Origin of the sequence: Salinivibrio sp. AR640 (assembly GCF_001995405.1) — a bacterium.
Taxonomy (GTDB): domain Bacteria; phylum Pseudomonadota; class Gammaproteobacteria; order Enterobacterales; family Vibrionaceae; genus Salinivibrio; species Salinivibrio costicola.
This window is the reverse complement of record NZ_MUFD01000002.1, coordinates 1-57,671: the sequence shown is the minus strand read 5'-3', so window position 1 is coordinate 57,671 and position 57,671 is coordinate 1. Positions and strand designations below refer to the sequence as shown.

The window sequence follows — 57,671 nt, the reverse complement described above, 5'->3', positions numbered from 1 at the left end:
GATCGTTGGGCGCCATCGTCTGCTTACGGGTGCCGAGCAGCTTTTGTATCTCCGGCGTTAAGGTGATTGATTTCGCACGGCGAGAAAACACCCCCCCACCTTTGGCTATCAACTGAGTATCGTAGTCTTCCCAAGTTGACCGCGGCAAATTGAAGAGACGTTGGCGCTCTTCCCAGCTTTTCGCGGCATCTGGATCGGGATCAATAAAGATATGCATGTGGTTAAACGCTGCGACTAAGCGAATATGCTTGGAAAGCAGCATGCCATTACCAAACACATCGCCGCCCATATCGCCAATGCCGACACAGGTAAAGTCCGTGGTTTGACAGTTAATATCAATTTCACGGAAGTGGCGTTTTACCGATTCCCAAGCACCTGCGGCCGTAATCCCCATTTTTTTGTGGTCATACCCATTCGAGCCACCGGACGCAAAAGCATCTCCCAGCCAAAAGTTATATTGCGCTGAGACACTGTTCGCTAAATCAGAGAAAGTTGCCGTTCCCTTATCTGCCGCGACGACTAAATAGGCGTCATCGTCGTCATGACGGATCACATGGTCAGGCGGCGTCAAGGTGCCTTCGACAATGTTATCGGTAATATCAAGTAACCCTTGGATAAAGATTCGATAGCATCGCTTACCCTCAGCAATGATCGCATCCCGCTCAGTTAACTGATGTTGACGCTTGCAGACAAAGCCCCCTTTCGCCCCGACTGGCACAATCACGGTGTTTTTGACCTGCTGCGCTTTCACCAAGCCTAATACTTCGGTACGGAAGTCTTCTTGGCGATCGGACCAACGAAGTCCACCACGCGCGACTTTACCACCGCGTAAGTGCACCCCTTCTACATCGGGGGAGTAAACAAAGATCTCAAACGCGGGAACCGGCTTAGGCATATCCGGAATATCCGATGCTTGCAGTTTTAGCGATAGATAGGGTTTGTCTTGGCCATTGTCCGGATCTTTCTGGAAAAAGTTTGTGCGCATGGTCGCGAGCATGATTTCCATGTATCGACGAATAATACGGTCATCATCCAAACTTTCAACATTGTCGAGTGCCTCTTCAATCTCGTGAATAATCGCATCTCGTTCTCGCTTGTTTTGCTTACCCGCAGGGTCAAAGCGTCGACTAAACAACCTGACCAAGAACCCAGCAAGATGCGGGTGCGAAGCTAATGTATCCTCGATATACGCCTGACTGAAAGGAAAGCCAATCTGGCGCATATACCGAGCATAGGCGCGTAGAATCGTGACTTCTCGTCCGGATAACCCCGCGTTTAATACCAAGCGGTTAAAACCGTCATTATCCAAGCGGCCATGCCAAATGTCGGCAAATGCATGTTGGAAACGATCGCGCGCATTACCAAGATCAAACGCTGCTCCCGCACTGTGCAACATAGAGAAGTCGAGAATCCAATACACATCCCCCTGGCTGGTTTCAACCTCATAAGGCGATTCGCCGATCACACGCAGCCCTAGATTTTCTAGCATCGGCATCACATCCGATAAATGGATCGGCTCCCCCTTTTGGAAAAGCTTTAGGCTAATGGCATTAGATTGATGGCTAACTTCTTGCGGCCTGTAGAGCAACATATCGAGTTTATTGTCATCACTGAGCCCTTCTAGGCGCTCAATATCCGCCACTGCTGATCCTGGTAACATCGCTTCTTTGTAAGAACGCGGAAACGCACGCAAATACCGTTTCGCGATCGGTGTACCACGATTTTCACCAAAATTAGCAATCACGGCTTCTTGTAAACGATCATCCCACGATGACGCTGCCTCTGTGAGGTTTTGTTCGATTTTTTTCACATCAATATCGAAGTTATTATTTTCCACTCGGACAATATAATGCGTCCGCGCCAGCGGGCTTTCCGAGAAAAAAGTGGTAAATTCAACCGTCTGATCTGATCCAAAGTATTGCTGAAAAATACGCTGGGTTTGACGACGGAACTCGGTGTTATAGCGCTCTCGGGTGATATACACCATGCACGAGAAAAAACGACCAAACGGATCACGACGCACAAATACACGGAGCATGTCGCGGTCTTGCATTTGTACCACGCCCATTCCCACATTGCGCATTTCGTCTTCTGTCGCTTGGAACAGTTCATCACGCGGGTAGTTTTCTAGGATATTAGCCAGCGCTTTCCACGCGTGTGATTCGCGATAAAAACCGCTGTTATCAAGGATACGGCGTACTTTATTACGCAGCACCGGAATGCTAGCGGTCGACTGGTTATAAGCAGACGATGCATAGAGCCCAGTAAACCGGTGCTCGCCGATCACATTACCGTTGCTATCAAACTTTTTGATCCCGATATAATCGACATAAGCCGGGCGGTGAACCCGAGATTTCGCATTACTTTTGGTAAGCACTAACAGCTCTTTTTTCAGCGCTTCTGCTCGGGCTGACTCAGGCATTTCGGATAAACGCAGAGCCTGGGGAGATTTGTGCTTTTTAGCTAAACCTAGTGCGTCACAGTCACTGCTTGCGCGAAGCTCGTAATCGCCTTCAACCGGAACCAGGTCAAAGCACTTGTAGCCCATAAAAGTAAAGTTATTGTCCGTGATCCAACTTAGGAACTCGACGGCTTCTTGGCGGCGCTCATCATCAATCGGTAATTGGGTCTCTTTTAATGATGCTAATAGCTCAAGCATTTGCGCGCGCATTGGCTTCCAGTCGTTCACCACCATTACGACATCGGTCAAGGTTTCAGAGAGCTCAGATTCAAGTGCTGCCATCTCTGAGTCATCTGACATCTTGTCGATTTCAATATGGAACGTGCTTTGGAATTGGCCGTCCTCACTGCCAATGCCGACCACATCTCCCTGCTCATTCTTGCGCGCTTTGATCGGGCTATTCAGCATCAAGTGCGTTGTGATACCTAAGCGATTAAGGGCCATACGCACAGAATCGACAAGGAAGGGGGCATCTGGAGCGAGGATTTCAACAATCGTGTGGGTTGATTGCCATCCATTTCCGCTCAGGCTTGGGTTAAAAACTTTAACAAAGACTTTATCTTGTTCAAACGTGTTGAGATGGTGCCATAAGCTCATTACTGCACCATAAAGATCTGACTCATTGCGTTCCTGCAAATCGTCATCAGATACTTGACCCAATATCCTTTTGGCTAACGCATCGACAAGTGGTTGTTGAGGATCATCGAGTTTATCAGCGATGAGTTGATAAACCTTCTCAAGTAACACTGGTACTATAGGGTCACGCGAGGTCATTCTGGCACTCCGTTGTCCTTTTTAGAACATTATCATTGTGAGTCGTCATCAGAGGTAAACATTGCGTTAACAAACGCACTGTCTAGTGTAAGGCTTGAATAGCAAAAACGTTATAGATAAACGGCTGGATTTACGCGATTTTCGCGAGAATGTGACTGGTGTGGCTATTTAATTAGAGATTGGATGAGGCTTTAACCAACGCCTATTAAGCAACGCGCATTAACGATTGAAAGCGGTGGTGCGCGTCCGTCGTCAGTTTAAAACGCCCCCTAATGCCAAGCTGTGAAAGAAAAGGTCGAAAGCGAGACGCCGGGATTTGTAAGCGCAGCCCTTGGTCCGTAGTCACAACCACATTCGCTGCTGCACCACTGTAGTAATGCTGATACTCAGAATAGGCAATATAGACGCTAAAAAAGTACTCCATGTTTCACTTTTTAATCCGCTCATAAGTTTATTCGTTAAAAAGCCGCCCAACCAGGCGGCTTTTGAGGTTCACTTGTCGTACGTCTTGATTTTATCCCAACTTATTGGTTACTGCTCAAGTGTTTTTTCCACTTTTTCATACAAATCGTTCGCCAAGTTATCCATATCGGCGAGCTCTTGCAGTACATTACGCATTTGCTGTTGACGCGCTGAGTCGTAGTACGCCAGTTTCAATAGCGGATCAATCAAGCGCGACGCCACTTGCGGGTTAGACTGGTTTAACGTCACCAAGATCTCTTTTAAGAATCGATACCCTGCACCATCTTTAGCATGAAAACGTGCCGGGTTACGATTACAAAATGCGCCAATTAAACTCCGTATACGGTTAGGGTTTTTCAACGTAAATGCTGGGTGCGACATTTGCGCTTTTACTTGCTCTAACGCATTGTCGGCTGGATTGGCGCCTTGCAGCATAAACCATTTATCCATCACCAACCCATCATGCTGCCACTGATCACTGAAGCCTTTCATCAGCGGCTCTCGGCAAGGCAATTGTGCACTGTTTGCTGCGCTCAGGGCTGCCATGGTATCTGTCATATTGTGCGCTTCTTGATAATGCTGCTCAACATAGCCATTGCCATTTTCTGTATGGGCCAAGTAACTCAAACAGGCATTACGCAAGGCACGCTCACCCATCGCTTTGTGTGTGATTTGATAATCCGTTTGTGCATACTGACGATACACAGCAGCAAGCTCATCCACCATATGATCAGCAAACTGCTGTTTAAACGCTGCCATCACTTGGTGAATAGCGTCCACGTCGACCGTTTCAAACCAACCTGCTACCTCTGTCTCTGAAGGTAAATTGAGCACTTCAGCAATCAAGGCAGGATCGGTATTGTCACTCAGCAATACACCACGGAAGGCATCAACCACGGATAAGGGCACATCGATCGGTTGGTCATCTTGCACACGCGCTACATTCGCTTTGATATGCTTAGCCAGTAAGCTTTGGCCCGCATCCCAGCGCGCAAAGTCATTCCGAGCGTGCTGCAATAAGAACGCCAACTCATCGTCCTGATAATCATATTCGAGTTTAACCGGTGCTGAGAATTCGCGTAGTAGCGATAGGACCGGTTGCTCATCGATATGATCAAACAGATAGGTTTGCTCTGCTTGTGTGACCGCCAATACGTTAGAAACCGACTCTCCGTGACGCTGTAACTCAATCACACTGCCATCTTGACGGTACATTTCGATATCGAGCGGAATATACAGCGGCTGCTTTTCTTGCTGATCAGCCGTCGCCGGCGTGTGCTGTGCCACATGCAGCGCCAGTTGCTTGGTAGCCGCATCATAGGTGGATGAAACGGTCAGCACCGGTGTACCTGACTGGCTATACCACAGACGGAACTGGGTAAGATCAATGCCTGATGCCTCTTCCATCGCTTGGACGAAATCATCACAGGTCGATGCGGTACCATCATGGCGTTCAAAATACAGCTTCATCCCTTTTTGGAAAGCAGATTCACCGAGAATGGTGTGCATCATACGAATGACTTCACTACCCTTTTCGTACACAGTTAGGGTGTAGAAGTTATTCATCTCAATCACCTTTTCAGGGCGGATTGGATGAGACATAGGGCTTGCATCTTCAGCAAATTGCGGGCCACGCACGATGCGTGCATTGCTGATGCGGTTGACGGAGCGCGACCCCAAATCAGAGGAGAACTCTTGATCACGGAAAACCGTTAACCCTTCTTTGAGGCTAAGTTGAAACCAATCCCGACAGGTAACACGGTTGCCTGTCCAATTGTGGAAGTATTCGTGGCCAATCACCGCTTCAATACCCAGGTAATCGGTATCGGTTGCCGTCTCTGCATTGGCAAGCACATACTTGGAGTTAAAGATATTTAGGCCTTTGTTCTCCATCGCGCCCATATTGAAAAAGTCGACGGCAACAATCATGTAGATATCGAGATCGTATTCTAAGTCAAATCGCTCTTCGTCCCACTTCATGGCGTTTTTCAGTGACACCATGGCGTGGTCGGCACGATCTAAATTGCCTTTATCGACGAATATTTCTAACGCGACATTGCGCCCTGAGCGCGTTTCAAACGTGTCTCGCAAGACATCAAAATCACCGCCCACCAAGGCGAATAGATAGCTTGGTTTAGCATGGGGATCGTGCCATTCAACCCAGTGACGGCCGTCATCAAGATCACCCGCCGCCATTTTATTACCGTTACTAAGCAAATAAGGGTACGTCGCTTTATCCGCAATCACTTTGGTGGTAAATCGCGCCAGTACATCAGGACGGTCTAAGTAGTAGGTGATACGACGGAAGCCTTCTGCTTCACACTGGGTACAGTACGCACCGCCAGAAATGTATAACCCTTCTAACGCAGAGTTATTCTCCGGATCTAGCTGGGTTTGAATGGTTAAAGTAAAGGCGGCGGGGACATCGCGAATAATCAATTTACCCGCTTCTTCGCTGTATGCCGTCCAGGTGTCACCATTAATATCCAGGCGCACCAGAGTCAGATCATCACCATCGAGTACGAGATCCGTCGCGCGTTCATTAAGACGTTTTACCTGACTGACTGCTGTCACCAGGGTCTTATTCGGATCAAGATCGAACTCAAGATTGATATCCGTGATAGTAAAGTCCGGTGCGCGGTAGTCATCACGGTATTTGGCGGTAGGTTGTTGAGACATGTTATTTCCTTTTTATCGGGTGTACCTCAGCCAACGAATTGTATTCATTCGCCTTTAGGACGATGTGCATGCCATACCATACCGCGGCTGAGCAAAGATGACTATAGGTTTAACAGTTTGTTATCAAATGTTTGCGTTTACATTTAACGCGATGGCGACAAAGGATTAACGCCCGCTCAATGGGAGACAGACAAAGACACGTCGCTGTACTAAAAACAAACGGTAGTGGTTAAAAGCGCAACAAAATGTCAACGAAGCCTGCCAATCCATGCGGAAATATAATGTGACGACGGTTAAATTTTTTGAAAATTACGGTACTATGAAGCCAATTTCGTTTTGCAACCCGTAAGGCGTTCCTCACGCATGCACAATCCGATCATCACATCGCTTTTGGATACTGATGCTTATAAACTAAATATGCAGCAGGCTGTCTTTCATCATTACCCTGACGTTCATGTCAGTGCGGACTTTTATTGCCGCAGTGATGAAAACCTTGCCTATCTGCGCGAACAGCTTATCGACCATATTCACCACATGGGGACACTCCGTTTCCAAGCGGACGAGATTGATTATCTCGCCTCGTTAGATTTGTATCAGGCCGATTTTCTCGTCTACCTTTCGCACTTCCAGCTCAACCCTCAACAGGTGACGGTGTCCATTGAAGAGGGACAACTTGCTGTGCATATCAATGGGCCATGGTGTGACGTTATTCTGTGGGAAGTGCCACTGCTTGCGATTATCTGTGAGCTACGCAATCGCGCTTGCTATCCAGAATTGGGAGTCGCGGATGCCTTAGCACGCCTTGACGACAAACTGGCACACTTACCGGCCGATGGCTACTCGGATGACTTTCATCTGGTTGATTTTGGTACACGCCGTCGTTTTTCGCGCGATGTCCATCAGGCTATCGTCACGCGTTTACACGCCGTTTATCCACCGCTAAAGGGGACCTCGAATTGCTGGTTAGCAAAGCAGCTAGGGCTTCCTCCGGTTGGCACACAAGCGCATGAGTGGTTTCAAGCCCACCAACAACTGGCGGGCGATCTAGCAGATTCTCAACAGCTCGCGCTTAATGTATGGCTACGCGAGTATCCGAATAGTCTTGGGGTCGCCCTTACCGACTGTATCAATATGGATGCCTTTTTGCGCGATCTTGATGCGTCTCTATCTCAGGCATTCAGTGGCTTACGTCACGACAGCGGCGATCCCATCATCTGGGGCGAAAAAGCCATTGCGCACTATCGCCACCACCATATCGATCCTAAAGATAAAACACTCGTTTTTTCAGATAGCTTGACACTGGCTAAAGCCATTCATATTTATCAACACTTTGCGGGTAAGGCGAGTACGTCGTTTGGGATTGGCACACAACTGACTTGTGATCTACCCAATGTGAAAACACTAAATGTGGTGATCAAGCTGACCAGCTGCCAAGGCAAACCCGTAGCCAAAATATCGGATGAACCGAACAAGGCGATTTGTAAGGACGAGGCGCATTTATCGGCGCTAAAGGCCGCATTTAATTTGTCGCCGTGAATCACGGATTGGGCCCGTAAAATGCCATGACGATAACCAACTTTTACGGGCTAAACGATTCTTGGCGCTGCTATTCTTGGCGTTGCCGTTGTAATACCGCTTCCATACCAAATACATCATTGGTTAATCGCAAAGTATCAGCGGCCAGTTGGTATTGCGACGAGTGACGCCCTTCTTTGTAAATCAACATTAAGTGATCCCCCTCGACCAAATAGACGCCTCGATGGGTCACTGAACGGCCACTATCGCCTCTTACTTGCATCGCAAACAAAAAGTCTGGGCGCAACTTTAGCGACACACCGTCTACGTCTTCGCTAACATCATCACCTTCAATACTGTTTGAACGCCACAAACCACTCAGGTTGTCTGGAAGCAACTTCGTAAAGATAGCCCCCTGTAATTGCAACTGGTGATGATTCAATTGATAAGCATGTACCTGATCCGTGCCATTCTCATCATAAAGCCTCAGTGTTTGCTGAGTAACGCTATATTGGCCGGCCGCTGTTTCCAGCTTTCCGTTACGACGTAACATATCGATACGAAATTCATAGTGGGAGTTAAAGGAGATATTAATTGCTTTATAAGGATGGAGGGTTGATGTTTCGCTTGCTTCACTAAACCAGTACCATTGCCCCAGCAGCAAAGGCACGTCAAAGCGCCCTAAATCCTCGCTATGCACTGGCCATGCCATAAACATGGCAAGTGTGATCCCGTAGAAATAACGCATACCTTCCCCCTACTGATGGTGATGCCTTATTACTAAGATTAGACCTAGTTCTCATTTTGAGTGAAAAAAAGCCCAGGTCGGATGACCCAGGCTTATCGTGATCACAGTCGTGTCTTTTTCGGGCTCACTATTCGTTAAGAGATGACTCGTTACGCGATGTCGTGAGATTAACTAGATCTCGCGTAATACTGGCGGCTTCGTCTAGGTAGGCATCGGGCTCTTCATACTCTTTAGGTACATCATCGAGTGACTTGAAGCGAGGCTCACCCATGGCTTCTTGACGTGCATTTAAACGCGCTAAGCGGTCTGCATCTTCGTCATCCATCTCTTGACGTCGTACTTTCTCATTTAAAGACAAGGTATTGTCGTCCTTTTCTTTTTGATAGCGCGCGATATCTTGACGAATAAAACCGAACTCTCGATCGTCAGCAATCCTTGCTTGATGACGTTGCGCGAGGGTATCAATCACTGATTCAGGCAAAGACTGTGCCTGATAATCCGCTTTTTCAATACGATCCCAAGGCAATGCATTGTCTTCCATACTTTCACCGGTTTCATCAGGCGATACAGGCGATGGAAACGCAATGTCAGGTACGACACCTTTATTTTGGGTACTGCCGCCACTGATGCGATAAAACTTTTGGATTGTATATTGCACGTAACCCAGTGGGTTATCGAACAAATCGTAAATATGGTTGAGCGAACGATGCTGTTGCACTGTTCCTTTACCAAACGATTGTTCGCCAATCACTACCGCTCGATCATAATCCTGCATGGCAGCGGCAAAAATTTCCGACGCAGAGGCACTATAGCGATTTATCAGCACGGTCATTGGGCCATCGTAATAGCTTTTGCCATCACTGTCGGCGTTGACTTTCACTCGACCGTAGCTGTCTCTTACTTGCACAATCGGGCCTTTGTCGATGAACAAACCACTGAGCGCCGTTGCTTCACTCAGCGCCCCGCCACCGTTATTACGTAAATCGACAACGATGCCACTGACATCTTTCTCTTGTAAGTTTGCCAATTCTTTTTTGGTATCATCGGCTAAGCCGACATAAAACCCCGGTACCGTGAGTACACCAATTTTATCTTCGCCGCGCGCGATCACTTCCGACTTCACCGCACGATCTTCAAGACGAATTTTATCGCGGGTTAACGTAACGTTGTAACTTTTAGCATTAGCGCCTTCAGGAAGAATTTTGAGTTGAACCTCGCTCCCTTTCGGGCCTTTGATCAGTTCCACCACGTCATCCAGACGCCAGCCAATAACGTCGACAACCGATTCGTCTTCCTGGCCAACACCAATAATGCGGTCACCTGGTGACAACTGTTTTGACTTGGACGCAGGGCCACCAGCAACCAGAGAACGAATGACGGTATATTCGTTTTTGACCTGTAAAACGGCACCAATTCCTTCAAGAGATAGGTTCATTTCCGATTGAAATTGTTCGGCATTACGGGGAGATAAGTAGCTCGTATGCGGATCAACCTCACGGGCGAAGGCGTTCATGTAGACTTGAAACACATCTTCACTATGGCTTTGTGTGAGGCGTTTTAACGCACTGTTATACCGTTTCCCTAGGGTGTCGCGGATCGCATCATCCTCTTTCCCCGTGAGGCGTAAGTTCAATGCGTCATTTTTGACTCGCTTGTCCCAAATCGCATCAAGCTCCGCTTGATTTGCCGCCCATGGTCGCTCAGTACGATCCAGTACCATGCTCTCATCTGCGGAAAAATCAAACGGTTTATCGAGTACTTTTAAAGCGTACTGATAGCGTTCAAAGCGCTTTTTGAGAACCCGGTTATAAATCGCATACGCGGCTTCTGTTTCACCCGCCTTTAATTGGTCATCTAAACGATCTTCCCAACGCGATAGCGTGTCGACATCATCCTGAGTCAAAAAGACACGGTTGTAGTCGAGCGTTTCAAGGTAGCGTTTAAAAATAGCCGCTGAGAACGCGTCATCGAGCGTAAACTGCTTGTAGTGCGATCGGGTAAAACGAGAGGTTACCCGCTTAGAAGCGGTTTCGTGTTGAGGTTCTGCAGAGAGTGAAGGTAACTCACTGAGTTGAAAATCGGCCTCTACGGCCTGGGCAGATGCTGCCAGCATGAGGCTGGCAGCAATCGCCGAAACGCGGCGTCGACAAAACATGCGTCGAGGAGTCTCCTTTAAGCGCTGAGGTGCTCCGCTTTTACTAACATGGTTAATCCGTTAGTTAGGCGAACCCGCACCTCATCCTTATTAATTTCAACAATGGTCGCAGGTAAATTACCATTGCCCATGTTCACATTTACGTCTTTGCCTACGACAACGTCGTTGGCGCTGAGTTCGCGACGTGGCTCACTCTCTTTCTTAGTCATTTTAGCGGGCTTTGGTTTACTTGTACGGCCTTTTGCCGATTGCGCTGCCGCTTTTTTGCCTTTGGCTGGCGCTTTTTCACCGTTTTTCGCCTGAGACTCCGCTTTTTTCGCCTGTTGTTGCTTACGACGCTCAGCGGCCCGTGCTTTGCTTTCTGCTAGAGCCTGAGCCGCATGATCAATATGCTCTTGCTCTAACTCGCCGCACGCATTGCCATCTAAATCGACGCGTGACGCACCGGGTTTCACGCTGTGCAGATAACGCCAGGAAGACGTGTACTGACGAAGCGCGGCGCGCAATTGGGTTTTGCTTACCTTGGGGTCGCCGTCTAGACGAGTCGCAAGATCTTGAAAAATACCAATTTTTAATGGCTTGGCTTCGCCTTCAACAGTAAAACATTTAGGGAAACGTTCAGCAATATAGGCAATGACTTCTTTGCTGTTCGCGAGCTTTTCAGTATTTTCCATGTTTTTTCCTGGCCTGCTGCAGCAAACTGCAGCAGCGTATCTACGTGTATTTAAGTATGAAAGTGGTGCGTATTATAGATACCTGATATTAAAAAACTACCAAGATTGGCGAAATCATAAGTGTTTTTGCATTTCTTTGACCAAGGTAGCCAGTCCATGCTCATCTTCTTGGTCAAATCGACCGATACTTGGACTATCAATATCGAGTACCGCATGCCGTTGTCCGTTGACGTGCACTGGCAGAACAATTTCAGCGTTACTGGCGGCATCACAGGCGATATGTCCTTCAAAAGCATGGACATCTTCAACTCGCATGACAATATCTTGTCGATAAGCCGCACCGCATACACCTTTATCAAAAGGAATACGAACACACGCGGGTTGGCCTTGAAATGGTCCAAGCACTAACTCGTCACCGTCATCAAGATAAAATCCCACCCAGTTGATATCGTCAAGTTGGCTATTTAGCAAGGCGCTCACATTAGCAAGCTTAGCGATAAGGTTAGGCTCACCTTCACATAAAGCCACCGCTTGTTGCGTTAACAAACGATAAAAATCCGCTTTGTTTTCCATAAATCACTGCATCTCAATCAACAAGACCATTACAATAGAAAGAATCTAAAGACATTTCAATTGAGTATCTTGATTTATGATCACTTGGCGCTGGCTTCTTGACCAAGCACGACCTCATCGAACGCGGCTAATCTGGGCAAACGTGGTCGCCATTGCTGCCACGCTCATCAGTGTGCCGATTCCGCTATTGATGCCATTATTGGTCGACGAGGTGCTACTCGACAAACCCGATTGGGGGCTGTCGGTACTTAACACAATACTGCCACAAAGCTGGCAACAGGCTGCGTACTATATCGCTGCCGTCTTAGTGATCGTGGTATTGATGCGCACTATCAGCCAAGGGTTGAACATCTTACAAGGTCGCCAATTTACGCTGGTGGGTAAAGCCATCACCTATAAAATCCGTCAGCACCTGATTGCAAAACTCGGCCGTATCAGCATGCGAGAGTACGAACTTCGTGGCAGTGGCGGGCTGACTTCTCACCTTGTCACCGATGTGGAAACCATCGATAAGTTTATCGGGACCACGCTGAGTAAATTTATTATCGGGATCCTCACTGTCACCGGGACAGCGGTGGTTTTGCTTTGGATTGACTGGCGATTAGGCTTGTTTATCTTATTGATTAATCCCATTGTGGTGGCGCTGAGTCGTGCCCTCGGCCAACGCGTAAAACACCTTAAAACGCGCGAAAACCGAGCCTTTGAACAGTTCCAACAGCGACTGGTCGATACTCTAGACGGATTATATCAACTTCGCGCCGCTAACCGAGAGAGGACCTATTTAAAGCAACTTGATGACAGTGCCAATGATATTAAAGTGAGCGCCGATAAATACGCGTGGCAATCTGAGGCGGCGGGTCGTCTTTCGTTCTTAATGTTTTTAGTCGGCTTTGAACTCTTTCGCGCAGTCGCGATGGGCATGGTCTTTTTTAGTGATCTTTCTATCGGCTTGATGTTTGCCGTGTTTGGCTATCTATGGTTTATGCTCGGGCCAGTTCAAGAGCTACTCGGGATACAGTTTGCGTGGTATAGCGCCAAAGCAGCGATAACTCGGATTAACGAGGTCTTGCAATTACCCGAAGAAACTCGGCGTCCAGAAGGGATCGATCCAGGCGAGCTCATGTCAGGGAGGGGTAACCCGCAAGCAATCGATGTTGAGATAGATAATCTTCACTTTGCGTATGATGATGACAAAGCGATTCTCGATGGTCTCACCATGCAAATCCCGGCCGGACAACGCGTGGCCCTCGTCGGCGCAAGTGGGGGCGGCAAATCAACCCTCATTCAGCTGTTGTTAGGGCTCTACCCTGTAGAACAGGGTGATATTCGCTTTAATGGCCATTCCATTCATGCCATCAATATGGATGCGCTTCGTCATCAAATTGCCGTGGTATTGCAACAGCCCATACTGTTTAATGATACCTTAAGAAATAATTTAAGTCTGGGGCGTGAGTTTGATGATGCGACGCTCTGGCAAGCGTTGGAGCGCGCACAGCTGGGCGACGTCGTGAATCAGCTGACTCAAGGCTTAGAGACCCCACTGGGACGCCAAGGGGTGCGCTTATCAGGCGGTCAGCGCCAGCGTGTTGCAATTGCGCGTATGCTGCTCGGCGACCCTAAACTGGTGATTTTAGATGAAGCCACGTCGGCACTCGATACCGCCACTGAACGCGCACTGCATCAAGCAATGCAAACCTTTTTAGCCGGTCGTACGACACTGATTGTTGCGCATCGGCTGTCAGCGGTTAAAGAAGCCGATCTGATTTATGTGCTCGATGAAGGTCAGGTCAGTCAACAAGGGACACACACCGAACTGGTGAATGCACCCGGTGTTTATCAAACCTTATATGGACAACTCCAACAGGTAGCAGGGAAATAATCGTGAGAAGGCAACCACCAGACAACACCCTATCGGTATCTTATCCAAGTCAGATAAGGTGCCCGGGTTGTGACCGGGTGCTACAAGGCTGTCAAACGGGTTATGACCATCTTGCCATTTGCCCACGCTGCGCGACCAAACTCGCACAGGGTCGACGCTTATCATTTAATAGTGAAATCGCGTTAACCTTGACGATACTTATCCTTTTCTTGCCAGCCCATCTCCAACCTTTGCTATCGATAGATTTATTAGGCTCAACGATCAACGTCTCCTTATTGACTGGTGCTGCGCGCCTTTGGTCCGACTTTCCTTTTGTGGCTGCGCTCGTGGTGATTTGTGCCTCTCTAGGGCCACTTATCTTTACCAGCGCTTTACTCACTTTACACCTTGCACGACGACGTCAAGCGATTCGGTGCTTTCGTCTTGCGGTCAAGGTAGTTGACCATAGTCGTCATTGGGTCATGGCGGATGTTTTGATGGTCAGTTTGGCCATCGCTTGTTTTAAAATTCAAGACTATGCCTCCCTGCATTTCTCCATCGGCCTCGCCTGTTACGCGGTTATCCAGATCTTGCTCTCTGTGCTGCTGGTCAGAGTGAATACACAAAGATACTGGGATACATTTTCTTTAGCTGCGACACCATCGGATAACACGTCCACACTCATTCGTTGTGGTCACTGTGGCTTAACACAGACCGCAGACCAAGGCGCGTGCCAGCGCTGCCACCAGCCTCTTTATCGGCGTGTCATTCGCAGTGAGCAAAAGACATGGGCATGTTTGATCACAGCCAGTATTTTTTTGTTTCCAGCCAACGTGTATCCGATCTCAATTTTATTTTCTAACGGTATTCGGCTTGAAGACACCATCTTCTCTGGGGTGGCGAGCTTAATCAATAATGGCATGCCTGGTATTGCCGTGATCATTTTCACCGCCAGCATCATCGTTCCAGTGGCCAAGATCTTGGGGCTAGGATTAATACTAATCAGTTTTCGGCGCCGCACTGCCATTACACCTCGTCAGCATATGTGGCTATATCGTGGGGTTAAGTGGATCGGAAAATGGTCAATGATGGACTTATTCGTCATTGCATTTATGGTGGCATTAATTGATCGTGGTCGCATTATGGACTTTACCCCCGGGCCGGGCGCCATCGCGTTTGGCATTGTCGTGGTATTAACCATGCTCGCCACCGAATTTCTTGATACGCGTTTGATATGGGATCATCATGAGCGACAAACAAGACCTACCCTCACCGATAATTAAAACCACCTATGGCCTGTCTCCACTATGGATACTCCCTATACTGGCGCTAGGTTTAGCCGCATGGTTGGTGTTTCAGTCAATCAATGAAGCCGGGCAACGGATCCAGATCCTTTTTAGTGATGCACAAGGATTAGAAGCTGGGCGGACCATTATACGCTATCAAGGGCTGGAGGTCGGCAAGGTGCGCAATATTACCTTGGCTGACGATCTTGATGGTATTTATGTCGATGCCAATATCTATCCAGAAGCCACACAGCTTTTAACTTCCGGGACCGAATTTTGGCTGGTCAAGCCTCGCGCCTCCATCACTGGGATCAGTGGCTTAGAAACCTTAGTATCCGGTAACTACATTGCTTTGCAGCCAGGAAAAGGTGAGCCTCGCCTGACATTTACCGCACGCGACGAGCCACCGACAGATATGGCCGAAAAGGCGGGGACGACGGTGAAACTGCGAGCACCGACCCTGGGTTCTCTTAATGTCGGCTCTCCCCTTTATTACCGTAAAATTCAAGTCGGCGAGGTTTATAGCTATCGGCTCGACAGTGACGCGCAAGGCGTGACGCTCTCGGCGTTGATTGAACCCCAATTCGCACACTTACTAAAAGAGCAGACACGTTTCTGGTCGGTCAGTGGGCTTAAAACACGAATCGATGCTTCTGGCGTTGAACTCGAATTAGATAGCGTGGCAAGTTTAATTGCGGGAGGCATTGCGTTCGACTCTCCCGATAACAGCCCTCGTTCGGATGCGAATCAGCCATTTCAATTGTATTCGAGTCTCGCGCATGCCGCGCGGGGGCAAACATTAAACCTCTCTTTACCCGCTGATCACGGTCTGCCGGGCCGAGGCACACGGATCACCTACCAAGGATTAGAAGTGGGTGAAATTACGCGTATTGAGATCACAGACAATTATCCTGGTCCTATCGCCACCGCCAAACTCGATCCCAGTATGACCTGGCTACTGAACAAAGACACGCGTATAAAAATCGAGCAACCACAAATTGGCTTTGATGGCTTGAAAAACATCGGTAACCTCGTACTTGGCAATTATTTATCGATTGAGCCAGGTTCTGCGGACGCAGATTCCGTTACATCGGACCATCTATTCACCGCTGCCAACCGCCATCAACAACGTAAACAACAAGACAATGCCTTAACCGTCACCCTGACCGCAGACGATGCCTATGGGCTCTCTCAACATACAAAAGTGTTACACCGCGGCATAGAGGTCGGCTTTATTGACCATATCGGCTTCAATGAAAGTGACAATGTTACGATAGATGTGGTGATCGACCCGCAATATCGTCACCTCGTAAAACAAGCATCGCAATTTTTCATCCTTGGCGGCATTACTGGTGAGCTAACGGGTAAAGGGCTCGACGTGGTTGTGCCTGCAATGGAACAAATTGCCGATCCGGCGCTTAGCTTCACCAGCGAGGGGGCGAAAGGCGCCAACGATACCTATCCGCTTTACACGTCATCCATTCAAGCAAAACATGCCAACCAAAGCGCACAAGGCCAAACGCGCTTTACGCTTGTCGCTGACCGCTTACCCAGTATCAGTGAAGGTAGCCCCGTGATGTATCGTAACTTTATTGTCGGTCAAGTGGAGGGTTACCAATTAAACGGTCAGAGCGTCACCATCGCCATCGCTGTCAATAACCGCTACAAGCACTTAATTCATCGCAATACAGTGTTTTGGAACCAATCCGGACTGGATATCAAAGCCAATTTACGTGGCGTTGAAATTAATACAGGCTCGGTCCGCTCGCTACTCAATGGCGGCATCGCGTTTGGCGACATGCCGGGGATCAGTAATCAACGCAACGGAGAGTGGAAGCTCTACCCTTCCAAACAAGACGCAGCCCAATATGGTGTTGATATTATGCTGACAGTCGACCAAGCCAATGGGGTAAAAGTAGGCAGTGCGATTCGCTATCAAGGCGTCGATGTGGGTGAAGTGATCGACATGTCGCCAGATTTCAGTCAGGAGAAGGTGCGTATGCACGCAAGGCTCTACCCGAAATATAAACGCGCATTGGCGCGTCAAGGAAGTTACTTTTGGTTGACGCAACCCGTACTAAGTCTGACCAAGACAGAAAACTTAGACTCCTTATTTGGAACTTATATCTCCGTCGAGCCCGGCCAAGGTGAGTTTTCCCAGCAGTTTGTCCTGCATGAGACGCCAAAGTATCCGCAAGGACTCACTTTGATATTAGAAAGCGATGCGCGCCATTCAGTGACCCGAGGTACGCCTGTGTTGTATCGAGAAATAGAAGTAGGCACTGTCGCTAAAGTAACACTGGGTGAACTCGCTGATCGCGTTTTATTCGAGTTACACATTGCTCCCGACTATGCCTATTTAGTACGCGAGAACTCTGTATTTTGGAATCAATCAGGCGTGGATGTCTCGATAGGATTAACCGGTGCCGATTTAAAAAGCGGTACCATTGATAGTTTGCTAAAAGGCGGGATTGCTTTCTCAACCCCTGAGGACAAGCCGCTTCAGCCTATCGCTCAGGATCAACAGCATTTTTTACTCCATGATGAAGGGAAAACCGCATGGAAAGCGTGGCGGACAACGATTCCCAAGCCATGATCCCCAGGGTATCGCGCGTCTGTCGCGATACCCTTTTATCTTCATTTCCACGCCCGCATTATTTTCTTCACGCGCTGGAAAACCACTAATGATAGACTACACTATAGGAAACAAAGTTAAATTGGCATCGGGCTCCAATGAGCCTTTTCCCTAAGCCCGGAACAGGACGTACCGGGCATTTTTTTGTCATGTTAATCGAACTTAGTTAAGTAAATGCCATCGTGTTCGATCCGGATTTGTCGCTGCTTATACAAGCCACCCAGTGTCTTTTTAAAGGTTGCCTTGCTCGTACGAAACAAAGCAAAAATAGCATCAGGCGAACTTTTATCATTCAGCGGTAAGAAGCCGTCTTTGTTTTCCAGCGTACGTAAGATTTTATCGCCTAACTCATCGACCCGGGCTTTACCTGGTTTTTGTAGCGATAAATCCATTTTGCCATCGTCGCGTACATGTTTGACGTAGGCGCTGAGTTTTTTGCCAATAAACAACTTACCAAACGCTTCAGCGCGATAAATCAGTCCCCAGTGTTGATTGTCGACCACACACTTATAGCCCAGATCGGTGTTATCCGTGATCAGTACCGTGACTTTATCTCCCTGTTGCATTTTGGGCTGTGCGTCGCTAATAAACTTGTTAAATTTACGACTCGCCACAATGCGCCCTGATGCATTGTCAGTATAAACGCGCACAACATACGGTTTGCCCTCTTCCATACGCGTGCGTTGCTCACTAAATGGCACCAGCAAGTCTTTAGTCAGCCCCCAGTCAACAAACGCGCCCACTGAGTTCACCCCAACACAACGCAAGGATGCAAACTCACCCACTTGCACATAAGGCGTTTCGGTGGTCGCTATGATGTCATCTTCAGAATCGAAATAAATAAACACATCAAGGTCGTCGCCAAGCTGAGTATTCTGCGGTACATAACGCTTGGGGAGGAGAATATTGCCGTAGTCATCTCCATCCAGAAACACCCCAAAGTCTACCTGTTTGACCACAGTAAGCGTATTAAATTGGCCTAGTTTAATCATTGTCTCAACACGATAAAAAATAATGCCCCCAAGTATACGCAATTTGCACGTAAGATGCGTTGTTGATCCGACGCGTCGCAGAAAAAATACCCTTACTTTCTGTCTCTTGTTAGTCGTCGTAACCCTGTTAGGCTGGCTAAAGCAAATAAGGGGGAAACATGGCAGTATTTAATGGCGAACACATTCGGTTTAGTTTTAGCCAGTTGGGCAGCGCATTCGGTAAGTCCGTTACACCAACGCCGCTATATAACGGGCGAATTTTAACCTTTGACGCCACCTTGGCGGAAAAACTCGGCTTAACCGATGCAGACATCAAAAGCGATACCTTTCGCGCGTTATTATCGGCAGAGCAACCCTTGGCCGGCCGCACGCCTTTTGCCATGAAATACACGGGGCACCAGTTTGGTCAATACAATCCCGCGCTCGGTGATGGGCGTGGCGTATTACTGGGCGAGTGGCGTGATAACAGCGGCACACTGTGGGATTGGCATCTAAAAGGGGCCGGTAAAACACCTTATAGTCGCCATGGTGATGGTCGGGCCGTGTTACGATCAACGCTCCGTGAATACTTAGCCAGTGCAGCAATGCGCGGACTTGGCATCCCAACCACGCACGCCCTCGCCATGGCCACGAGCGACACGCCCGTCATGCGTGAGCGAATGGAAACCGCAGCAACGTTATTGCGGGTGACAGAAAGCCATGTCCGTTTTGGTCATTTTGAGTATTTATTTTTTAGCCAACAACATGACGCGCTGCGTACACTGGCCGACTATGTGATTGCGCGTCATTTCCCTGAACTTGCCAAAGCCGAGCAACCGTATGCGGCATTGCTGCAAGAAATTGTCGAGCGCACCGCTGGAATGATCGCTCAATGGCAAGCCGTTGGTTTTAACCATGGCGTGATGAATACCGACAATATGTCGATCCTGGGCCAAACCTTTGACTATGGCCCCTACGCATTTTTAGATGATTTCAATCCCAGCAATATTTGCAATCACACGGATCACACCGGACGCTACGCCTTCAACCAACAACCCGCCATTGGACTTTGGAACCTCTCCGCATTGGGTTACGCATTCACGCCATTGCTAGACAGCGCGGTGATCAACGACATTCTTGGCGGCTATGAACATCATTTGCAAGTGGCATATAGCAAAGCAATGCGTGATAAATTGGGCTTATCGGACGCACAGCAGGGTGATAGCCATTTATTTAATGCGCTCTTTTCATTGCTTGAGAGCGAAGGTGTCGATTATACCCTTTTCTTTCGCCGGCTCAGCGAGATTGAAAACGATGCCCTACTCACCGCACAAAGCCTCAGTCAGTTTTCAGACATGATTGCCGATACCGACAGCTTGAGTGAATGGCTAAGCGATTACCATCAACGTATCCATCATCTTGATTCGCTTGAACGACTAAACCGTATGCGAGCAACAAACCCTGGATTTATTTTGCGTAACTCTCTGGCTCAGCAAGCCATTGATGCCGCAGAACAAGGTAACATGCAACCTACGCACGATCTTATCACTGTATTAGCCGCTCCCTTTGATGCACATCCGGCATTGGCCTATCTCGCACAACGGCCCGCGGAAGAAGACAAAGATCTCACCTTGAGTTGTTCATCCTAGTGCTGAGTATTAAACACACAGATTGATCATGGGATTGAGTGACAGGGTAACATAATAACCTTCATTCAATCCGTCAATCATCGTCACGCGTAACCTGTTGGTAGGCGTGACACCTTGCCGCTCTGGAAGAAAAAATCCAACAGATATCACATTGATGCTTTCACAGGCCGCTTTTTTTGCTATCTTACTGGCTTCGCAACAGATAAAAATGTGAGGAAGGCTGTCCTCTATGCCACTGAAAACCGACGAGCTTCGAACCCGTGTGGTCGATACCATGCCTACGCCTGCAGAGGTGGAAGCTGCCCACCCCGTTACTGACAGTGTTGCTCACCACATAACCACCGCACGACGTGCGATTAGCGATATTCTCAATGGCCGAGACCCTAGACTACTCGTGATCGTCGGCCCTTGCTCGATTCACGATCCAACCGCGGCCCGTGATTACGCAGCAAAGCTCAAAACCCTAGCCGATCAATACACAGATCAATTATTGGTGGTGATGCGCACCTATTTTGAAAAGCCGCGCACCGTTGTCGGTTGGAAAGGCTTGATCAACGATCCCCACCTCGACGGTAGCGGCGACATTCGTGCGGGGCTATTCACCGCGCGTGAGTTACTGCTCGATATCAATAAAATGGGTTTACCGACGGCGACCGAGTTTCTCGATATGATTACCGGTCAGTATATTGCTGACCTAATTAGCTGGGGCGCGATCGGCGCTCGAACTACTGAATCCCAAATTCATCGCGAGATGGCGTCAGCGCTCTCAAGCCCTGTTGGGTTTAAAAATGGCACCGACGGTAATATTACTATTGCCGTCGACGCGATTCGTGCGAGCCGTGAATCGCATTTGTTCTGCTCGCCGGACAAACATGGCGCCATGACAATCTATCGCACTGCCGGCAACCCTGACGGCCATGTTATTTTGCGCGGCGGACACCAGCCGAATTATCACGCGCATGATGTACAGGCAGCCGCGAACACGCTGGCAGGTTTTGGCTTACCTACCAAGCTTGTGGTTGATTTTAGCCATGGTAATTGCCAAAAGCAGCACCGTCGTCAATTAGAGGTGTGTGCAGACATTGCCGCGCAAATCCATGGTGGCGAGCAAGCGATCGCTGGCATTATGGCTGAGAGTTTTTTACAAGAAGGTAATCAAGCAATGGGGAGTGCCGATTCACGCACCTATGGTCAGTCGATTACCGATCCTTGTCTCGGCTGGGAAGATACCGAAAAGGTTTTGGCTCAACTTGCCAACGCTGTCATGGCGCGAAAAAATACATAACCATTGATTGAACATGGGCATGTCCAGAGCATGCCCCCAACTAGGATGAGACTATGCCTTCATTTGATATTGTGTCTGAAATTGACAAAGTGGAACTCAAAAATGCCGTTGATAATGCCAATCGTGAACTGGCAACACGGTTTGATTTTCGTGGTGTGGAAGCCAATTTTGACTTGGATAAAGAAGCGGTAAAAGTGATTGCTGAGGCTGATTTTCAAGTGAATCAAATGATGGATATGCTTCGCAACAATTTGGCCAAGCGTGGCGTTGATGCACGCGCGATGGATATTCAGGAAATGGTCCATTCCGGTAAGAGCTTTTCACAGCAGGTGAAGTTCAAAAATGGCATTGAGACGCCAGTGGCGAAAAAGATCACCAAAGCGATCAAAGATGCCAAGATGAAGGTCCAGACGCAAATTCAAGGTGAGCAAGTCCGTGTTACCGCTAAGAAACGCGACGATTTACAGGCTGTAATTCAATTGATCAAAGACAGTGATTTTGAGCAACCTTTTCAGTTTGAGAACTTCCGCGACTAACGGTTTAAGCCTCGAACTATCTAAAAGCGGGCGCCTGAAGCGCCCGTTTTTATTCTTTGTGATGCCCCGCGCTACTTGTAGTTATTTTTTATCTCATCGAGCGTGCCGTCCATGATCGCCTGGTCAACGCCTGCTTGCAGTTTTTCAACATAGCTGTCTGGTGTATTGTTACTTAGACTGTAATAAAGCTGTGATTCATTTAACACATGCACCACCTCAAACTGGCTGGTATCGATATTACTCTGGCTCATGATATACGCACTCACATTTTCTTCATAAGCCCACATATCTATCCGCCCAGCGGCTAATTGTTTTGCCAACAAGTCCGGTTTCGGGGATAAACGAATTGATTTCTTGCCAACGCCCATCGTTTCTAATAGGTGTTGACCCACATCATCTCGTACCACGCCAACTTTGTAGTCAGCAAAGTCACTCGCGTTATTGATTGTTATCTCTTTGCTTTTTGGCGCCCAAACCACCACTTTGGTATCGGTAATGGGCCCAACCCATTTAAACTTATCTTCACGCTCTGCGGTGCGTGTGGTTGAAAAAAGGACCGTATTGGGTTCAGACAACGCGGTCGCATAACCACGAGCCCACGGTTGCAATTTCACTTGATCACGGCTAATTGGCTCACCCGCCGCCTTAGTCGCAGCCTCTAGAAAATCAACGGCAATCCCTTTTAACTCACCACGCTCTTCATAATTGAACGGGGGATACACCTCTGTAATATAATCTAAATCGCTTAAATTAGCAGCGAGAGTCGTGGTCGAAAAAACCAGCAAGCTGGCGGCAATAAGTGACTTCATTGGACTACCTCTTTTTACCTTCCATTAAATGTGTACAGCCAACATCTTTATTATTAGCTTTCAATCAATTGCTGTCGGTCACCGAGTAGCAAGTTTAAACCGCACTGCGTTGTGGCCTACAGGCAAAGTGTAGACCCCTCGCTCTTCTCTTGCGCAACTTTGCTAATACCCACACCGCACATTGAGGTAAAAAAGTTGAATTAGGTCACCATTCATGCCTAAACTTTACCCTTTATTGCAAATCGCCTGGGGCTATCGCTACCTAACGCACAAAAAGCGTTCGGCAAAGGACATAAAAACGCCACGAAGGCACATGATAACGCCCAACATTCGTCATCGACCCAACGAAAAGAACCATCGAGTCTGATCATTCATGAATAATCAAAAACGTCCTCTTTATATCCCCTACGCGGGGCCAGCTCTGCTAGAAACGCCACTATTAAACAAAGGCAGCGCATTCAGTGTTGAAGAGCGTAAGTTCTTTAACCTTGAAGGATTATTGCCAGACGCGATAGAAAGCATTGAAGAACAAACCGAGCGCGCCTATCAGCAATACCAACGCTTCGAAAACGATATCGATAAGCATATCTATCTTAGAAATATTCAAGATACCAACGAAACGCTGTTTTACCGACTGGTATCGAACCACATCACCGAAATGATGCCTATCATCTATACCCCCACGGTTGGGGCGGCGTGTGAGAACTTTTCCAATATTTATCGCCGCGGACGCGGGTTATTTATTTCTTATCCAAACCGCGATCGTATTGATGATGTTTTAAACAATGCGTCTCGTCACAATGTCAAAGTGATAGTGGTCACCGATGGAGAACGGATTCTGGGATTAGGCGACCAAGGGATCGGTGGCATGGGCATCCCTATCGGAAAGCTATCGCTCTATACCGCGTGCGGTGGGATCAGTCCGGCTTATACGCTTCCCATTGTTCTGGATGTAGGAACTAATAACCCACAACGGCTCTCCGATCCCATGTATATGGGATGGCGCCACACTCGGATTAGCGGCCAAGAGTACGATGCATTTATTGAAGAGTTCATCCAAGCAGTACAGCGCCGCTGGCCTGAAGCATTGATCCAATTTGAAGATTTCGCGCAAAAAAATGCCATGCCAATCCTAGAACGCTATAAAGACAAGGTGTGCTGCTTTAATGATGATATCCAAGGGACGGCAGCAGTCACCGTGGGCTCATTAATTTCCGCGTGTAAAGCGGCTGGCACCAAGTTGTCTGAACAGCGGATCACCTTTTTAGGCGCGGGCTCTGCCGGTTGTGGTATTGCAGAAGCTATCATTGCACAAATGGTCGCGGAGGGCATTTCAGATGCACAAGCTCGCTCACGCGTGTATATGGTCGATCGCTGGGGTCTATTAGTCGATGCAATGCCAAACTTGCTCGACTTCCAACAAAAGCTGGTACAAAAAAGCGAGGCACTAGCGGAGTGGCAGCTAGAAGATAGCAACATCTCACTATTAGACGTGGTTCGAAACGCGAAACCCACCGTGCTCGTCGGCGTATCGGGGGCACCAGGGTTATTCACTGAAGATGTCATTAAACAAATGCATGCCACCTGTCCACGCCCTATTATTTTTCCTTTATCTAACCCCACGAGCCGGGTCGAGGCGACGCCATTTGATATTTTGCGTTGGACCGATGGTCAAGCGCTAGTTGCCACAGGAAGTCCATTTGAGCCCGTCCGTTTAGATAATGGCAAAACCTTCCCCATCGCACAGTGTAACAACAGCTATATTTTTCCAGGCATCGGGCTTGGCGTATTAGCCGTCGGGGCTTCTCGTGTTACCGATGGCATGCTAATGGCCTCATCGCGAGCACTATCCGAATGCTCTCCTCTGGCGAAGCGAGGGATCGGCGCCCTGCTCCCACCGTTGGAGGATATTACCCAAGTATCAAAACGCATTGCGTTTGAGGTGGCTAAAGAAGCGATTATTGAAGGCGTCGCCGCCGAGCTCTCTGATGAGGCACTGAAAAAGCGCATCGAGGAGAGTTTTTGGTCACCTGAATACCGCGCTTACAAACGCACCTCATTTTAACCAAAGACTGACAGAAAAAGCGCCTACTCAGGCGCTTTTTTTGCTACCATTCCATCTACTTGCCGCACCCGCTATTATCGAGTGCTGTCCGTCAAAAAAGGGATACAACGCACCATGGCTCTCCGGCGCCTCGTTCGTCAGGCGATAATCACATCGGCTATACTCACAGCCCTTACTGTTATTCTCATGGCGGCTAGCGATATCGCAATCACGCTTAACGCCAAAGGGCGTGTCTATAAAGATGTCGATGTCTTGCCCAAAAGACAAGTGGGGCTCGTACTCGGCACCAGTAAATATATCGGCAAAACCTCAAATCCTTATTACACCTATCGCATTGAAGCGGCTGAGGCGCTTTATCATGCAGGAAAGATTGACCACCTGCTTCTTAGCGGCGACAACGCTCATCGGTCGTATAACGAACCCTGGACGATGAAACGAGATTTACGCGAGAGGGGCATCGCGGAAGAGGCGATCCATCTTGACTATGCCGGCTTTCGGACACTCGATTCCGTTGTTCGCGCCAAGACGGTTTTTAGTCTTGCTCGTTTTACCGTCATCACGCAGCAATTTCATTGTGAACGTGCGCTGTTTCTTGCGGATGTAAACGATATTGATGCCATCTGTTACGCGGTACCAAGCCCCAGAGGCTGGGCCGGTACCAAGATCCGCGCCAGAGAAATACTGGCACGCACTAAAGCGGTACTAGACAGTTTTATTCTCAATGTGAAACCAAAATTTACCGGACCTAAAGCACCGATAGATGGCCTCTCAAACCGATAACTCCCTTCTGACGTTATGACCAAGCGTTCTGCCATCGATGCTGCCCGAATCACAATTTTTACATTGTTTTAATCATTTGTTTAAAAACCTGCCTGCAATCGATTAACACCCTGACCAATAAAGCGTATATTAGCCATCGCTTGGTAATCTGTTATGGCTTGTTTTTGCTTATAAATCCCCGTTATCAAGCGAATCACACAAATATTATAAATGAGTACAATACCTGATAACGTTTGTAAAAGGACGCCCTATGAACCTGCAATCCCTTTATTTACACTCCTGGAAGCTCGATCGAAAAGCCTGGATTTTATTGGCTGATATTGCGTTGTTTTTCGTTTTATATCACAGCTTACCTTTTGCCGCCGACGTAACAACTGGCCTCAGCTTACTGGTCTTTATCGCCGTGCTTTGGCTCACCGAAGCCATCCATGTCAGCATGACAGCGATATTGGTGCCGATCATGGCAGTGGGTCTCGGTGTGTTTGAAACACCGGCGGCGTTGTCAAACTTTGCTAATCCTATTATCTTTCTGTTTCTAGGTGGGTTTGCATTAGCGGCGGCATTGCAAGCTCAAGGGCTCGATCAAGCGATTGCCAATAAAGTATTAACCATCGCCCAAGGAAAAATGTCAGTGGCAGTCATGATGCTCTTTGGTGTCACCGCCGGTCTATCGATGTGGATCAGTAATACAGCCACGACAGCAATGATGCTTCCTTTGGTACTCGGTATCTTACATAAGGTGAATAATCAAAAAGATCATGGCACCTATGTTTTCGTTCTGTTGGGGATTGCTTACTGTGCCAGTATCGGTGGCATCGCGACCATTGTCGGTAGCCCACCAAATGCCATCGCCGCTGCAGAAGCTGGGTTGAGTTTCGCAGACTGGATGAAGCTTGGACTGCCTGTCACGCTTATCCTACTGCCAGTGGCTGTTGTTGTGTTGTATTTTTTAACCAAACCGAATCTTAACTACAGCTTTGATGCCGACAAACGCGGTTTTGAGTGGACCACGCCACGTTTAATCACCATTGCTATCTTTGCGCTTACGGTGTCGGCGTGGATCTTCAGTAAACCCTTAAATGCCATGCTCGGTGGTCTCAGTAAATTTGACTCGATCGTCGCGCTGTCTGCGATCGTACTACTGGGTGCTGCCCGAGTGGTAAAGTGGAAGGAAGTGGAAAAAACCGCAGATTGGGGCGTTCTATTATTGTTCGGTGGCGGTATTTGCTTAAGCAACGTACTCAAAGAAACAGGCACCAGTGTATTCTTGGCGAATCACCTCAGTAGCGCGCTGACCGGCTCCGGGTTGTTCTTTACCATGCTTGGTGTCGTCGCGTTTGTTATATTCCTCACAGAGTTTGCCAGTAACACCGCCAGCGCCGCACTGTTAGTTCCCGTCTTCGCGACCATTGCAGAAGCCTTAGGCGTGTCCCCCGTGGCACTATCGGCGTTAATTGCCATTGCAGCATCCTGTGCCTTTATGCTTCCCGTTGCCACCCCTCCTAACGCCATTGTGTTTGGATCTGGGCATATTGAACAACGTGATATGATGCGGGTTGGCATGTACTTAAACCTTGTTTGTATTGTGGTTCTTGCCATTTTTACCCGTTTATTCTGGTAATCTCGCTCACTACCTGGCATTTGCGCCAGGTAGTGTTTTTCGCGTCTTCTCGTCTATCAAAATTGTTTCAATTGAGTTTCAGGTTTACACTAGCGCAACGCTTAATAACCCGTAAACGACTATGGCATTTGCAGAAATTACTGGCTGGGGTAAATGTCTCCCGCCTGCTGTGTTGAGTAATGATGACCTCAGCACCATCTTAGAAACCAATGATGAATGGATCCGCTCGCGCACTGGCATTGAGGCGCGTCGAGTGAGTCATGTAGAAACCTCGGACTTAGCAACCGTTGCTGCCCATCGAGCCCTGGCGGCTGCAGGTATCGACGCGAGCCAGTTAGACTTATTGATTGTCGCGACATGCTCGCCAGATACCTTAATTCCTAACATCGCTTCAAAGGTTCAAGGAAATATTGGCGCCCTACATGCAGCCGCTTTCGATATGAATGCCGCCTGTACTGGATTCCTTTATGGATTAGAAACGGCTACCAAAATGTTGCAAGCTGGCCATTACCAGCACGCACTGATTATTGGTGCAGAACACCTTACTTGGTACTTGGATTGGAGCAAACGCGATACCGCCGTGTTATTCGGTGACGGAGCGGGGGCAGTCGTGGTGAGCAAAAGCGATCAAGAAGTAGGCTTGTTGGATGCGCAACTCGGATGTGATTCAGCAGGAAGAGACGTATTAGCCATCCCGGCATTTGGCACCGCTATGGATCGTTTTGATCCCGACAATGGGCATTTTTCGTTTGACTTTATCGGTCGCGATATTTTTAAACGCGCGGTGAAAGGTATGGGCTCTGCGGCAAATCAAGTGCTTGCCCGCAATCAACTTAACGCCGACGACATCGATCTTGTTGTTCCTCATCAGGCGAATAAACGGATTATTGAAACCTTGTGTGAGCATGCCGGTATTGAACTGGATAAAGCATTTATCAATATCCAGCATTACGGTAATACGTCTGCCGCAACAATTCCTATCGCCTTGTGCGAAGCGGTAGAACAAGGCGTCGTCAAGCCGCACAGTCAATTGCTCACCGCGGCATTTGGCGCTGGGCTTACCTGGGGCGCAGGACTGATTCGCTGGAGTGAGCGAACCACACCTATCGCGCAATCAAATGCAGACCTACCACCCACCGATAAAACGGCACTCGAGCTATTAGACGACGCAATTAATCACTGTCAAAAGTCGAATAAGTAGTAACGCGAGAAAGCTAAGAGCCAAAAAGCCGACAATCAAGATGTCGGCTTTTTCTTAGCAGGGTTTCATTGAGGCATTAGGTTAAATGCAAGAATGCCGCGCCACGCACTCCACCCGCATCGCCATGCTGTGCTTTAACTATATCAGGCGCATTTGCCGCTGACAGTAAATGCTGAGGTAAGCGCTCGGAAATGGCGTCATAAAGCTCATCAAAATTAGATAAGCCGCCGCCAAGCACAACCATGTCAGGATCGAACGCAGTTAAAATACCGCCTAAAGACATTGCCAACACATCAAAAAAGCACGCTACAAATGCCACTGCATCGGATTCACCCGCTCGGTAGTTTTCGATAATCTCAATCGCTGATAGAGGCTGATAAAAGTGGCCATACAATTGTTCGAATCCGCGCCCTGATAGGTAATTATCTAAGCATCCTTTGTTGCCACATCCACAATCAAACATCGGTGGGTGATCACCAAGACGCAACCAAGCATCAATCGGCATCCGCATGTGACCAACCTCGCCAGCCATCTGGTTTTTACCATTGATCACCTTACCGTTAATGACTAAACCACCACCAAAGCCAGTGCCAAGGATTAAACCCAAGACTGTTTTCGCCGACTGCGCTTGCTCATCCCAGGCTTCCGATAACGCGAAACAATTAGCATCATTACTGATACGGACTTCTCTACCAAGGCGTGCTTCTAAATCTGCACGTAACGATTGTCCATTGGCTGCAGGCACATTAACGGTTAGAACCGTTCCATCTTCTGCTTGTGAGCCAGGAATACCAATACCAATGGTTCCCTGCCCTCCCCATTTAACATCGTGTTTTTCTACCAATTGGACGATGGTTTCAACCAACGCCGCATAATCCTGCGTGGGGGTTGGATGACGTTCGGTCGCAATACGATTAAGTTGTTTGTCAAACGCGCCGAACTCAATTTTTGTGCCGCCCACATCAAAGCCGTAATACATGGCTAAGTCACCTTCGTGTTTGTTTGTCGTTATATAACCAGATTATCCACCAAAAATAGCCTCAAGTCCGTGATTCTGGCCAAGTTTCGTAGTTTTTTAACCAAACGTTAGCCATCGGCATTTTCGTGTGTATCACATTGATCCTGGCGATGAAGAAGCAGGGACAACGCGTCTCGCTCTGGCAACGCCTTTTGTCGTTTACCTGCCATATAGCGCTCGCTAAATACATCAAACCATTGATTCAAATATGCGGCTGCCATTTGCTCTTGATTTGCGATCAGTGCCTCTGCAGCCACTTCTGCTGTTGCAAGCTGATTCTCGCCGTGAGCATCACGCACTTGATAGCGTGATAATGCCTGAGGTTGAATACTTAAAACCGGAAAACGATCAAGCCAAGGGCTCTTTCTGAAAATCTTTTTCGCTTCTCGCCAGGTTCCATCGATAATAATCAACAGCGGACGTTTACCTGACACGCCCACAGTCGGGGCACTCACGACACGCTCAGGCGTCGTGTATTGAGACGGGAAAACCACAAAAGGTTGATAATCGGGATGGGACAGAAGCGCTAACATCTCAGGGTCCGGCTCTGTTCGTGACCAAATAAACGCATAGGTATCGGCGATACAGTCAGCAATCAGCCGGCCGGTATTGCTTGGCTTCAATATCTCATCGTCATACATCAGCAGCATAAAAGCGGCGTGTGTCTTGTGAGCCGTTCGGTGGGCGCAGATACAATAATGACGAACCAGCATGCACTGCTGACAACGATCAACCCCGGCACCACGGGCTAGATAAGGGCGGGTAGCACGCGAGAGGCGTGCTTTATAAAGGCGCTGAATCGCGTGATTCTGCTCTATTTTTGACATCGCTATTTTTGACATCAAAGTATCTAGGTTATTAGTGGCTGAGTACTAACGAAATTCAACCATGGCGCCATCAAATAAATTTTTGACTAGCGCCACATACTCTTCTAAAAAGCCCACTTGCTCCGCCGTGACAGGTTGCTCCCATCGCCCGGCTAAGACTTCTTCCATATCTTCAACCACACGATCGGCTTCACGGAGTATGGTAAACCTTAACGCGGATGAGAGCCCAGGATTCTGCTCACAAATGGTCATGATGTTAGAGGCGACGAGATCGTGCACGATATCTGCAATGGTTTCATCGCCAATGGCTTCACCGGGTTGCTCAAAGACGGTGAGATTGAACGCAAAGTGCTCGATCAGTGCCTGATACCCGTCTGAATCTACTACCATGGTTACTTGTCCTTAGACTGTTCATATATCGCTATTGTATCGCGAACATCCGCGATGTGCGCCCCCAGAGGACGAAATTAGAAAGCGAGTCACGCTTCACAGCACATCACGTGCTTTATACTGTTTCCATGCACCTTATACGATTCGATGCATCTTGTACTATTCGATGCACCTTACATACGATTCCACACGCCTTATAGTATAAGATAGCATGCGCAATAACACGTACTGGCTTATTGCTCGTGTACATACAGTGGCAAAACTGTGAACGGTAAGCCTTTCTTGCTTATCCATGCCACACTTTACTCATGCAAACTGCTGACCCACTCTTCTTTGCAGTATAGCTTTGGTTTGCAGTGATGAAAATAAACCACACACTGAGCTGTTTTCACGGATACGCCCGAATCAATCGCTCACAAGGATGTAGGAAAAAACCATGAAGGTAAACCGTCCGCGCCCATTTAGTAAGAGCATTGTCAGCAAAATCGGATTAATCATGACGTTTATCACGCTGATGGTGCTCGGATTATCGGTTTCAAGCTATATCATGCAAGAGCGTGTCAATCGTGATGTAGAGCGCGCTACCCATCACGAAATTCCTAGCGCCATTATTACGATGCAGATGCTACGTTCGGTGAGCGACATGAATGCTAGCATGCTTAAATATGTCATGGGACGGCACGAATCGCTATCAGTGTTTCTAGAGAATCAACAAGACTTTGAAAACGCGCTAAAAAAACTAAAAACCATCAAACCCGATGAAAAACAACAACTCGAAAAAGTCAGTCAACTCTACGAACGCTTTCAACGCATCGCACATCAAAAAGTATTAACCGAGTTTGATCCGGTGGCTGAGCAATGGGCACGCAAGCAATTGATACGATTATCCATTGATGTCGCTCGCCCAATTGATAACCTCGTTGCCGAACTCAAAGCCACCCAGGAGTTAAAGCAACCTGACAACTTAGCGGTATTACAATACCTTGACGAGCTCGTCGATGAAAACGGCGATATGCTTACCGAGCTAAATCAGTATTTAGAAGGTCGCACGAGTAGCCGTCAATACTTTATGGAAGATATGGTTACCTTTGAGCAATATTTGTCATTAACACAGTTCGAGCTTAATGACCCTGCCTCACTCAAAAAAATTGCGCGATTAAACAATCACTTTACTAGCTTTAAGCGCAGCGGTATTGCCATTTTTAACAATTACCAACCGAACGCCAAAGTCGCTGCCATGAAGGCAGTTCGCACGCTCAGCGATCATGAGTATCATGCGCTAGAGAATGCACTTTCCCGTTTTGCACAAGGCACAGGTAATGAAGTTACCCGCTCAATGACCGACTTACAATCTATTCTTCATTCCAATCAATTGAATCTTGGCTATTTATTGTTATTTATTTTGTTTGTCAGTAGCGGCATGTATTTTTATATTTATCAGTCTTTTACTCAGCCAATCGCCGCGCTGGCAGATTCGATGCAGCGACTGGTCGCGGGTGACATGACACCACCGTCTAGTCATTTTCAAGATAGAACCGATGAAGTCGGAAAGATTGCGCAGAGCTTAGTGATATTCCGAGCCCACATTATCTCGCGCAACCAAGCACGTGAGCAGTTGATAGCAGAAAAGGAACGAGCTGAAAGTGCATCTCGGGTTAAAGCGCAGTTTCTTGCCACCATGAGCCATGAAATACGCACCCCCATGAACGGGGTCATCGGGATGTTGGATCTACTGCGTCGCTCTTCGCTAACCCAATCCCAACACGGGTTGCTGAGCACAGTAAGAGAATCAGCCCTTTCATTGCTTTCGATTATTAACGATATTCTTGATTTCTCCCGCACCGAATCAGGAAAACTGCAGCTGGAGCAGGTTACCTTTTCTCTCTCTGAAACGGTTGATCAAGTGATGGACACGGTGAGCCACAATGCCAAAAAACAAAATGTGACATTGTCACTATTTATTGATCCTGAACTGCCTGACTCACTGATTGGCGATCCTAACCGGCTTAAACAGGTCCTTTATAACCTTGTGGGCAATGCAATTAAGTTTTCTGGCAGTCACCGTGACAAGCTGGGAAAAGTCGATGTCAAAATCACACAGTTCGACACAGGCACACCGGAAAAAACAGGATTGAACGTCACAATAGCGGATAATGGTATAGGCATCAGCCCCGACAAATTAGACACCATATTTCAACCCTTTAACCAAGCAGAATCATCCACTACGCGTGAGTATGGTGGGTCCGGACTCGGCTTAGCGATTTGTAAAAATATTATCGATTTACTCGATGGTGAGATAACGGTTGAGAGTGAACAGGATAAAGGAACCGAATTTCAAGTTCGCTTAAGTTACACCACTGACAGATTAGGTGCACCTCATCCTGCGCCACTTAGTCGTGACGATATCGACACACTGTTTATTTACCTTGATTTACCCGACGGCGAGCTAAAACACGCCATCAACCTCTATCTCAATCATTTAGGTATTGCACATGCGACAGCTAATCCAAACGAGACGCTTATCCTACAAAAGGAGGCGTCAAGCACGCCTGCGCTTGTCGCTGCCAGACATGTTCTCTTGATCACTCAGGACACAAGTGACGAGACGCGTTTTGATGCGCTTGGGGTGAAACACATCATTGCGCTACGAGAGAAGCTGTCACTGAATACCCATCCTAACAAATACCTGGTCGAGCTTTTTGCCTCACCGCTCACTTATCGCCGCTTAGTGCATGGGATCCGTGTGTGTTTAGGCTTAGACAGCCCAGAGGTTAGCATGTTGGGGGAATCTCTCGAGCTAAATATTATCCCCGATATGCAAGCAAGAGAGCGCCATGGCAAATCGATACGTGGACATATACTGGTTGCCGAAGACAACCCCACTAATCAACGCGTTTTGACACAACAACTCCATTATCTCGGTTATCACGTTGTGATGGTTGATGATGGTGAACAAGCATTGCAGGCTTACCAAAGCACGCGCTTTGATCTGGTCTTAACAGACTGCCATATGCCCAATAAAGATGGTTATGCACTCGCAGCCGCATTGAGAGAGCAGCAGTCATCCACGGGATACGTCCCTATTATCGCTATTACTGCCAATGCACTCAGTGGTGAAGACGCACGTTGTTTTGCAGCGGGTATGGATGATTATATCACCAAGCCCATTGAGTTAGAGCAGCTCGAAAGCCGCTTAAGTCACTGGCTTCACCAAGGTTCCCATTCAACCACCGACAAGGCGCAAGAGGAAACGTCTACCCTCTCTGTGCAACACGAGAGCTCGCCAACCGTTTTAGATTTAAGTGTTATCGAACGACTCTACGCCGGCCAGAAACACGCTTATCTTGATATCATTGCGATATTTCGCCGGCGCAGTTTACCGAGCATCAACACGCTGAGCCAGTTAGCGCCGCCGTTTACAGATTGGCAAGATATCAAAGACACAGCACATAAACAGAAGTCCGCGACAGGCAGTATTGGCGCAACAGAATTGCATCAAGCGTGCCTTGACGCCGAACATGCTGCCAACACACAGGACACACAAGCACTTGTCAAAGCGTTAGCGCAGATGCAAACGGCGATCATACGTCTGACTCGTGCGCTCGACACGCTTGAGACTTAATGTGTCCAACATCAAAAATAGTGAATCGGTGTGATCCCTTATCCGAATATCTAGAAAATCGGTGTACAAACCTCGCGTTCCGGTGCCACACTCAAGGTAAGTATCAGCAACCAAAACGGTAGTGAATAATGAGAAAAACCAAAGTTGTCACCTCCGAGGACATCCTGCTCAAACTATGTCAATCTGCCACAGCAGTGTTAACCAAAGCCACGGACTCTCCCGTGCATCATGCCGCAATGGTGCAAAAAATAGTCAAAACCAGTCTTAAGCCGGATATCGGGTGCTTTGTATTATTTGATGGCGGCTTTTCGGGACTCGTCGTGATTAACTTCTCCTCACAAGCGGCGTTAGAGATTTATCGCAACTATATGCAGCATATGGGGATCCCCGAAGAAGAGCTTGCCACTCAACATACAGCGGATGAAGTCGGTGATGTACTTGGCGAACTGATGAACCAAATCATCGGTGACTTCACAGGCAAGATTAAGCGCTCAATTCAGACGTCTATCACGCAAAACCAGCCGAAGATGATGGCGGTGAACAAAAATATCTCCGTGTCTGTCGACAGCAATATTGATAAACCTCAAGCGCGCCGGGTCAGCTTTACCACCGAAAATAATCATATTTTTTATCTAGAACTCGCGATGGAACGCACTGAATTCATTCAGCTGCAAGATTTTGAAGAAGGCGAAGAAGTCGATCCGGATTCTATTTTAGAGGCAGAAACCGTGCGTCAGCTGGAAGGAAAATCTAACGATAAAAATGAAAAGAAAGACAATGGCAGTAACGACTTGTTAGATGAACTCGGGATCTGAGCACGAACGCCCATATAAATTAACATCGAACTTAAAAATCAGTGAGTTACGCCTCAATTCGTGAACAAGTAGCCATTATTGTTGCTTGTTCGCGACTTTTTTGTGTTTTACCCACTTAATTTTCGACAAAAAACAAAATAACATTTCATCTTTTCCCGCTCACAATAATATTGAATTTATCGCTTTTGTTTCATATAAGTTACCATCTTGATCACAAACTTCCCGCTCTATTACTCGTTCTTATCGCTCATAATCATACATGAGTGGTTGAATTTTAGGACTTATTTTTAGTAGGTGAATAATTCTGGGTCATTTAGACTGCGCAACAAAATAATAAGGCTGGCAATGATCAGTCCATTACCCTACTGGGCACCCTGCCCACCCACAATCATTCGTGAAAAGGTCGATTCATGAGTCCAGAACACTACCTACTCGACTGGCAAACCAGTCAAACTCACTCTGAAACCATGTATCCGCTGTTGAGCCAGCTCTATCGCCAAAAAGGCGTAGAGATTCAACTCTTTGGCCGTCAGCTTATCAACGCTAGTACCATTGATATTATTAAAGCTCACCGCGTCGCACGTCGTTACACTGGCGACACATTAGCCCCGAGCCAAACCCTCCCTTTAATCGAAGCGATGGCCGAACTCGACCTGGCCCCGAGTAAAATTGATATTGGCCAGCTGGCGTGGACGTACTGGCAATCACATGACAGTGAGCATGGGATTACTGATTTTCTTCATAGCCAATTGAATCACTTAATCGGCACTGGCAACAGCGTCGAGCCCAAAGATGTGGTGCTTTATGGTTTTGGCCGTATTGGCCGGTTACTCGCACGTCTACTGGTTGAGAAAAGTGGGCCAGGCTATCCATTACGTTTACGTGCGATAGTGGTCCGTGGTGGCAAAGAAGGCGATTTGGAAAAACGCGCCAGCTTATTGCGTCGTGATTCGGTGCACGGTCCATTTAATGGCAGCATTACTGTGGATGAGACCCGTAATGCTCTGATCGCCAATGGTAATTTCATTCAAGTCATTTATGCCAATAACCCAACTGAGGTCGACTATACCCAGTATGGCATTCACCATGCCTTAGTGGTCGATAATACGGGGATGTGGCGTGATGAAGAAGGACTCGGTCAGCATCTTGATAGCAAAGGGACAGACAAAGTCTTGCTAACCGCCCCAGGTAAGGGCGCGCTTAAAAATGTGGTGTTCGGTGTCAATCATGATGTCATTGGTCACGATGACAAAATTATCTCCGCCGCCAGTTGCACCACCAATGCGATTACCCCAGTGCTCAAAGCCATGCAGGATAAATTTGGCATTGATAGTGGTCATATTGAAACCGTCCATTCGTTTACCAATGATCAAAACTTAATAGACAACTACCACAAAGGCGATCGACGTGGTCGTTCAGCATCACTCAACATGGTACTGACGTCGACGGGCGCAGCAAGCGCGGTAGCAAAAGCATTGCCGGCACTAAAAGGAAAACTCACTGGCAACTCAGTGCGTGTCCCAACCCCGAATGTCTCGATGGCGATTGCAAACCTCAACCTCAATCACGCCACCAACAAAGATGAAATCAATGCGTACCTGCAAGACGTCGCGCTCTACTCGCCGCTTTCAGGCCAAATCGATTATACCCAATCCACCGAACTCGTCTCGAGTGATTTGATTGGATCTCGCTTTGCTGGCGTGGTAGATAGCCAGGCGACGATTGCCGAGGGTAATCGCTGCGTACTGTACATTTGGTATGACAACGAGTTTGGATACAGCTGTCAGGTCATCCATTGTATGGAGAAAATGATGGGGGTTCGCTATCCTGTGGTCCCTCAGCCGGAATCGTTATCATAAGCAACACAGCGTTATCATAAACAACAAAAGGCCCATCAAGGGCCTTTTTTACGTGCGCGTTTTAGGTCTGACTAAGACGACTGGGTTGCCGTCAATGGTGATGCTTGGCTCACCGGCTTAATCAACGCATAGACTAAACCTGTCACCAAGGTACCGGCCGTAATGGCGGCGAGATAAAGCAAGACAGGGCTAATCGCATTTGGGATGAGCAAGACAAACAAGCCACCGTGCGGCGCCATTAATTTCGCGCCAATCAACATTGAGATCGCCCCCGTTAATGCGCCACCGGCAATACACGATGGAATAACACGCATCGGGTCTTTCGCTGCAAACGGAATCGCGCCTTCTGAAATAAAGCACAGTCCTAAAACGAATGACGCTTTACCTGCTTCTTGTTCGGCATCGTTAAACTTGCGTTTGGCAAGGAAAGTCGATAAACCCATTCCTAATGCCGGCACCATGCCTGCAGCCATAATGGCAGCCATTGGCATGTAGGTACCGCTTTCAATCAATCCAACGCCAAACGTATACGCGGCTTTATTCACCGGGCCACCGAGATCAAAGCACATCATGGCGCCGAGTAACACGCCTAAGATGACGGCATTGGTTGAATTCATGCTTTGCAAGAAGGTTGTTAAACTTTCCATCGCCACCGAAACGGGGCCACCTACCACATAGATCATCACCAAACCGGTAAATAAACTGGCCAATAACGGGATCACCAATATGGGTTTGAGCGCTTCCATTGAAGCCGGTAAGCTGACTTTGTCCGCAACGAATTTAGCGCTGTAACCGGCAATGAAACCAGCCAGAATACCCCCTAAGAAGCCCGCGCCTGTTGAGGCTGCAAGCATACCACCGATAAGCCCGGGTGCCAGGCCCGGACGATCCGCGATAGAAAAGGCAATAAAGCCCGCCAGTACCGGGACCATCAGCGCAAACGCGCTACCACCGCCAATTTCCATTAAGGCCGCTGCAAGCGTCCCTTCTTCTTTAAACGCCTCAATACCAAACACAAACGAGAGCGCAATGGCTAGCCCCCCGGCCACAACCAAAGGCAACATGTGTGACACCCCGGTCATAAGGTGTTTATAAACGCCACTCCGTTCACCTTGGTTTGCAGTGCTATTCGCGGTATTGGTTTGTCCGGCTTGGTGAACGTGGGCGTTCGCCAAAGCATCATCCAAACTTTGTGCCGCTTTTTTCAACGCGCTCCCAGTACTGGTTTTATATAAACGTTTACCGGCAAAGCGACTGAGATCGACCTCAATATCCGCCGCGATAAAGACAAGATCCGCTTGTTCAATGTCTTGATCAGTTAAGTTATTTTTCGCCCCCACCGAGCCACGTGTCTCGATCTTAACCTGATACCCTCTCGCCTTCGCGGCTTCTTCAATCGCTTCAGCGGCCATGAAGGTATGGGCAACGCCCGTCGGACAAGCCGTGATCCCGACAATACGAACCGGTTGTTCGTCACCACTTTCACTGGATACGGAAGCCTCATAAGGCTGGGCCTGATTCGATACCGCCGTCAACACGGCCTGTGCGTCCACCATGACTTCATCAAGGCTTGCCTGGTAAACAGGTTTACCATTAAAGCGCGCCGTCTCTTTCGGATCGCCAACGAGCAGCACGCGATCGGCGTGTTCTATCTCTGCGGCTGACAATACTTTTGTCGATTGGACACTCGACTGACACTCTATTTGTGCCGTCCATCCTTTTGCATCGACGGCTTGCTCGAGAAGCCCCGCCGCAATAACAGTATTGGCGACACCACTAGGGCATGCCGTAACAATGACCAGATTCATACCTTCTACCCCACTTATGGATTGGTTTTTATTGTGCATGCACTGACAACTCAACAGGCGACACGCTGATTTGTTCGGATAATTGATTCACATTTTCATGATTGCTCACCCCCACTCCCACTTGAGTGACGGCAAGCGCCGATATGGCAACGGCACGGCGAAGTGCCGTTTCTTTACTCAGCCCAGCTTGACAGCCAGAGACCAGACCCGCGACCAAGGAGTCCCCCGCACCAACGGTACTCACCACCTGCTGGGCCGGCGCTACGGCTTTTAACCAGCCTTGATGATCGCGCCACAATACCCCATCAACCCCACGCGAAATGACCACGTTAGCGATCCCTTGGTTAAAGAGCTGTTCACCACGCGCTAATAAAACAGATTGCTCATTACTGATAGATTCATTAATACACTGTGCTAACTCCGCTTCATTGGGCTTAACCAACCAAGGCGTTGCATCAATGGCAGCACGAAGCGCGTGTTGACTGGTGTCGACGACCACTTTTTTGCCTGCTTCTCGCAAGGTGCTAATCCACATCACCAGCTGTTCGGTGGTGACACCTGGCGGTAAACTGCCCGCCAATACGATCCATTCATGGCTTGCTGCCAATGCGTGCAAGGTCTCGGTCAACGCATCAATATGGGTCGGGTCTACCGCCATGCCGGGAAAATTTAAATCCGTTACCCGGCCTGTATTTTCTACCAGCTTGACATTGGTACGGCTTACCCCTGGCACGCGCAAAAAGTGATCGGCAACGCCGTGTTCAGCAAAAAGCTGGGAAAATGGGTCTTGATTGTCTGCACCGAGAAAGCCAGAGACCGACACAGTGGCCCCTAAATCGCTTAACACACGTGCAACATTGACGCCTTTTCCTGCAGGATGCAGGGTGTAGTTTTGCACCAAGTTGACATCACCCGGTTGCAATGCCCCGACACTTCCTGTCATATCGAGAGCTGGATTAAAGGTGACGGTTAAGATGGCACTCATGCGTGTTCTCCTAATCCGTCTTTAATGGCATTCCCGAGTGCAGAAATCGCCTGCGCTGCATCCGCACCTTGCGCGGTAAAGTGCAATTGATGACCATGTTTTACCCCTAGAGCAATCACTTTCATCAAGCTCTTCGCATTGACCGAATCTGATTGGGTCGACGCATTGGCAACTTGAATATCCGCATCAAATTTTTTCGCGGTGTTGACCAACATTGCCCCTGGACGTGCATGCAAACCATGCGTATTGGTGATGGTAAACGTACCGTTTTCACCTTCTTGAGTCGCTTTATCGGTCGCTTTTTGACGTTCATCGGTCGACGCCATCGCTGGCGCTGGCGATGCCCCTGTTGACGTCTGGGGAATGCATGCGTTGACCAGCGCCTGTGGCGAGAGGTCAATACAGGTCGCCAATTGATCGTCGGCTTTCCACTGCGTTAAGGTTTTCAAGACAGGAACATGGGCCGCATTATTCGCTGCTATGCACCAAAGTGCATTGACAGACTGCGCGTGATGCGTCAATGACGTTGCCGGCATCACAACGGATACGCCTGTTTGTTCAACGCCTTGATTAATCCCAAGCAGCCAATGCCCTTGACCCAAATGAATAGGATTGCCTGCCACTAACTGGCTCACGCCCTCGTGATTGATACAATGATGGTTTTTGAGCAGGCCGGCTCCCACTGCTTGGAGGGTAGTCATGTCTGAAGCTGGAAAGCCGCTCAGTATCATCTCTGGTTTAAAGGTTAGGCTTTGTGCGCCGGTTGTTTCACCATTGAGGATCGCAACGACCTCTTCAGCACGCTCAACCTTTTGCAATGCTTCCTCAACGCCCTCTTGAGATAGCACACGGGTTAACTGGCGTAGAATACTAAGGTGCTCATCAGACTTAGCGGCAATACCAATGGCCACATATGCAAGATTTCCGTCTCCCCAATCCACACCATCAGGGAAATGAAAAACCTGCACCCCCGTTTGTTTAACCTGATCACGGGTATCGGTTGTGCCGTGTGGAATGGCAATCCCACTGCCCAAATAGGTACTGGTTTGTGCTTCTCGCGCTAACATGCCGTCTTGATAGCCGGCCTCTACCAGTCCTTTTTGCGTCAGCAAACCGGCAATGGCTTTAATCGCGTCTTGCTTGGAGGCAGCATGTTGCTGCATATGAATATCTTGTGCGTTAAGTGCCAGCATGAGGGCTTTCCTCTTATTTCAATGCCAAGTGCAAAGGGTCAATGCCAAGTGCAAAGGTTCAGTGCCAAGTGCAAAGGGTCAGTGCCAAATGCACGGGTTAATCGTTTTTGTCACGCCAGACCACGCTGTCATGACGGTATATCGGGATCAGGGATTGGTCTTCATTCACGTTACGTCAGACCCTAATAATGTTTTTTTGTGTACAGTCTTTCGCTATACCATTTGGCTGAATCGTTTCAGCTTTTGGCCGCAATTACCCGCGTTATCGATGAAATGAATCTCATCGTTACTGTCGATTCATTCTAGCCACGATTATCGAAACACGACGCAATAAATAACATTCGTGTGATGGTGACGCGATTTACATCCAAAGCTGAAACCTTTCAGCTTTAAGGCTGAATCGTTTTAGCTTATAATGCAAGCCTATTATTGATCGGGGATGTGCAAAATTTGATCGCATTCACAAAGCCATCAATAACGATCGGCGCACTAAGGATTCGTTTATGAAGCTAGATGAAATAGCCCGCCTTGCTGGGGTGTCACGCACAACAGCCAGTTATGTGATTAATGGTAAAGCCGACCGTTACCGGATCAGCGAGCAAACACGTCAACGCGTGATGGCGGTGGTCGAGCAACATAATTATCAACCTAACCGCGCAGCGACGGCATTACGAGCAGGCACGACCCAAACACTGGGCTTAGTGGTTCCGGATCTTGCTAATACCAGCTATGCAACGTTAGCCAAACTCTTTGAACGCAAGGCGCATGATCAGGGTTATCAGGTTATTATTACGGGATCAGACGACGATCCTGAGCGAGAAAAAACGGTTGCACAGACGCTAGTATCCAGAAAGATTGATGCCTTAATTGTGGCCTCTTGTTTACCGGCCGATAATGCCTTTTATCCGAAACTACAGCAGCAAGGCACCCCGATTATCGCGATTGACCGTGGCTTAGATGCCACACAATTTGCCAACGTTTTAACGGACGATGCGAAAGGGGCTTATCAGCTGACAGATCGCTTGATCAGCCCAACCGATGTCTATCAAGCTGGGTTAATCGGTGCAGTACCGGCTCTGGCGATATCTCAAGATCGTGAGCAAGGTTTTTTTCAGGCATTACACGCACAGCACGTCGAGGGACAAGTACGCTATGGCAATGCCTTTAGCCGTTCAGAAGGACAGCGATTAATGACCGAATGGATAGACGCTGGGGATTTACCCGATGCGCTTTTAACGACATCGTTTACCCTTTGCGAGGGTGTGCTGGATGCGATTCGTCAGACCGGTATCGCCCCCACAGCCCTGTATTTTGCCACTTTTGGTGATAGCCGTATTTTAGACTTTCTGCCTTTTGGTGTGCAGTCTTTGCCGCAGCAATTTGAAGCGATCAGTGATGCTGCCTTAAGCCTTGCGGTGTCTGCCGCTCAAGGCGATAACCAGCCTGGCGTGATTACCGTCGAGCGTCAGCCAATATGGCGCCCACATCAAACCCAGGCCTGGGTTGGCCTCAATTAATAGCCCGTCGCTTCCATAAACCCGCGGCCTGTTGCGCTTCCTTGCACGCGCACTGGCCCTTCCCAATACGGCACACTCAGCGCCATCCAACTTTGCGCATTGAGTGGCTGCGTAGTGATGTTAATCCCTTCGTCTGGTACTTGTATCTGCCAGGCTATCGGCAAACTGACCCCCTCGCGCATTTTGGCATGGCTAATAGGTAACATCCGAATATCCGATTGCGCTAAGGCCACAATGCGCCCATTTGGATACGTTAATGAACCAAACATAAAGGGCTGACTGCCTCGGATTTGGGTGACCATTAACGCGCGACCATCGTCTAAATTAAGCCCGAACCAATCCCATCCGCTTTGATCCGATGCCATCGCACCGCTAGACCATTCTTTATCGAACCACCCTTTTCCCGAAACGGGTATTGTCTCACCATCGATGATAAGCTGACCTTCAATGGTCAATTGTGGCAGAGAAAAGTAATAAGACGCTGACGGCTCATTGGCATGGCGAATACTGTATCCTTGCTCGCCCTGTTTCACGCGCAAGCCACCGTCAGCCACCTGGAGTGCGAACCCCAATGCTGCATCCTTATCGGACCATGATGCACGGACTTGCGCCGGTAAAGGTTGATCGTCCCCCTGCCATTGCCAATCATCCAGCCAAGCCTGAAATGGTGACAGCGTCACGCCAGTCTGACCAATACCACCACGGGCAAAACGCTCGGCTTCCCACTGTTGATCGGCACGCGTAATAGCAACATGCGCCATATAAAGCTGCTGGTTTGCCCATCCTGTTTGATGGCGAGGACTCAGCGCACGGCGAAATAGAGTCCATTGCACACCGTATTCTTGTCCCGCATTATCCGTCAGTGTGGCTGTCAAATACCACCATTCCGTGGCAAATGCAGGATGAGAGGCCATATCCTGCGGATAGAGAGGTGTATAATCAGGCGTAACAGCGGCAAAGCCATCTTGTTGGCCAAACACATCAAAGCCATCCGCTAAGTCGGTCGACGATGAAGACTGTTTTCCCAACCCGATCAAGACCCCCAACACCATCACTCCGATTAAGCCAAACACTACACGGCCAATAGAGCTTAACCTTCGCTGACTTGATCTCACGGCGACTCTCCTATTGCGCATCACGTAACGACGCGGCGGCTGTCCGCTTAAGCATACGGTAAACCGGCCACGCCCCGGCCACCATTAAGGCGAGTATTGATAGGCTAATGGTCGTTGCATAGGTCATTGGGAAAAAATTCATAGTCATTGTCCAACCAAACGATGCTTTGAGAACAACATGAATTAACATGCCCGCTAACACCAAGCCAAGCGGGATCGCGATAAGGGCACTGACTAACCCAAGGATCACCAATTGCCCGCCCCCAAGAGCAATGAGCTCTCGCCCTGATAGGCCCAAATAACGCAACAAGCTGTACTGGCGTTGCCGCGATAGCTCCGTGGCTAACGTTGCGAAAAACAAGCCGCTAATCGCCACGATCAACATCAACACACACAAGCTTTCGGTGACAGTAAACGTTCGATCAAAAATGCGCATGGCGTAACGCATAATGTCGGCTTGATTTTGCACCTGACCATTGCTCAGGCTAAACCGTGTATTCATTTGATCAACAAAATGATCACTTGGAGCTTCTTTATCAAGTACCACCGCCAACGATGGGCGTCCTTGTGCTAGCCATTCGCCCGCCTCACTATGCGTTGAAACCACCAACTGTCCGTATGGATTACCGTAATCGTAATAGATCCCTGCCACGTGCCAGCGTTCGCCCATCGGTGCGGGCAGATTAACCATTTCACCAACACTTACGTCAAATTTAGCGGCGAGTGATTCACTTAACAGTACCGCACGTTGCTGGTGTAATTGTGACCAATATTGGGGTTGGGCCGATTTGACGGCTAACGATTGCTTTTCTAGCGCTCGATCACCAACCGATAACACCTCCAGGCGTCCTTGGGGCGCGACCAACTCACGTCGATAAGTGGCCCAAAATTGCGACACGTCTTCTTGTTGCTCAAGCCAGGATTCGATTCTGGGTAGCAAAGCATTGCCGGGTCGAACATACACATCCGCGGCTAACCGTTGCTGCAGCCAAGTTTCGGTGCTGGTGCGAAAGCTCCCCACCATGGTTTCCATACCTATATGCGCAGAAACAGCAAGCATAAAGGCCATCGCGGCGACACCTCGGTAGCTTAAACTGGCCGCCGCATCGGTAAAGAACCAACGCCAACGTGCGCCCGCATAGCCGCGCGCCAAGGTATGAAACAACCAGCCACAGGCATAGGGCAACGCTAGGGCGGCACTTAACATGGTTAATGCGATCAGCGTAAAGCCTTGCCATTGGCTACTTTCCCAGTAAGACACGCCCCAAGCTGTTACGCCCAATAGTATCGCGATGATCGCTTGCACCGCATACTCTTGGTGTGTCCCTCGAATTAGTGTCATTCTTTGGGATAAGCGCCCCGGCGATGTGTTAAGTAAGCGCACCAGCGGCCAGGCTGATGCCATCATCGCCCCTAAGATCGCGAGCAACAGACTCGCCAATCCCCATTGCCATTGCCAATGCATCACCAAGTCAATATCAGCGCCATACAAGTCAGACAAGGTGGTAGCGACGGCAGGGAGTAATTGATTGGCGAGCATCAAGCCCAGCACATTGCCACTCATCACGCCAAGCACAACCCATGCGAGAATCTCAGCAAGCATAACCCCAGAGAGTTGACGCCCATCAACACCGAGTTGGCGTAGCGCCCCCACCAGCGGTTGTCGTTGTGTCATTGAAAGCGAAATCGCTTGGTAGAAAATAAACAGGCCCACCACAAAAGCCAGTAATCCCATGGCAAGCAAATTAAGATGGAAAGCACGGGTGAGCGGCCCTAACTGTGTGGCCTGTGTTTTGGTCAATGTCAGTGCAGGTGGTAACACATTGCGAATCTGCTGGCGCTCCGCTTGCGTTAAAGACCCACACAGGATGTCGGCGATACCGGCGTGTGAGGACAAGGTACGTAGCAACGCCATATCGGCAACTAAATACGTCCCCATACTCAGGGCATCGTTGTCGAGTACTCGCAAGGGGCCAATAGCTGGATAATCAAGCAGATCAATCATTTGCCCATCTTTCCAGCCTTTATGGTTCGCCATCGCCTCACCAACATAAACCGGATAAGGCGGCGTGATTGCATTGACCGGTGATATCCCTTTGTTTGCACGCCCTTTATCACCGCCACGTTCAGCTAACAGCGGCAACATGGCAATGGTATCAACGCCCATAAGATTGAGATCATCAAGTGACGGTGTCACGACTTGCAAGCGATCAATAGGAACACACTGCGTTAAGCCTGCCCGGCGTAAATCAATATAAAACGCCTGCGGCACACGTTGGGTCCGCTGGGTATGATGAATACTAAACGGGTAAGGATTACTAAACAGCTTGGCGCCTTCCCGATAGCTTTGCTGGGCGTGTTGGTTAATCGATAACACGCCAACAAGCAGAGCGACCCCAAGGGTTAGCCCTAGCCATACCAGCAAAATCTGAAAAGGATGGCGGCGATAGTGCCCCCATAGTGCATTAGCGACGGGCCCGAACACTGAGCACGCCTCCTTGCAGCCCAATGCTGCCCTGTAAGTAGCTGGCAACCGTATCACTGTGCGTGACCAATAAAAGGCTCGAGCCTTGCTGACGTGTCAACGTGGTTAGCAAACGCATGACCGCATCCGCGTTGCGCTCATCCAAGCTACCGGTAGGTTCGTCGGCCAACAATAATTTGGGGGCCATGTATAAAGCACGGGCGATCGCGGCACGCTGTTGCTGCCCGCCTGACACTTCTTCCGGGTATCGATTTAATAGCGGCATTAAATCAAGCTGAGAGACAATTTGCCGCCACAAATTCGCATCGTCTTTGAGCCCTTTTAACTGGCGACAAAAGCGGATGTTGTCGGCAATCGATAGCGTAGGAAGCAAGTTGAACTGCTGAAAGATAAGACCAATGTTCTGACGACGGAACTGAGTACGCTCTCGTTCGGTTAACGCGTGTAAAGGGGTATCATCCAGCCAGATCTCACCGCTGTCGGGTTTATCCAACCCAGCAATTAAGTTCAGTAAAGTACTCTTGCCTGAGCCGCTCTCTCCCATCAGCGCAAGCTGGCTGGTGGAAGACAGCGACATCGCCGCGCCTTGAAGCACAGGATGAAAATCGCCCCCGTCCTGATATCCCTTGCACAGCGCTTTAATTGCTAACATGCCAATGCACACCCTCATAGTGTTTTAAAACAGCAATAAACGAGAACTAGGTCACACTGTTTGACTAATTTGGCAATGTACCCCAATTAAGAGGCTGAGAAAAGGGCAAAACTAGGTAGACAGCTTCCCATTGCGTCTTCTTTTCAATCAACGGGCATCATCGACAAGATAGTTTAGCCATACGCCCGATTTAACTCGAATGACAGAGCCGACCCATTTAACGACTTCTTCTGTCGCCAATAACGCATAGACCCAATAAACCGGCCATTCAAACACCACGGCAGCAGCGAGCACCACGGGAATACCGATCAACCATTGCGCAACAAAGTCTTGCCCCAAACAGTAGCGCACATCACCACCGGCACGCAGCACACCAACGATCATCGCCATTGGGATGGTTTTAACCACAATCAGCGCACACATTGCCCAATAGAAATATTCAGTAATTTGCGCCGTTTCACCAGTCAATGCGGGGAAAAACCCCAAGACCCAAGGTTTAATCAGCAGCATCACTGCGGCAATAAAGACGCCTGCAATCAAATTAAACACCGCCACTTGCCATGCTTGATGATAGGCGGTATCGGTTTGTTTAGCACCCAGATTGTTCCCCACTAACACAGCAGCGGCATTGGCTGTGCCAATCAGAAAAGAGAGCGATAACGACTCAACCGGAGTGATCACCGCTATCGCGGCTAGCCCTGCTTCGTTCACATGACCAATAATGGCGTGGTAAATGAACAAGCCGGACGACCACATTAAAAAGTTAAACGCAGTCGGCAAAGAAAGCGCCAAAAAGCGTTTTACTGCCACCAGTGAGAGCGACGTGCGCCATTCAGCAAGGGAAAAGGCAACAAGGTGTTGGCGACGGTACAAATAGGTATACAAGGCGACAACTTCCACAATACCACTGAGAACCGTTGCCACTGCGGCCCCTTTTGATCCGAGCTCTGGCGCGCCGAAGTGACCAAAGATAAACACCCAGTTGAGTAGGATGTTCACACTGATCCCCACGCCACTAAAAAAAGTGCTGATCCCCGGTTTATGCATGGCACGCAGCCCCGCCGCCAGCCCTGACACACTGGCCAAGCAAAACAGCGATAACCCCGCGATCTGCAAGTAGTCTTGCCCCAAGGCAATCACCGTTGGGTTATCACTGGCAAAGCCAATAATGACGTCCGCATAGACCCAAAAAACAAAGGCACTTAACGCCGCAGTGGCATTAGTTAGGGTCACGGTCAGCGCAATTTTTTCTCGAAATCCTTGCCTGTCGCCCGCGCCCCAGTATTGCGCGACCAACATAGAGCCACCGGTCATCGCCCCAAAAATTAACAGGGTGGAAACAAACATTGCTTTCCCTGCAATCCCAATCGCAGCGACATCAGCCTCACTTAACTGACCGACCATCAGGATGTCGACCAAACTGCGGCTGGAAAACATCATGGTTTGGAGGGCAATGGGAATGGCAATTAACAGTAAGCGTTTTAAAAACACCACATCAAAAAAAGGACGAGAAACAGCGCTCACAACAGACTCCAACCGATAAGGCAACGCGCCTAGTTTACGTGGCTTTCAAACAAGAAAAAACCGCCCTCAGACGGTTTCTCAATGCTCATCAGCGGTATTCTTTCACCATAGATTGCCGCGGCATCACCATTAAGCAATCCGCATGATTGTCGGGCCAAAGTCGATATTCAGCATGATATTTAACGATCGACTTATAGGCCGTGACTTTCGTGGGTGCTAGTTTGGCTTGATGCGCCCAATTCATTACATCAATTTCTGGTCCACGCACATAAATGCTAAGAGGATGAGCTAAGTGCCCTTCTGCATTGAATGCCGCCTGAGTTGCCTCAGGACATACCACCAGTGAATGCTGTCCTTCAGAGACAATCTTGACCTTTCGATCAATCGGCGTCTGGGTGTGCAGCATCCAACCCGCCTCGCGGGCACTATCAATCATCTGTTGTAATTGGGCGTGCTGGACCGGGCTTGCCGGCTCATCGACCGGAAACCACTGCGTATAGAGTTGCTGAATGTGTCGAAATTCGGCCTCTAATCCGGCTTGAGTGCCGGCACTACGGGCACGCTGCGTCCAACGTTGCAAATCCGCTTTTACGCTGTGGTGAAAACGCTGTTTCTTAACCGCTTGCGCCACCCAACGACCTAAAAACACCTCGCGAGCGGCTGGCGCATCAGCCACTTTTTTAGCATCGATGGCGGCAGCTAACTCATCGAAGGCCGCAGCCATAACGGTTTGAATGGTGATGACATAACTCATGGTTCTTTACGTGCTAGCGTCCAGTAGAAAACGGCAGAGAGTATCGCACAAATCGCGATGGCGCCAATCATCCCCCAAGGTGTTCCATCAGAGACCACGGCAACGCCTGCACCGACTAGGGATCCAATACCAAAACGCATGGTACCCGCCAATGATGATGCAGTACCTGCCATTTGTGGATAGCACGCCAGCAAGCACGCCATACTATTACTGCCGATGGTTGAAATCACACCGACATACGTCATCACCGGGATCACCGTGCCCCAAAGCCCCATGTCTAACCATTGAAAAACAGCAATGGCAATGCCCGCCACCAGCTGGATACCCAACCCGAGCCGCAGCATCCAATGTGATCCCATTTTGCGGACCAAGCGCCCATTGATAAACGTCATCACAATCAAGCAAACGATATTAAGCGCAAAAAGATAGCCAAACATCTGGGCGCTGACGCCATAGTAGTCGATATAGACGAACGAGCCCGCGGTTAAAAACGAGAACATCCCAGCAAACGAGAACCCAGAACAAAAGATCATTCCTACCGCAAAGGGGGTTTTTAGCATACGGGCATAGTTACGCAACGAGGCACCAATCCGCATGGGCGGACGGTTTTCTCGCGGTAACGTTTCGGGGATCCGAAAAATAATGCACAAGGTCACAAAGCAGGCCCATCCTGCCAGGACCCAAAAAATCGCACGCCAGTCAAACCAAGTCAGCAGATAACCGCCAATCATTGGCGCTGCCAAAGGTGCAATCGTCATCACCAACGTAATAAACGACATGGTACGCGCAAACTCTTCGCGCTCGAACATATCGCGCACCAAGGCTTGAATGATCACCGCCGCCGCTGCACCGGCAAAGCCTTGTGTGGTACGCGCAATCATTAATACATCAATATCTTGGGCCATCGCACTGACCACAGCACAGATAAAAAAGAGCGCAACGCCACCAAGCATCACAGGTTTACGACCATAACTGTCCGAAATTGGGCCGTGGAAAAGCTGTCCAATCGCAAAGCCAGCGGTATAGGCCACCAGCGTCGACTTTACCGCGCTACTGGGCGCGTTTAAATCCGCGGCAATGGCCGGCATGGCGGGCAAATACATATCGATCGCCAATGGGGTCAATGCAGCAATGGCCCCAAGCACCAGGATTAACAGCCAACTTAACTGCGCTGGGGACGACGTAACAGCCGATGATTGCGACATAACACTCCTTAACGTAAAAGACAGGAAAAAGGGAAATAACGTGAGATTGGTCAAAGTGTAACAATTTATTATTGCGTAGTGGGAAAGAATGTCTTTCTTTTCATCACCAATCTTTAACACCAGTCTTTAAAAACAATGTTCAAAACCCGCTTAAAAAATTACTTCGCTCACATTGAAAAAGCACAGCGAGAACTGTGCTTTCGGGTCGATCGTTGCCCTAGGTGGGATCTAAGGTGTCACACTTAATTATGCCAACAAGGCAATTTCTTCATCGGTGAGAGGGCGATATTCGCCAGGCTCGAGCGTGTCATCGAGCTCAAGCGCACCCACAGATTCGCGATGCAAAGCATCTACTTTGTTACCGACTGCGGCAAACATACGTTTCACTTGATGGTATTTACCCTCTTGAATCGTCAATAAGGCTTCATACTCACCCACCTGCTCGAGCTTAGCGGGCAATGTCGCTTGCTGCTCACTGCGTAACATCACACCCTGCTCAAACTGACTCGCCGTATCTTCACTGATCGGATCGGCTAACCACACCCGGTACGTTTTTGTACACTGATGCTTGGGTGACGTGATACGGTGAGACCATTGGCCGTCGTCGGTCAGTAACAATAAGCCTGTTGTGTCTGCATCCAGGCGACCCGCTATATGCAGCTTTTCTGCGTTCACTTCATCGAGCAAAACAAATATCGTGGGATTAAAGGCATCTTCGTGTGAACACACCACGCCCGCAGGTTTATGCATCATAAAGTAGCGTGGGCCAGACAAGGTTAACGATCGTCCCTCAAATTGCACATCCGCGGTTTTACCGACTTTGATGGCGCCAGATTTTACGATCTCACCATCGATGGTGACGCTTTCACTTTTCAGCACTCGGCCAGCTTGCTTTCGTGTTACCCCTAGGGTTTCACATAAAAATTTATCTATCCGCATATTACCATTCATTACACCTATGTTTGCGGCGATTATACGTCACATCGCCACGAAGACACAGATCAAGTTTTACTAGATTTGGCGGCAAAACTGAAAGCAATAAGATACACTCACTCTCATTGTCGGTGACATGCGTTAGTCATAATGCAAGCACTACCAAACGCTTTTTGTTGAGACGCCGAGTCTGTCACATCGTGCTAATCGAAAAACGCACCGAGATTGAGCCTACCGACTTGGCGAGTATGATACGGTCGTCTTGACCAATCAGTGATAAAAAGGAAACACCATGATTGTCTCTCTTCGCCGCCCTGACGTCGATACCCTGGAAACCTTACTCACACTCTCGCGCGAACAACATGAGCATGAGGCCTTGCCGTTTGATCGCGAGCCGGTGGTTTCTACCTTTAACACACTATTGTCACAACCCGAGCGTGGCGATGTATTTCTGATTGATGTTGAGCACGAAGGAAGAACGGATACGATCGGGTTTATCGTCTTAGCCTATAGTTTTAGTGTCGAAAATGGCGGCAGCGTCGGTGTGATCGATCAGTTTTTCATTCAGCAAACCTGGCGCCGTCAAGGCGTGGGTTCGCAAGTGATCCCTGAGGTAGAAAAGCAAGCCAAAACAAGGCAGTGTGTGGCCGTGATTTTAGAAATGAACATTGGTAACAAAGGCGCTCGCCTGTTTTACGAGCAGTTTGATTACCAACCACGCCGTCAGCATTGTATTTTCACGAAACGGCTATAATGGACCGTGATTTATCGGTTAGGGATAAATTTATCGGTTGGGTATAAATAGTCTGTACCTGAGCGAACAAGTCAGTAAACTAAACGGCCTCACTTAGGCCGTTTTTTGATTATGTATACCTTACGTCCGTACCAGTCTGACGCTGTTAAAGCCGTCCTGCACTATTTTCGCCGTCATACATCGCCTGCCGTTGCCGTTCTGCCCACGGGCGCCGGGAAAAGTTTGGTGATCGCTGAATTAGCGCGTATTGCCAAAGGCCGAGTTCTGGTCTTGGCGCATGTTAAAGAGCTTGTCGAGCAGAACTACGCCAAGTATGAAGGCTATGGGCTCACCGGCGGTATTTTCTCCGCTGGTTTAGGACGTAAGGAATCAAATGAAAAGGTCGTGTTCGCCTCGGTACAATCGGTCGTACGCAACCTCGACGCCTTTGCCGACCAATTCTCGCTGCTAGTGATCGACGAGTGCCACCGCGTTCCTGACAACGAAGACAGCAGTTATCGTCGTGTTATTCAGCACCTACAACATGTCAATCCCGGTCTAAAAGTACTCGGGTTAACCGCTACGCCATATCGGTTGGGGCAAGGTTGGATTTATCAGTACCACACCAGTGGTAAAGTCCGCACCACTGACACCCGTTTTTTTCGCGATTGCGTTTTCGAACTGCCCATTAGCCATCTTTTGGATGAAGGGTTTTTAACCCCGGCCCATGTTTTGGATGCACCGCTTCTTAGCTATGATTTTTCACAAGTCTCACGCACTGCCAGCGGCTACTACCGTGACGCGGATCTCGATAAGGTCGTCGCCAATGCCCCGCGTGCCACCCCGCAAATTGTCGAACAAATCCTTGAGTATGCGCGCCCGCGCCAAGGGGTGATGATTTTCGCTGCGACTGTCAACCATGCCAAAGAAATCATCACTTATCTTCCTAAAGACAGCGCCGCGCTGATCATCGGCGACACCCCTGGCCTTGAACGAGATCGTCTTATTGAGGCGTTTAAACAAAAAGCACTGAAATACTTGGTCAATGTCTCCGTTCTCACCACGGGGTTTGATGCCCCTCATGTGGACTTAATTGCAATATTACGTCCCACGGAATCAGTGAGCCTTTATCAGCAAATAGCCGGTCGTGGATTGCGATTAGCGCCCGGAAAAAAAGACTGTCTTATCCTTGATTATGCCGGCAATGTTTACGACCTGTATCAGCCCGAAATTGGTATGCCTAAACCCGATAGCGACAGCGAGTTAGTCACCATTCCTTGCCCTGCGTGCGGGTTTAACAATAGCTTTTGGGGCAAACTGGATGACAACGGCTTTTTGCTTGAGCATTACGGTCGCCAATGCCAAGGATATTTTGAAGACGAGACCGGGGAGCGTGAAATCTGCGGCTATCGGTTTCGCGCTAAATTTTGCGATGAATGCGGCACCGATAACGATATTGCCGCCCGCCGCTGCCACCAATGCGACGCGCCGTTAATCGATCCAGATAAAAAACTGCGTGAGGCACTCAAACTCAAAGACGCGCTTGTGGTGGCGTGTGCCGATATGACCCTCACAGCGGGCAAAAATCGCTACCAAAAACCGCAGTTAAAAGTGACCTATCACACCAACGATGGCAACGATTTACACGAAGTCTGGCCACTTGCGACCAAGAAACAGAAACACGACTTTTTAGCGCGGTTTGTTCGCCCACATTTAGTCGATCGCCATCGTCCCTTCACCGAAACCGCGCCCACTAAAGTGACAGCGTCACAACATCGATTTCGTCCGCCTGATTTTGTCATTGCACGCAAACAAGGCCGTTTTTGGCATCTGCGCCAGAAGATCTTTGATGTCGATAGTTTTATTAGCCAAGACAGATTGCAGGCGATGTTGGCACAAAGTCGTGGGCAAGCCTTTGCAGAAGCCGACTAACACGCGCAAGCAGGCCTTCTGCGCACCGATGACGCTTGTTTTCGCGCGCAACCAGTGCTACTATCCGCGCTCGTTTTTGGGTACTGAGTTAGGTCGCTACGCTCAGTGCTATTTTTTCACTCTAAAGAGAGTTATTAATTATGTTTAAATTCGAAGCTGAAGTACGTACAGAAAAGGGTAAAGGTGCGAGCCGCCGCCTACGTCATCAGAAAAAATTCCCTGCGATTGTTTACGGTGGCAACCAAGAGCCTGTATCTATCGCACTGAACCACCCTGTTGTGGTTAACCAAATGGACAAGCCTGAATTCTACGAAGGCATCATCCTGGTTATTGATGGCCAAGAAGTAAAAGTGAAGCCACAAGACATCCAACGTCACCCGTTCAAGCCAAAAGTTGAACACATGGACTTCATCCGCATCTAATCGCTGTGTCGATAAAGATGGAATGAGATCAGGCGTCCTCAGGGGCGCCTTTTTTGTGTTTAAACATTATAAGTAGCACGCTTTGCGTATCAAGCACTCTGGCCGAAGTATTCGCTGGGATGTTAGCTGTCATCAAACAGCGAAGGCTGATGTGGAAGAGTTTCCGGCTCTAAGGCGGTTTCCTGTGTCTGTTGGGGTTTGGCACGCATAATGCGCAAATAACGCTGGTGGCATAAGCGAACCACATTGCGCTTTTGCTCGTTGGTAAAGTCATACCAATAAAAGCGCTCATCGCGACTGCGAAAGCACCCTTTGCAGTAACCTTTGTTATTGACCTGACAGATGCCTTTGCACGGACTCGGCACCTCGAAGAAATCGAGCTGTTCCACGTCATCCTCCCTGCTGATTCTTTCATTCAAGCGGGTGGCAGACACAATTGCAAGTCGCGCGTTAAAAACTGCCCGAACAAGACAAACGATCAAACGTGCTTAGAACAACCCCAATTGCGGTAGCGCCAAGGTGTCGAACTCTTTACCAATAAACGGCAGGATGCCATCAGCAATCGGTTTAAGCTGTTTATCAATATAATGTTGATAATCCATCGGGCTACGCCGATACATACACGGCTCAGGCCCATTAACCGTGATCACATACTCAATCCATCCCCCCCGTTGGTACTGTTCAGGGCGGCCACGTTTTTGATTTTCACTGTCAGCCAGCCGCGCGGCACGCACGTGCGGTGGCACATTTTTCTGATACTCCGCAATCGGGCGTCGTAACCGTTTACGATACACCAGCTCGGCATCACGCTCCTCTTGTTGCGTACAGGCGACCACATCGCGAATAAAAGCATCGACATCATCACCATCAAACACACGTTGATAAAGCTGTTGCTGGAACTGTTGCGCCAATGGTGTCCAATCCGTCCTTACCGTTTCTAACCCTTTAAAGACCAAATGAGACTCGCCGGTATCAGGATTGACGATCCGTCCTGCATAACGCTTTTTACTCCCGGTTTCTTGCCCACGAATGGTGGGCATTAAAAAGCGTTGATAATGGGTTTCGTATTCAATTTCCAGCAAGGATTCGAGACCATAGGTTTCCTGCAAGTGTTGAGACCACCACTGATTCACATGGCTAACAAGCTTTCGCCCGATGGCATCGGCGTCCTCGCTTGCTTTTTCTCCCCCCAATGACACAAAGGTAGAGTCTGTGTCACCGTAGATCACCTCAAAGCCGTGTGCCTCAATCAACTCACGAGTGGTCTTCATAATCTCATGGCCGCGCATGGTAATCGATGATGCCAAGCGATGATCAAAAAAACGGCACCCCGATGAGCCCAACACGCCATAGAAGGAATTCATGATAATTTTAATTGCCTGCGAAAACGCTTTTTCACCGGCTTTTTTCGCCCGATCACGCGCTTGCCACAACTCATCAATCAATGCCGGTAAGTAGTGCTTTTCTCGATGAAAAACACCGCCTCGAAACCCAGGGACCGTGTCGGCTTCCTGACCGGCCTCTTGTGCTTTTAACCCCTCTATGAGTCCAAGCGGATCAATAAGAAAGGTACGAATAATCGAGGGATACAGCGATTTAAAATCCAACACCAGCACTGAGTGATATAAGCCGGGTTTGGAGTCCATCACATAACCACCAGGGCTCGCGATCCACCCTTCGCTGGCTAGATTAGGCGCGACATAACCGGAACGATGCAAACGCGGTAAAAACAAGTTAGTGAATGCTGCTACCGAGCCGCCCACGCGATCGAGCTCTACCCCGGTTAAGCGTGAACGCTCGATTAAAAAGTCGAGTAAGTGAGTGTGATCAAAGATTCGGTTAACCAAACGGCAATCTTGTAAATTATAAGTCGCAAGCGCGATTTTATCCTGATGAAACATGCGATTAATCGAGGCCATACGATCATGCGGATCATCAATCGCTTTCCCCTCGCCCAATAACGTTTGTGCAACCGCCTCTAGCGCCCAAGATCGGAACCCATACGTCGCGGTTTTTAGCGCATCAATCCCATCAATCACCACCCGCCCGGCTAAACTGATAAAGCCCGGCTTATTGCTACCACCATCACGCCAAAAAGCGCGTTCCCCGCCGCGACCAAGGCGTAAATCACGCTGGTAGCGTTGCGCGCGTTTAACCAATAGGCGAAAGTCAAAATCAATCACATTCCAGCCCACCACTACGTCTGGATCGTATTGTGCGAACCAACGCTCCAGGGCGACCAATAAAGCCTCTTCGTTATCCACCCACTCTATCCACGCCGGGGCATCGTTCTGAGGCGCACCGACCATGATCACGCGACTGTCTTTTTCACTGTCTAACCCCACCGAATAAAGCTGACCTTTTTGTGAACACTCGATATCCAACGAGACATGATGAAGCGTGGGCGTATAGTCCGCTTGCTTCGCTTTGCCTTGCGTCACTTCTAGATAGCCCTGACGTTGACGGGCCTGACCGGTAAACAACAAGCTGCCACAAATATAGCGCTCCATCAGATAACGATCGGCCAAGCGTAAATCCCCTTCATAAAGCGCAATAGCAGCCCGCGTTATCACCTTCTGGCCTTCTCGGGCACGTTTAACACTGGTGAAATAACAGGCTGCAACAGGCGTATGTTGGAAGGTTGTTAGCGGTACCGGTTTGCAATAGGCATTGGAATCGATAGCAGGTAATAACGCCTCCACCCGCGCTTTTTCTTCCAACGGCACAAAAAACACACTGTGCTGATCGTCAATACAGAGTTTGATCGGGCCTTCTGGCGTGGAAAGCCATAAAACAATGGTTGAGGTATGGCCCCAATCACGCTGCTGGCGCGTGATCACAAACCCTTGCTGCATATAGGGCGCAGTCGATGAAGTCACAGGCGTTATCGATATGGATCGTGTGAATGATAAGGACAGTGTAACAAACGTGGCTAATTACTGTATAGATAAGGCTCTTCACCGTTCATGGTGGAAAGTCATATCAAGCCCCCCAAAATAGAACAGTATCGCTGTCTTGAACCGTTGTTTGTTTCTAAAGCCTTTGGCTCTAAGCTTCATGTATTGGATTTTGGCATTTATAGCTTCCGCCAGGCCATTCGATGCCTTCAGCCGCATTGCATTAAGGATTGCTGGTAAGTGCTTTT

General features: G+C 48.9%; 43 protein-coding genes (1 of these 43 running past the window's edge). 18 read left to right on the top strand and 25 right to left on the bottom strand.

What is annotated here, in order from left to right; genetic code table 11:
- The 3 genes from BZG75_RS01800 to pepN form a co-directional block, all read right to left on the bottom strand.
- Nucleotides 1-3,235, bottom strand: the 5' portion of a protein-coding gene (locus BZG75_RS01800; RefSeq protein WP_077575994.1) for an NAD-glutamate dehydrogenase. It extends 1,586 nt beyond the left edge of the window; the window shows 3,235 of its 4,821 coding nt (coding positions 1-3,235); it begins with the start codon at nucleotides 3,233-3,235; its stop codon lies off the left edge, out of view.
- Nucleotides 3,236-3,440: 205 nt separating this feature from the next.
- The gene (locus BZG75_RS01795) at nucleotides 3,441-3,659 is read right to left on the bottom strand and encodes a DUF2835 domain-containing protein (RefSeq protein WP_021023225.1); all 219 of its coding nucleotides are present in this window, start codon (nucleotides 3,657-3,659) and stop codon (nucleotides 3,441-3,443) included.
- Nucleotides 3,660-3,766: 107 nt separating this feature from the next.
- Nucleotides 3,767-6,376: an aminopeptidase N gene (gene pepN / locus BZG75_RS01790; protein WP_077575993.1), complete on the bottom strand. Its 2,610-nt coding sequence runs from the start codon at nucleotides 6,374-6,376 to the stop codon at nucleotides 3,767-3,769.
- Between the two features lie 363 nt (nucleotides 6,377-6,739).
- Between pepN and pncB the strand changes: the two genes are divergently transcribed.
- Nucleotides 6,740-7,912: a nicotinate phosphoribosyltransferase gene (gene pncB, locus BZG75_RS01785; protein WP_077575992.1), complete on the top strand. Its 1,173-nt coding sequence runs from the start codon at nucleotides 6,740-6,742 to the stop codon at nucleotides 7,910-7,912.
- A 70-nt stretch (nucleotides 7,913-7,982) separates the two neighbouring features.
- Here pncB and BZG75_RS01780 read toward each other — a convergent pair whose 3' ends face one another.
- The 4 genes from BZG75_RS01780 to BZG75_RS01765 form a co-directional block, all read right to left on the bottom strand.
- Nucleotides 7,983-8,639 carry a hypothetical protein gene (locus BZG75_RS01780; protein ID WP_077575991.1) on the bottom strand — a complete coding sequence of 219 codons (657 nt, stop codon included), beginning with the start codon at nucleotides 8,637-8,639 and terminating at the stop codon, nucleotides 7,983-7,985.
- A 127-nt stretch (nucleotides 8,640-8,766) separates the two neighbouring features.
- Nucleotides 8,767-10,794, bottom strand: coding sequence for a carboxy terminal-processing peptidase (gene prc, locus BZG75_RS01775; protein WP_077575990.1), 2,028 nt, complete (start codon nucleotides 10,792-10,794; stop codon nucleotides 8,767-8,769).
- A 17-nt stretch (nucleotides 10,795-10,811) separates the two neighbouring features.
- On the bottom strand, nucleotides 10,812-11,468 hold the full coding sequence (gene proQ, locus BZG75_RS01770; protein ID WP_021023230.1) for an RNA chaperone ProQ: 657 nt from the start codon (nucleotides 11,466-11,468) through the stop codon (nucleotides 10,812-10,814).
- Nucleotides 11,469-11,582: 114 nt separating this feature from the next.
- Nucleotides 11,583-12,041, bottom strand: coding sequence for a GAF domain-containing protein (locus BZG75_RS01765; protein WP_077575989.1), 459 nt, complete (start codon nucleotides 12,039-12,041; stop codon nucleotides 11,583-11,585).
- A gap of 76 nt (nucleotides 12,042-12,117) precedes the next feature.
- Between BZG75_RS01765 and BZG75_RS01760 the strand changes: the two genes are divergently transcribed.
- Genes BZG75_RS01760 through BZG75_RS01750 form a run of 3 tightly spaced genes read left to right on the top strand, consistent with a single transcriptional unit; the run spans nucleotide 12,118 to nucleotide 17,781 of the window.
- On the top strand, nucleotides 12,118-13,920 hold the full coding sequence (locus BZG75_RS01760; protein ID WP_077575988.1) for an ABC transporter ATP-binding protein: 1,803 nt from the start codon (nucleotides 12,118-12,120) through the stop codon (nucleotides 13,918-13,920).
- 2 nt (nucleotides 13,921-13,922) lie between these two features.
- On the top strand, nucleotides 13,923-15,182 hold the full coding sequence (locus tag BZG75_RS01755; RefSeq protein WP_158009948.1) for a paraquat-inducible protein A: 1,260 nt from the start codon (nucleotides 13,923-13,925) through the stop codon (nucleotides 15,180-15,182).
- On the top strand, nucleotides 15,145-17,781 hold the full coding sequence (locus BZG75_RS01750) for a PqiB family protein (protein ID WP_077575987.1): 2,637 nt from the start codon (nucleotides 15,145-15,147) through the stop codon (nucleotides 17,779-17,781). Before BZG75_RS01755 ends, BZG75_RS01750 begins: the two co-directional genes overlap by 38 nt.
- 191 nt (nucleotides 17,782-17,972) lie before the next feature.
- On the opposite strand, the gene BZG75_RS01745 is transcribed toward BZG75_RS01750, so the two are convergent.
- On the bottom strand, nucleotides 17,973-18,812 hold the full coding sequence (locus tag BZG75_RS01745) for a CvfB family protein (protein ID WP_077460567.1): 840 nt from the start codon (nucleotides 18,810-18,812) through the stop codon (nucleotides 17,973-17,975).
- A gap of 158 nt (nucleotides 18,813-18,970) precedes the next feature.
- Here BZG75_RS01745 and BZG75_RS01740 point away from each other — a divergent pair, with 158 nt between their 5' ends.
- From BZG75_RS01740 to BZG75_RS01730, 3 genes are all read left to right on the top strand, one after another.
- Nucleotides 18,971-20,440, top strand: coding sequence for a protein adenylyltransferase SelO (locus BZG75_RS01740; protein WP_077575986.1), 1,470 nt, complete (start codon nucleotides 18,971-18,973; stop codon nucleotides 20,438-20,440).
- A gap of 229 nt (nucleotides 20,441-20,669) precedes the next feature.
- A complete protein-coding gene (locus BZG75_RS01735; RefSeq protein ID WP_077575985.1) occupies nucleotides 20,670-21,725 on the top strand; it encodes a 3-deoxy-7-phosphoheptulonate synthase in 1,056 nt (351 codons plus the stop codon).
- Between the two features lie 53 nt (nucleotides 21,726-21,778).
- Complete coding sequence (locus tag BZG75_RS01730; RefSeq protein WP_077575984.1) at nucleotides 21,779-22,261, top strand: YajQ family cyclic di-GMP-binding protein; 483 nt, start codon at nucleotides 21,779-21,781, stop codon at nucleotides 22,259-22,261.
- A 71-nt stretch (nucleotides 22,262-22,332) separates the two neighbouring features.
- On the opposite strand, the gene BZG75_RS01725 is transcribed toward BZG75_RS01730, so the two are convergent.
- Complete coding sequence (locus BZG75_RS01725) at nucleotides 22,333-23,070, bottom strand: substrate-binding periplasmic protein (RefSeq protein ID WP_021023239.1); 738 nt, start codon at nucleotides 23,068-23,070, stop codon at nucleotides 22,333-22,335.
- A gap of 373 nt (nucleotides 23,071-23,443) precedes the next feature.
- On the opposite strand from BZG75_RS01725, the gene BZG75_RS01720 reads away from it, so the two are divergent.
- The 4 genes from BZG75_RS01720 (at nucleotide 23,444) to BZG75_RS01705 (ending at nucleotide 28,737) form a co-directional block, all read left to right on the top strand.
- Nucleotides 23,444-25,135 (top strand): NAD-dependent malic enzyme, encoded by a 1,692-nt coding sequence (locus BZG75_RS01720; RefSeq protein WP_077575983.1) that lies wholly within the window; start codon nucleotides 23,444-23,446, stop codon nucleotides 25,133-25,135.
- Between the two features lie 114 nt (nucleotides 25,136-25,249).
- The gene (locus tag BZG75_RS01715) at nucleotides 25,250-25,915 is read left to right on the top strand and encodes a SanA/YdcF family protein (RefSeq protein ID WP_021023241.1); all 666 of its coding nucleotides are present in this window, start codon (nucleotides 25,250-25,252) and stop codon (nucleotides 25,913-25,915) included.
- A 250-nt stretch (nucleotides 25,916-26,165) separates the two neighbouring features.
- Nucleotides 26,166-27,536 carry an SLC13 family permease gene (locus BZG75_RS01710; RefSeq protein WP_021023242.1) on the top strand — a complete coding sequence of 457 codons (1,371 nt, stop codon included), beginning with the start codon at nucleotides 26,166-26,168 and terminating at the stop codon, nucleotides 27,534-27,536.
- 121 nt (nucleotides 27,537-27,657) lie between these two features.
- On the top strand, nucleotides 27,658-28,737 hold the full coding sequence (locus BZG75_RS01705; RefSeq protein ID WP_077575982.1) for a ketoacyl-ACP synthase III: 1,080 nt from the start codon (nucleotides 27,658-27,660) through the stop codon (nucleotides 28,735-28,737).
- 76 nt (nucleotides 28,738-28,813) lie between these two features.
- Here the strand turns inward: BZG75_RS01705 and nagK are convergent, their stop codons facing one another.
- The 3 genes from nagK to BZG75_RS01690 form a co-directional block, all read right to left on the bottom strand.
- Nucleotides 28,814-29,716, bottom strand: a complete 903-nt coding sequence (nagK, locus tag BZG75_RS01700) for an N-acetylglucosamine kinase (RefSeq protein WP_077575981.1) — start codon at nucleotides 29,714-29,716, stop codon at nucleotides 28,814-28,816.
- Nucleotides 29,717-29,823: 107 nt separating this feature from the next.
- Nucleotides 29,824-30,597, bottom strand: a complete 774-nt coding sequence (locus BZG75_RS01695; protein WP_242413567.1) for a tRNA-uridine aminocarboxypropyltransferase — start codon at nucleotides 30,595-30,597, stop codon at nucleotides 29,824-29,826.
- 30 nt (nucleotides 30,598-30,627) lie between these two features.
- Nucleotides 30,628-30,972, bottom strand: coding sequence for a DUF3802 family protein (locus tag BZG75_RS01690; RefSeq protein ID WP_021023245.1), 345 nt, complete (start codon nucleotides 30,970-30,972; stop codon nucleotides 30,628-30,630).
- A 436-nt stretch (nucleotides 30,973-31,408) separates the two neighbouring features.
- Between BZG75_RS01690 and BZG75_RS01685 the strand changes: the two genes are divergently transcribed.
- The 3 genes from BZG75_RS01685 (at nucleotide 31,409) to BZG75_RS01675 (ending at nucleotide 37,268) form a co-directional block, all read left to right on the top strand.
- Nucleotides 31,409-34,594, top strand: a complete 3,186-nt coding sequence (locus BZG75_RS01685; RefSeq protein WP_077575980.1) for an ATP-binding protein — start codon at nucleotides 31,409-31,411, stop codon at nucleotides 34,592-34,594.
- Nucleotides 34,595-34,722: 128 nt separating this feature from the next.
- A complete protein-coding gene (locus BZG75_RS01680; protein WP_077575979.1) occupies nucleotides 34,723-35,409 on the top strand; it encodes a DUF3334 family protein in 687 nt (228 codons plus the stop codon).
- Nucleotides 35,410-35,819: 410 nt separating this feature from the next.
- Entirely contained in the window at nucleotides 35,820-37,268 is a 1,449-nt protein-coding gene (locus tag BZG75_RS01675; protein ID WP_077575978.1) for a glyceraldehyde-3-phosphate dehydrogenase, read from the top strand.
- A 71-nt stretch (nucleotides 37,269-37,339) separates the two neighbouring features.
- On the opposite strand, the gene fruA is transcribed toward BZG75_RS01675, so the two are convergent.
- From fruA to fruB, 3 genes are read right to left on the bottom strand one after another with little or no spacing between them, the layout of a single operon-like run.
- Entirely contained in the window at nucleotides 37,340-39,076 is a 1,737-nt protein-coding gene (fruA, locus tag BZG75_RS01670; RefSeq protein ID WP_083717921.1) for a PTS fructose transporter subunit IIBC, read from the bottom strand.
- A gap of 28 nt (nucleotides 39,077-39,104) precedes the next feature.
- Nucleotides 39,105-40,061, bottom strand: a complete 957-nt coding sequence (gene pfkB, locus BZG75_RS01665; RefSeq protein WP_077575976.1) for a 1-phosphofructokinase — start codon at nucleotides 40,059-40,061, stop codon at nucleotides 39,105-39,107.
- Nucleotides 40,058-41,254: a fused PTS fructose transporter subunit IIA/HPr protein gene (fruB, locus tag BZG75_RS01660; protein WP_077575975.1), complete on the bottom strand. Its 1,197-nt coding sequence runs from the start codon at nucleotides 41,252-41,254 to the stop codon at nucleotides 40,058-40,060. The genes pfkB and fruB overlap by 4 nt, the downstream gene beginning before the upstream one ends.
- Before the next feature lie 503 nt (nucleotides 41,255-41,757).
- Between fruB and cra the strand changes: the two genes are divergently transcribed.
- Nucleotides 41,758-42,771 carry a catabolite repressor/activator gene (cra, locus tag BZG75_RS01655; protein ID WP_021023252.1) on the top strand — a complete coding sequence of 338 codons (1,014 nt, stop codon included), beginning with the start codon at nucleotides 41,758-41,760 and terminating at the stop codon, nucleotides 42,769-42,771.
- Here the strand turns inward: cra and BZG75_RS01650 are convergent.
- The 7 genes from BZG75_RS01650 to rsuA form a co-directional block, all read right to left on the bottom strand.
- A complete protein-coding gene (locus BZG75_RS01650) occupies nucleotides 42,768-43,886 on the bottom strand; it encodes a lipocalin-like domain-containing protein (protein ID WP_199878825.1) in 1,119 nt (372 codons plus the stop codon). The two genes, cra and BZG75_RS01650, sit on opposite strands and share 4 nt — an antisense overlap.
- Nucleotides 43,887-43,896: 10 nt before the next feature.
- Complete coding sequence (locus BZG75_RS01645; RefSeq protein ID WP_077575973.1) at nucleotides 43,897-46,371, bottom strand: FtsX-like permease family protein; 2,475 nt, start codon at nucleotides 46,369-46,371, stop codon at nucleotides 43,897-43,899.
- Nucleotides 46,352-47,023 carry an ABC transporter ATP-binding protein gene (locus BZG75_RS01640; protein ID WP_077575972.1) on the bottom strand — a complete coding sequence of 224 codons (672 nt, stop codon included), beginning with the start codon at nucleotides 47,021-47,023 and terminating at the stop codon, nucleotides 46,352-46,354. Before BZG75_RS01640 ends, BZG75_RS01645 begins: the two co-directional genes overlap by 20 nt.
- Nucleotides 47,024-47,170: 147 nt before the next feature.
- A complete protein-coding gene (locus BZG75_RS01635) occupies nucleotides 47,171-48,547 on the bottom strand; it encodes an MATE family efflux transporter (RefSeq protein ID WP_021023256.1) in 1,377 nt (458 codons plus the stop codon).
- An 88-nt stretch (nucleotides 48,548-48,635) separates the two neighbouring features.
- Nucleotides 48,636-49,301, bottom strand: coding sequence for a DUF2913 family protein (locus tag BZG75_RS01630; protein ID WP_077575971.1), 666 nt, complete (start codon nucleotides 49,299-49,301; stop codon nucleotides 48,636-48,638).
- Nucleotides 49,298-50,506: a Bcr/CflA family multidrug efflux MFS transporter gene (locus BZG75_RS01625; protein ID WP_077460584.1), complete on the bottom strand. Its 1,209-nt coding sequence runs from the start codon at nucleotides 50,504-50,506 to the stop codon at nucleotides 49,298-49,300. The genes BZG75_RS01630 and BZG75_RS01625 overlap by 4 nt, the downstream gene beginning before the upstream one ends.
- Nucleotides 50,507-50,752: 246 nt before the next feature.
- A complete protein-coding gene (rsuA, locus tag BZG75_RS01620) occupies nucleotides 50,753-51,445 on the bottom strand; it encodes a 16S rRNA pseudouridine(516) synthase RsuA (protein ID WP_077460585.1) in 693 nt (230 codons plus the stop codon).
- A 286-nt stretch (nucleotides 51,446-51,731) separates the two neighbouring features.
- Between rsuA and BZG75_RS01615 the strand changes: the two genes are divergently transcribed.
- The 3 genes from BZG75_RS01615 (at nucleotide 51,732) to rplY (ending at nucleotide 54,526) form a co-directional block, all read left to right on the top strand.
- Nucleotides 51,732-52,193 (top strand): GNAT family N-acetyltransferase, encoded by a 462-nt coding sequence (locus tag BZG75_RS01615; RefSeq protein WP_077575970.1) that lies wholly within the window; start codon nucleotides 51,732-51,734, stop codon nucleotides 52,191-52,193.
- 111 nt (nucleotides 52,194-52,304) lie between these two features.
- The gene (locus BZG75_RS01610; protein WP_077575969.1) at nucleotides 52,305-54,104 is read left to right on the top strand and encodes a DEAD/DEAH box helicase; all 1,800 of its coding nucleotides are present in this window, start codon (nucleotides 52,305-52,307) and stop codon (nucleotides 54,102-54,104) included.
- A gap of 140 nt (nucleotides 54,105-54,244) precedes the next feature.
- A complete protein-coding gene (rplY, locus tag BZG75_RS01605) occupies nucleotides 54,245-54,526 on the top strand; it encodes a 50S ribosomal protein L25 (protein ID WP_021023262.1) in 282 nt (93 codons plus the stop codon).
- 122 nt (nucleotides 54,527-54,648) lie between these two features.
- Here rplY and BZG75_RS01600 read toward each other — a convergent pair whose 3' ends face one another.
- The 3 genes from BZG75_RS01600 to BZG75_RS01590 all read right to left on the bottom strand — a co-directional run.
- Nucleotides 54,649-54,915 (bottom strand): DUF1289 domain-containing protein, encoded by a 267-nt coding sequence (locus BZG75_RS01600; protein WP_077575968.1) that lies wholly within the window; start codon nucleotides 54,913-54,915, stop codon nucleotides 54,649-54,651.
- Between the two features lie 99 nt (nucleotides 54,916-55,014).
- Entirely contained in the window at nucleotides 55,015-57,381 is a 2,367-nt protein-coding gene (locus tag BZG75_RS01595; RefSeq protein ID WP_077575967.1) for a DNA polymerase II, read from the bottom strand.
- Between the two features lie 102 nt (nucleotides 57,382-57,483).
- Nucleotides 57,484-57,671 (bottom strand): transposase (locus tag BZG75_RS01590; RefSeq protein WP_199878824.1); only part of this gene is annotated, 188 nt, incomplete at its 5' end.

What these genes read in the sequence shown, in the direction of transcription:
- BZG75_RS01615 (WP_077575970.1), top strand. Translation starts at nt 51,732, where the DNA reads ATGATTGTCTCTCTTCGCCGCCCTGACGTCGATACCCTGGAAACCTTA.
- fruB (WP_077575975.1), bottom strand. Translation starts at nt 41,254, where the DNA reads ATGCTGGCACTTAACGCACAAGATATTCATATGCAGCAACATGCTGCC.
- cra (WP_021023252.1), top strand. Translation starts at nt 41,758, where the DNA reads ATGAAGCTAGATGAAATAGCCCGCCTTGCTGGGGTGTCACGCACAACA.
- BZG75_RS01735 (WP_077575985.1), top strand. Translation starts at nt 20,670, where the DNA reads ATGCCACTGAAAACCGACGAGCTTCGAACCCGTGTGGTCGATACCATG.
- BZG75_RS01715 (WP_021023241.1), top strand. Translation starts at nt 25,250, where the DNA reads ATGGCTCTCCGGCGCCTCGTTCGTCAGGCGATAATCACATCGGCTATA.
- nagK (WP_077575981.1), bottom strand. Translation starts at nt 29,716, where the DNA reads ATGTATTACGGCTTTGATGTGGGCGGCACAAAAATTGAGTTCGGCGCG.
- fruA (WP_083717921.1), bottom strand. Translation starts at nt 39,076, where the DNA reads ATGAATCTGGTCATTGTTACGGCATGCCCTAGTGGTGTCGCCAATACT.
- rsuA (WP_077460585.1), bottom strand. Translation starts at nt 51,445, where the DNA reads ATGCGGATAGATAAATTTTTATGTGAAACCCTAGGGGTAACACGAAAG.
- BZG75_RS01685 (WP_077575980.1), top strand. Translation starts at nt 31,409, where the DNA reads ATGAAGGTAAACCGTCCGCGCCCATTTAGTAAGAGCATTGTCAGCAAA.
- BZG75_RS01680 (WP_077575979.1), top strand. Translation starts at nt 34,723, where the DNA reads ATGAGAAAAACCAAAGTTGTCACCTCCGAGGACATCCTGCTCAAACTA.
- BZG75_RS01760 (WP_077575988.1), top strand. Translation starts at nt 12,118, where the DNA reads ATGATCACTTGGCGCTGGCTTCTTGACCAAGCACGACCTCATCGAACG.
- pepN (WP_077575993.1), bottom strand. Translation starts at nt 6,376, where the DNA reads ATGTCTCAACAACCTACCGCCAAATACCGTGATGACTACCGCGCACCG.
- BZG75_RS01795 (WP_021023225.1), bottom strand. Translation starts at nt 3,659, where the DNA reads ATGGAGTACTTTTTTAGCGTCTATATTGCCTATTCTGAGTATCAGCAT.
- prc (WP_077575990.1), bottom strand. Translation starts at nt 10,794, where the DNA reads ATGTTTTGTCGACGCCGCGTTTCGGCGATTGCTGCCAGCCTCATGCTG.
- BZG75_RS01705 (WP_077575982.1), top strand. Translation starts at nt 27,658, where the DNA reads ATGGCATTTGCAGAAATTACTGGCTGGGGTAAATGTCTCCCGCCTGCT.
- BZG75_RS01720 (WP_077575983.1), top strand. Translation starts at nt 23,444, where the DNA reads ATGAATAATCAAAAACGTCCTCTTTATATCCCCTACGCGGGGCCAGCT.
- pncB (WP_077575992.1), top strand. Translation starts at nt 6,740, where the DNA reads ATGCACAATCCGATCATCACATCGCTTTTGGATACTGATGCTTATAAA.
- BZG75_RS01630 (WP_077575971.1), bottom strand. Translation starts at nt 49,301, where the DNA reads ATGAGTTATGTCATCACCATTCAAACCGTTATGGCTGCGGCCTTCGAT.
- BZG75_RS01750 (WP_077575987.1), top strand. Translation starts at nt 15,145, where the DNA reads ATGAGCGACAAACAAGACCTACCCTCACCGATAATTAAAACCACCTAT.
- rplY (WP_021023262.1), top strand. Translation starts at nt 54,245, where the DNA reads ATGTTTAAATTCGAAGCTGAAGTACGTACAGAAAAGGGTAAAGGTGCG.
- BZG75_RS01675 (WP_077575978.1), top strand. Translation starts at nt 35,820, where the DNA reads ATGAGTCCAGAACACTACCTACTCGACTGGCAAACCAGTCAAACTCAC.
- BZG75_RS01730 (WP_077575984.1), top strand. Translation starts at nt 21,779, where the DNA reads ATGCCTTCATTTGATATTGTGTCTGAAATTGACAAAGTGGAACTCAAA.
- BZG75_RS01710 (WP_021023242.1), top strand. Translation starts at nt 26,166, where the DNA reads ATGAACCTGCAATCCCTTTATTTACACTCCTGGAAGCTCGATCGAAAA.
- BZG75_RS01740 (WP_077575986.1), top strand. Translation starts at nt 18,971, where the DNA reads ATGGCAGTATTTAATGGCGAACACATTCGGTTTAGTTTTAGCCAGTTG.
- BZG75_RS01640 (WP_077575972.1), bottom strand. Translation starts at nt 47,023, where the DNA reads ATGTTAGCAATTAAAGCGCTGTGCAAGGGATATCAGGACGGGGGCGAT.
- BZG75_RS01595 (WP_077575967.1), bottom strand. Translation starts at nt 57,381, where the DNA reads ATGCAGCAAGGGTTTGTGATCACGCGCCAGCAGCGTGATTGGGGCCAT.
- BZG75_RS01690 (WP_021023245.1), bottom strand. Translation starts at nt 30,972, where the DNA reads ATGGTAGTAGATTCAGACGGGTATCAGGCACTGATCGAGCACTTTGCG.
- BZG75_RS01625 (WP_077460584.1), bottom strand. Translation starts at nt 50,506, where the DNA reads ATGTCGCAATCATCGGCTGTTACGTCGTCCCCAGCGCAGTTAAGTTGG.
- pfkB (WP_077575976.1), bottom strand. Translation starts at nt 40,061, where the DNA reads ATGAGTGCCATCTTAACCGTCACCTTTAATCCAGCTCTCGATATGACA.
- BZG75_RS01610 (WP_077575969.1), top strand. Translation starts at nt 52,305, where the DNA reads ATGTATACCTTACGTCCGTACCAGTCTGACGCTGTTAAAGCCGTCCTG.
- BZG75_RS01725 (WP_021023239.1), bottom strand. Translation starts at nt 23,070, where the DNA reads ATGAAGTCACTTATTGCCGCCAGCTTGCTGGTTTTTTCGACCACGACT.
- BZG75_RS01695 (WP_242413567.1), bottom strand. Translation starts at nt 30,597, where the DNA reads ATGTCAAAAATAGCGATGTCAAAAATAGAGCAGAATCACGCGATTCAG.
- BZG75_RS01745 (WP_077460567.1), bottom strand. Translation starts at nt 18,812, where the DNA reads ATGATTAAACTAGGCCAATTTAATACGCTTACTGTGGTCAAACAGGTA.
- BZG75_RS01780 (WP_077575991.1), bottom strand. Translation starts at nt 8,639, where the DNA reads ATGCGTTATTTCTACGGGATCACACTTGCCATGTTTATGGCATGGCCA.
- BZG75_RS01765 (WP_077575989.1), bottom strand. Translation starts at nt 12,041, where the DNA reads ATGGAAAACAAAGCGGATTTTTATCGTTTGTTAACGCAACAAGCGGTG.
- proQ (WP_021023230.1), bottom strand. Translation starts at nt 11,468, where the DNA reads ATGGAAAATACTGAAAAGCTCGCGAACAGCAAAGAAGTCATTGCCTAT.